Origin of the sequence: Bradyrhizobium sp. AUGA SZCCT0169 (assembly GCF_018130085.1) — a bacterium.
In the GTDB taxonomy this organism is placed as follows: Bacteria; Pseudomonadota; Alphaproteobacteria; order Rhizobiales; family Xanthobacteraceae; genus Bradyrhizobium.
Map to the genome: position 1 here is coordinate 56,088 of NZ_JAFCMC010000014.1, position 56,279 is coordinate 112,366.

53 protein-coding genes and 2 tRNA genes (2 of these 55 cut by a window edge) are annotated in these 56,279 nt (G+C 62.4%); 27 read left to right on the forward strand and 28 right to left on the reverse strand.

The window, feature by feature from the left end:
* A protein-coding gene (locus JQ609_RS17820; RefSeq protein WP_212204669.1) for a DUF488 family protein crosses the window boundary here: on the reverse strand, positions 1-82 show its beginning. Its footprint begins 380 nt before the window's first position; 82 of the gene's 462 nt are visible here — the first part of the coding sequence; the start codon lies at positions 80-82; its stop codon lies off the left edge, out of view.
* A gap of 181 nt (positions 83-263) precedes the next feature.
* Here JQ609_RS17820 and JQ609_RS17825 point away from each other — a divergent pair, with 181 nt between their 5' ends.
* Positions 264-1,238 (forward strand): tripartite tricarboxylate transporter substrate binding protein, encoded by a 975-nt coding sequence (locus tag JQ609_RS17825; protein ID WP_212274367.1) that lies wholly within the window; start codon positions 264-266, stop codon positions 1,236-1,238.
* 8 nt (positions 1,239-1,246) lie between these two features.
* On the opposite strand, the gene JQ609_RS17830 is transcribed toward JQ609_RS17825, so the two are convergent.
* A complete protein-coding gene (locus tag JQ609_RS17830; protein ID WP_212274368.1) occupies positions 1,247-2,068 on the reverse strand; it encodes a DUF72 domain-containing protein in 822 nt (273 codons plus the stop codon).
* 343 nt (positions 2,069-2,411) lie between these two features.
* Between JQ609_RS17830 and JQ609_RS17835 the strand changes: the two genes are divergently transcribed.
* From JQ609_RS17835 to JQ609_RS17905, 15 genes are all read left to right on the forward strand, one after another.
* The gene (locus tag JQ609_RS17835) at positions 2,412-3,134 is read left to right on the forward strand and encodes a Crp/Fnr family transcriptional regulator (RefSeq protein ID WP_249119479.1); all 723 of its coding nucleotides are present in this window, start codon (positions 2,412-2,414) and stop codon (positions 3,132-3,134) included.
* Positions 3,135-3,657: 523 nt separating this feature from the next.
* The gene (locus tag JQ609_RS17840; protein WP_212204681.1) at positions 3,658-5,094 is read left to right on the forward strand and encodes an ABC transporter substrate-binding protein; all 1,437 of its coding nucleotides are present in this window, start codon (positions 3,658-3,660) and stop codon (positions 5,092-5,094) included.
* A 9-nt stretch (positions 5,095-5,103) separates the two neighbouring features.
* Positions 5,104-6,081 carry an ABC transporter permease gene (locus JQ609_RS17845; RefSeq protein WP_249128125.1) on the forward strand — a complete coding sequence of 326 codons (978 nt, stop codon included), beginning with the start codon at positions 5,104-5,106 and terminating at the stop codon, positions 6,079-6,081.
* A 2-nt stretch (positions 6,082-6,083) separates the two neighbouring features.
* A complete protein-coding gene (locus JQ609_RS17850) occupies positions 6,084-6,956 on the forward strand; it encodes an ABC transporter ATP-binding protein (protein WP_249128126.1) in 873 nt (290 codons plus the stop codon).
* Positions 6,957-7,085: 129 nt separating this feature from the next.
* Positions 7,086-8,453 carry an arylsulfatase gene (locus tag JQ609_RS17855; protein ID WP_249128127.1) on the forward strand — a complete coding sequence of 456 codons (1,368 nt, stop codon included), beginning with the start codon at positions 7,086-7,088 and terminating at the stop codon, positions 8,451-8,453.
* 134 nt (positions 8,454-8,587) lie between these two features.
* Positions 8,588-9,466, forward strand: a complete 879-nt coding sequence (locus JQ609_RS17860) for a formylglycine-generating enzyme family protein (protein ID WP_212274370.1) — start codon at positions 8,588-8,590, stop codon at positions 9,464-9,466.
* A 61-nt stretch (positions 9,467-9,527) separates the two neighbouring features.
* The gene (locus JQ609_RS17865; protein WP_212274371.1) at positions 9,528-11,039 is read left to right on the forward strand and encodes a SulP family inorganic anion transporter; all 1,512 of its coding nucleotides are present in this window, start codon (positions 9,528-9,530) and stop codon (positions 11,037-11,039) included.
* Positions 11,040-11,361: 322 nt separating this feature from the next.
* Positions 11,362-11,718 carry a hypothetical protein gene (locus JQ609_RS17870; RefSeq protein ID WP_212274372.1) on the forward strand — a complete coding sequence of 119 codons (357 nt, stop codon included), beginning with the start codon at positions 11,362-11,364 and terminating at the stop codon, positions 11,716-11,718.
* Between the two features lie 81 nt (positions 11,719-11,799).
* Positions 11,800-11,994 carry a hypothetical protein gene (locus JQ609_RS17875; RefSeq protein WP_192734088.1) on the forward strand — a complete coding sequence of 65 codons (195 nt, stop codon included), beginning with the start codon at positions 11,800-11,802 and terminating at the stop codon, positions 11,992-11,994.
* A 354-nt stretch (positions 11,995-12,348) separates the two neighbouring features.
* Positions 12,349-13,482: a glycosyltransferase family 2 protein gene (locus tag JQ609_RS17880; RefSeq protein ID WP_212204691.1), complete on the forward strand. Its 1,134-nt coding sequence runs from the start codon at positions 12,349-12,351 to the stop codon at positions 13,480-13,482.
* Positions 13,483-13,489: 7 nt separating this feature from the next.
* Positions 13,490-15,028 (forward strand): glycosyltransferase family 39 protein, encoded by a 1,539-nt coding sequence (locus JQ609_RS17885; protein WP_212274373.1) that lies wholly within the window; start codon positions 13,490-13,492, stop codon positions 15,026-15,028.
* Positions 15,029-15,109: 81 nt separating this feature from the next.
* Complete coding sequence (locus tag JQ609_RS17890) at positions 15,110-15,805, forward strand: DUF899 family protein (RefSeq protein ID WP_409411184.1); 696 nt, start codon at positions 15,110-15,112, stop codon at positions 15,803-15,805.
* A 392-nt stretch (positions 15,806-16,197) separates the two neighbouring features.
* Positions 16,198-17,268 carry an RtcB family protein gene (locus JQ609_RS17895; protein WP_249128128.1) on the forward strand — a complete coding sequence of 357 codons (1,071 nt, stop codon included), beginning with the start codon at positions 16,198-16,200 and terminating at the stop codon, positions 17,266-17,268.
* 246 nt (positions 17,269-17,514) lie between these two features.
* Complete coding sequence (locus JQ609_RS17900; RefSeq protein ID WP_212274375.1) at positions 17,515-18,663, forward strand: DUF2778 domain-containing protein; 1,149 nt, start codon at positions 17,515-17,517, stop codon at positions 18,661-18,663.
* A 238-nt stretch (positions 18,664-18,901) separates the two neighbouring features.
* Positions 18,902-19,063, forward strand: coding sequence for a hypothetical protein (locus JQ609_RS17905; protein WP_192734082.1), 162 nt, complete (start codon positions 18,902-18,904; stop codon positions 19,061-19,063).
* 106 nt (positions 19,064-19,169) lie between these two features.
* On the opposite strand, the gene JQ609_RS17910 is transcribed toward JQ609_RS17905, so the two are convergent.
* A complete protein-coding gene (locus JQ609_RS17910; protein WP_212204707.1) occupies positions 19,170-19,364 on the reverse strand; it encodes a hypothetical protein in 195 nt (64 codons plus the stop codon).
* Positions 19,365-19,575: 211 nt separating this feature from the next.
* A complete protein-coding gene (locus tag JQ609_RS17915; RefSeq protein WP_212274376.1) occupies positions 19,576-19,767 on the reverse strand; it encodes a hypothetical protein in 192 nt (63 codons plus the stop codon).
* A gap of 412 nt (positions 19,768-20,179) precedes the next feature.
* Here JQ609_RS17915 and JQ609_RS17920 point away from each other — a divergent pair.
* The 3 genes from JQ609_RS17920 (at position 20,180) to JQ609_RS17930 (ending at position 21,809) form a co-directional block, all read left to right on the forward strand.
* Positions 20,180-20,249, forward strand: a tRNA-Ser gene (locus JQ609_RS17920).
* A gap of 8 nt (positions 20,250-20,257) precedes the next feature.
* Positions 20,258-20,321, forward strand: a tRNA-Ser gene (locus tag JQ609_RS17925).
* Positions 20,322-20,657: 336 nt separating this feature from the next.
* Positions 20,658-21,809, forward strand: a complete 1,152-nt coding sequence (locus JQ609_RS17930; protein WP_212274377.1) for a slipin family protein — start codon at positions 20,658-20,660, stop codon at positions 21,807-21,809.
* An 83-nt stretch (positions 21,810-21,892) separates the two neighbouring features.
* Here the strand turns inward: JQ609_RS17930 and JQ609_RS17935 are convergent, their stop codons facing one another.
* The 4 genes from JQ609_RS17935 to JQ609_RS17950 form a co-directional block, all read right to left on the reverse strand.
* Positions 21,893-22,177: a HigA family addiction module antitoxin gene (locus JQ609_RS17935; protein WP_212204713.1), complete on the reverse strand. Its 285-nt coding sequence runs from the start codon at positions 22,175-22,177 to the stop codon at positions 21,893-21,895.
* Between the two features lie 10 nt (positions 22,178-22,187).
* Positions 22,188-22,469, reverse strand: coding sequence for a type II toxin-antitoxin system RelE/ParE family toxin (locus JQ609_RS17940; protein WP_212274378.1), 282 nt, complete (start codon positions 22,467-22,469; stop codon positions 22,188-22,190).
* A 136-nt stretch (positions 22,470-22,605) separates the two neighbouring features.
* A complete protein-coding gene (groL, locus tag JQ609_RS17945; RefSeq protein ID WP_212204715.1) occupies positions 22,606-24,252 on the reverse strand; it encodes a chaperonin GroEL in 1,647 nt (548 codons plus the stop codon).
* A 91-nt stretch (positions 24,253-24,343) separates the two neighbouring features.
* Complete coding sequence (locus tag JQ609_RS17950) at positions 24,344-24,661, reverse strand: co-chaperone GroES (RefSeq protein WP_212204717.1); 318 nt, start codon at positions 24,659-24,661, stop codon at positions 24,344-24,346.
* 376 nt (positions 24,662-25,037) lie between these two features.
* Here JQ609_RS17950 and JQ609_RS17955 point away from each other — a divergent pair, with 376 nt between their 5' ends.
* Positions 25,038-25,325 (forward strand): usg protein, encoded by a 288-nt coding sequence (locus JQ609_RS17955; RefSeq protein WP_192734078.1) that lies wholly within the window; start codon positions 25,038-25,040, stop codon positions 25,323-25,325.
* A gap of 159 nt (positions 25,326-25,484) precedes the next feature.
* Positions 25,485-26,060 carry a cupin domain-containing protein gene (locus JQ609_RS17960; RefSeq protein ID WP_212274379.1) on the forward strand — a complete coding sequence of 192 codons (576 nt, stop codon included), beginning with the start codon at positions 25,485-25,487 and terminating at the stop codon, positions 26,058-26,060.
* A 114-nt stretch (positions 26,061-26,174) separates the two neighbouring features.
* Here JQ609_RS17960 and JQ609_RS17965 read toward each other — a convergent pair whose 3' ends face one another.
* The 4 genes from JQ609_RS17965 to JQ609_RS17980 form a co-directional block, all read right to left on the reverse strand.
* Positions 26,175-27,512: an MFS transporter gene (locus tag JQ609_RS17965; RefSeq protein WP_212274380.1), complete on the reverse strand. Its 1,338-nt coding sequence runs from the start codon at positions 27,510-27,512 to the stop codon at positions 26,175-26,177.
* A gap of 12 nt (positions 27,513-27,524) precedes the next feature.
* Entirely contained in the window at positions 27,525-28,037 is a 513-nt protein-coding gene (locus JQ609_RS17970; protein WP_212204723.1) for a PRC-barrel domain-containing protein, read from the reverse strand.
* A gap of 87 nt (positions 28,038-28,124) precedes the next feature.
* On the reverse strand, positions 28,125-30,326 hold the full coding sequence (locus tag JQ609_RS17975) for an amylo-alpha-1,6-glucosidase (protein WP_212274381.1): 2,202 nt from the start codon (positions 30,324-30,326) through the stop codon (positions 28,125-28,127).
* Positions 30,327-30,514: 188 nt separating this feature from the next.
* Positions 30,515-32,278, reverse strand: a complete 1,764-nt coding sequence (locus tag JQ609_RS17980) for an ABC transporter ATP-binding protein (protein WP_212274382.1) — start codon at positions 32,276-32,278, stop codon at positions 30,515-30,517.
* A 290-nt stretch (positions 32,279-32,568) separates the two neighbouring features.
* Between JQ609_RS17980 and JQ609_RS17985 the strand changes: the two genes are divergently transcribed.
* Positions 32,569-33,636 (forward strand): glycosyltransferase family 4 protein, encoded by a 1,068-nt coding sequence (locus tag JQ609_RS17985; RefSeq protein ID WP_212204728.1) that lies wholly within the window; start codon positions 32,569-32,571, stop codon positions 33,634-33,636.
* Between the two features lie 72 nt (positions 33,637-33,708).
* Here the strand turns inward: JQ609_RS17985 and JQ609_RS17990 are convergent, their stop codons facing one another.
* From JQ609_RS17990 to JQ609_RS18005, 4 genes are all read right to left on the reverse strand, one after another.
* Entirely contained in the window at positions 33,709-34,062 is a 354-nt protein-coding gene (locus JQ609_RS17990; RefSeq protein ID WP_212274383.1) for a phosphatase PAP2-related protein, read from the reverse strand.
* Positions 33,996-34,532, reverse strand: a complete 537-nt coding sequence (locus JQ609_RS17995; RefSeq protein ID WP_212274384.1) for a hypothetical protein — start codon at positions 34,530-34,532, stop codon at positions 33,996-33,998. The genes JQ609_RS17990 and JQ609_RS17995 overlap by 67 nt, the downstream gene beginning before the upstream one ends.
* Before the next feature lie 99 nt (positions 34,533-34,631).
* Positions 34,632-34,808, reverse strand: a complete 177-nt coding sequence (locus JQ609_RS18000) for a hypothetical protein (protein ID WP_212204731.1) — start codon at positions 34,806-34,808, stop codon at positions 34,632-34,634.
* A gap of 105 nt (positions 34,809-34,913) precedes the next feature.
* Positions 34,914-36,170, reverse strand: coding sequence for a NupC/NupG family nucleoside CNT transporter (locus JQ609_RS18005; RefSeq protein WP_212274385.1), 1,257 nt, complete (start codon positions 36,168-36,170; stop codon positions 34,914-34,916).
* A gap of 198 nt (positions 36,171-36,368) precedes the next feature.
* Between JQ609_RS18005 and JQ609_RS18010 the strand changes: the two genes are divergently transcribed.
* Positions 36,369-37,592: an MFS transporter gene (locus JQ609_RS18010; RefSeq protein ID WP_212274386.1), complete on the forward strand. Its 1,224-nt coding sequence runs from the start codon at positions 36,369-36,371 to the stop codon at positions 37,590-37,592.
* Between the two features lie 176 nt (positions 37,593-37,768).
* Here JQ609_RS18010 and JQ609_RS18015 read toward each other — a convergent pair whose 3' ends face one another.
* From JQ609_RS18015 to glsA, 7 genes are all read right to left on the reverse strand, one after another.
* Complete coding sequence (locus JQ609_RS18015; protein WP_211996262.1) at positions 37,769-38,533, reverse strand: SDR family oxidoreductase; 765 nt, start codon at positions 38,531-38,533, stop codon at positions 37,769-37,771.
* A 12-nt stretch (positions 38,534-38,545) separates the two neighbouring features.
* Positions 38,546-39,304 carry a proteasome-type protease gene (locus tag JQ609_RS18020; protein WP_212204737.1) on the reverse strand — a complete coding sequence of 253 codons (759 nt, stop codon included), beginning with the start codon at positions 39,302-39,304 and terminating at the stop codon, positions 38,546-38,548.
* Positions 39,305-39,469: 165 nt separating this feature from the next.
* On the reverse strand, positions 39,470-40,771 hold the full coding sequence (locus JQ609_RS18025) for an amidohydrolase family protein (RefSeq protein ID WP_249128151.1): 1,302 nt from the start codon (positions 40,769-40,771) through the stop codon (positions 39,470-39,472).
* A gap of 94 nt (positions 40,772-40,865) precedes the next feature.
* The gene (locus tag JQ609_RS18030) at positions 40,866-41,075 is read right to left on the reverse strand and encodes a hypothetical protein (protein WP_212204741.1); all 210 of its coding nucleotides are present in this window, start codon (positions 41,073-41,075) and stop codon (positions 40,866-40,868) included.
* A 13-nt stretch (positions 41,076-41,088) separates the two neighbouring features.
* A complete protein-coding gene (locus JQ609_RS18035; protein WP_212204743.1) occupies positions 41,089-41,652 on the reverse strand; it encodes an HdeD family acid-resistance protein in 564 nt (187 codons plus the stop codon).
* 474 nt (positions 41,653-42,126) lie between these two features.
* A complete protein-coding gene (locus JQ609_RS18040) occupies positions 42,127-43,779 on the reverse strand; it encodes an MFS transporter (protein WP_249128129.1) in 1,653 nt (550 codons plus the stop codon).
* A gap of 72 nt (positions 43,780-43,851) precedes the next feature.
* Positions 43,852-44,850, reverse strand: a complete 999-nt coding sequence (gene glsA / locus JQ609_RS18045; RefSeq protein ID WP_212274388.1) for a glutaminase A — start codon at positions 44,848-44,850, stop codon at positions 43,852-43,854.
* 967 nt (positions 44,851-45,817) lie between these two features.
* Here glsA and JQ609_RS18050 point away from each other — a divergent pair.
* Positions 45,818-47,611 carry a metallophosphoesterase family protein gene (locus JQ609_RS18050; protein ID WP_249128130.1) on the forward strand — a complete coding sequence of 598 codons (1,794 nt, stop codon included), beginning with the start codon at positions 45,818-45,820 and terminating at the stop codon, positions 47,609-47,611.
* Here the strand turns inward: JQ609_RS18050 and JQ609_RS18055 are convergent.
* Together JQ609_RS18055 and JQ609_RS18060 are read right to left on the reverse strand one after the other, a co-directional pair.
* Positions 47,608-48,630, reverse strand: coding sequence for an AI-2E family transporter (locus tag JQ609_RS18055; RefSeq protein WP_212274389.1), 1,023 nt, complete (start codon positions 48,628-48,630; stop codon positions 47,608-47,610). The two genes, JQ609_RS18050 and JQ609_RS18055, sit on opposite strands and share 4 nt — an antisense overlap.
* 131 nt (positions 48,631-48,761) lie before the next feature.
* A complete protein-coding gene (locus JQ609_RS18060) occupies positions 48,762-49,574 on the reverse strand; it encodes a class I SAM-dependent methyltransferase (RefSeq protein WP_212204754.1) in 813 nt (270 codons plus the stop codon).
* A gap of 115 nt (positions 49,575-49,689) precedes the next feature.
* Between JQ609_RS18060 and JQ609_RS18065 the strand changes: the two genes are divergently transcribed.
* Positions 49,690-51,291 carry an ABC transporter substrate-binding protein gene (locus JQ609_RS18065; protein ID WP_409411187.1) on the forward strand — a complete coding sequence of 534 codons (1,602 nt, stop codon included), beginning with the start codon at positions 49,690-49,692 and terminating at the stop codon, positions 51,289-51,291.
* A 150-nt stretch (positions 51,292-51,441) separates the two neighbouring features.
* Here the strand turns inward: JQ609_RS18065 and JQ609_RS18070 are convergent, their stop codons facing one another.
* The 3 genes from JQ609_RS18070 to JQ609_RS18080 all read right to left on the reverse strand — a co-directional run bounded on the left by JQ609_RS18070 (position 51,442) and on the right by JQ609_RS18080 (position 54,775).
* Complete coding sequence (locus tag JQ609_RS18070; protein WP_212204758.1) at positions 51,442-52,278, reverse strand: transglutaminase family protein; 837 nt, start codon at positions 52,276-52,278, stop codon at positions 51,442-51,444.
* Between the two features lie 131 nt (positions 52,279-52,409).
* The gene (locus JQ609_RS18075) at positions 52,410-53,354 is read right to left on the reverse strand and encodes an alpha-E domain-containing protein (protein ID WP_192734059.1); all 945 of its coding nucleotides are present in this window, start codon (positions 53,352-53,354) and stop codon (positions 52,410-52,412) included.
* Positions 53,355-53,356: 2 nt separating this feature from the next.
* Positions 53,357-54,775 (reverse strand): circularly permuted type 2 ATP-grasp protein, encoded by a 1,419-nt coding sequence (locus JQ609_RS18080; RefSeq protein WP_212274390.1) that lies wholly within the window; start codon positions 54,773-54,775, stop codon positions 53,357-53,359.
* A 222-nt stretch (positions 54,776-54,997) separates the two neighbouring features.
* Here JQ609_RS18080 and JQ609_RS18085 point away from each other — a divergent pair, with 222 nt between their 5' ends.
* Entirely contained in the window at positions 54,998-55,729 is a 732-nt protein-coding gene (locus tag JQ609_RS18085) for a molybdopterin-binding protein (RefSeq protein ID WP_212274391.1), read from the forward strand.
* A 73-nt stretch (positions 55,730-55,802) separates the two neighbouring features.
* On the forward strand, positions 55,803-56,279 hold the 5' portion of the coding sequence (gene gpt / locus JQ609_RS18090; RefSeq protein ID WP_212274392.1) for a xanthine phosphoribosyltransferase. Its footprint extends 39 nt past the window's final position; the window shows 477 of its 516 coding nt (coding positions 1-477); the start codon lies at positions 55,803-55,805; its stop codon lies beyond the right edge, outside the window.

Consider the following 56,279-nt stretch of genomic DNA (forward strand, 5'->3'; position numbering starts at 1 on the left):
CGGCGCTTTCCAGCTCATCGAGCACGGCCTTCGCCGGCGTCTGCTCATAGCCGATGGTGAAGAGGCGATTCTTGCGTGCCATGTCGGTGTCCCGGCGCCGTTACGTCCCGACGTCAGGCTAAGTCACCCCGCAACGGATTTCCATAACCGCGGAGGTTATGCCGCAGCTGCCCGGCTGCCAGATGCGTTGCCGCCGGGGGCGCCATATCGCATAGTCGCGAAAACAGCGCCTGTTGATGGCCGGTTATATCGGGGGAAATACGATGCATGGATTTTGCCGCTCGCTGGCGTGGATGGCCGCAGTCGCGCTGCTGGTTTGCGGCGGCGCGGCGCGGGCGCAGGGCACCTATCCCGACCGGCCCGTGAAAATCATCGTCCCGATCGGTCCCGGCGGCAGCTACGATCTGGTCGGGCGGCAGATTGCCGACGTGCTTGCGAAACGCATGGGGCAGGGCTTCGTGGTCGAGAACAAGCCCGGCGCCGGCACCGTCGTCGGGACACAGGCCGCGAGCCAGAGCGAGCCGGACGGCTATACGCTTGTCGTCGGCGGGCTCTCCAACATGGCCTTTAATTCGGCGCTGTATTCCAAGCTCGGCTACGACCCACTGAAGGATTTTGTGCCGGTCGCGCTGGTCTACAAGTTCGGCTATGTGATGGTCGGCCGCAAGGATCTGCCGCAGCCCAAGCTGGCGGACATCGTCGCGGCGGCGAAAGCCAGTCCGGGCTCGATCTCGGTGGCGACCGCCGGCGTCGGCACCGGTCAGCAACTGGTAGCGGCGGCCTTCATGAAAGCTGCGGGCGTGAAGCTGCTGGAAGTGCCCTACAAAGGCTCGCCGCCGGCGTTCACCGATCTGCTGGCGGGCCGCATCGATCTGTTCTTCGACTCGATGGCGGCAGGCCTCCCCCATGTGCAGTCCGGGCAGGCGAAGGGCATCGCCGTGCTGGCGTCCAAACGCAGCCCGCTGGCGCCTGACGTGCCGACGATGTCGGAAGCCGGCGTTCCCGGGCTCGACGTCGATTCCTGGCTCGGAATCTTTGCGCCCGCCAAAACGCCGCCGGAGGTGATCGCAAAACTGCGCCGCGATATCCGCGCCTCGTTGCCCGATCTCAAGGAGCGCTTCGAGAAGAGCGGCGGCGAAGTCTGGGACCTGCCCGACGACAAGCTCAATGCCTTTGTCGCGTCCGAATACGAGACCTGGACCAAGCTGATCCGCGAGGCCGGCATCAAGCTCGACTGACGAGGAGGTTACTTCACCCGCTCGATCAACTCCATCGCGCCCGCGGGCGCGCGCACCTTGCCCTCGTGGATCACATAGGCAAAGACGTCGCGCGGCGTCTTCTTCGGCTTGGCTGCATCGACGCGTGGCAGGTCGTCGGGTTCACTGCCCGAAGCCCAGGCTTGAAACCGTTTCGCCCAGGCGTCGAGCTGTTTTGGCGGGTAGCAGGTCTTGAGTTCGTCCTTGCCCTTCTGCAGCCGCGCATAGACGAAATCGCTCGCGATGTCGGCAATACCAGGATATTTACCGTGCTCGGCGAACACGACGGGCGTTTCGAACTTTCGCAGCAGCGCGATGAAATCGGGCACGCAAAAACTGTCGTGGCGGACCTCGACCACGTGACGCAGCGCGCGGCCCTCGAGTTTGCGCGGCAAGAGTTCGAGGAACTTGCCGAAATCGGCTTCGTCGAATTTCTTGGTCGGCGCGAATTGCCACAGCACGGGGCCTAGCCGGTCGCCGAGCTCAAGCACGCCTGAATCATAGAACCGCTTCACGGAGTCGCCGGCTTCCGCCAGCACCCGCCTGTTGGTGGCGAAGCGCGGTCCCTTCAACGAGAACACGAAACCGTCGGGCACCTCACGCGCCCATTTGCGAAAACTCTCCGGCTTCTGCGAGCCGTAATAGGTGCCGTTGATCTCGATCGAGGTCAGCTTCGACGCAGCGTAGGACAACTCCTTCGCCTGCGTCAGCTTCTCTGGGTAAAACACACCGCGCCACGGCTCGAAGGTCCAGCCGCCGATGCCGATAAAAATGTTGCCGCTGGTTGCGGACGATTTTGCAGGTTTGCTCACCGGGGGCTCGTTACGAAGGAGGGATGATTGCGGGCCGATCTTAATCCAGATCGGCCCTAATTGGCCAGATTGCCGCAGGCAAAGATGCGTCGGAAGTGCGGGATAGAAGCCGGGCGCTGCGGCGCGATATATGGACACAGACGCCGGTTCGGCCGACAATCACGCAGAACTTGGCGCGCCAATTGCAGACCTTTGCAACGTAGCAGGCCGCAGGCCCAGGAACTTTTCCGTTCATATCGACGCAGGTTCGGAGTTGGCTACGAGCGGATACATGACAAGCAAGCATCAACCATCGCAACGAGAGACCAAGGGCGGCGGGCAAGCCCAGTTCGGGGCCTTGCTGATGACCGATGGTGGAACGCAACGGAGCGGGCCGCCGTCGCTGTTCCACGGCCTCACCGAGTCTGAAATCGCGCAGGTGTTGGGCTCCGGAAAACGAAAAGTGCTCTACCGCGGCGCCCAGCTGTTCAGCCAGGGCAGTCCGCAGGACGGCATCTTCCTGATCGAGAGCGGCCGCATCAAGGTGTTCTACATCGCCCCGTCGGGCCGCGAGATCACGCTCGCCTATTGGCACTCCGGCAATTTCGTCGGCGGCCCCGAGGTCTTCAAGCAAGGCCTGCACATCTGGTCGGGGGTCGCCGCCGTCAACAGTACCGTGCTGCATTTGCCGGGCGATATCCTGCGCCGGATGGTGCTCACGATCCCCGCGCTCGCGATCGGAATCATCGAGGGCCTGACTTTCAAGGGCCAGTGCTATTCGGCACTCGCCCAGATGCTCGGGACGCGCTCGCCGACCGAAAGGCTGGCGCAACTGCTGCTGCATCTGATGAACCTGTACGGCGTTGAGGAGCGCGAGGGGTCGTTGATTGCGGCGTCATTCACGCATGCCGATCTCGCGCACATGACCGGTGTGACGCGCCAATCCGTCACCATCAGCCTGAAGCGATTTACCGAGCTGGGAATCCTTCACGCGCACGGCTCAAACCTCGTCATCAAGGACGCGGATAGGCTGAGCGATATCCGCGACGGCAAGCTCGCCAAGGCCGCGGTCTCTGACGACATCTGAGGCGAGGGACCAAGCGAGTCCCGCGTCAAACCGCCGCTGATATCGGCGGGCCTCCAGACGCCTGGCGGGCTGAGTCCCGCTGGTTGCAATGACTAATTAATAGACATTTAGCCCGCCGGATAACCAAGACGGGCGCAAATTCTGTTCATTAATTGAGCATCCGCAAATTTCTTAGCAATAGGTTGCTGGTTCGAAGCGTTCGTCGTTTCGGATTCTGGGGAGGCCGTTCAGAACTTGCTGACCGGACGTAATCACGTCCGTGATGGATGCAAGCGAGTTAGCGGCAAATGACGCCTACCACTCCCTTCGTTAGCCACGCTTTTCGCGAACCGGGCCTTCGCGAACCGAAAGCCGTCCGCGCCGTCAGGATTGGTCTGATGGCATGTCGTTTGCACCATCAAGGTCATCAAGCCAGTCAGTCTGCTCAGCGCCGAGTAACCCTGCCGCCCTTCGCTGCGGCCGGGGGATTCAGCATGGGCCATGCAAGTCACACCGCACAGTTTGGTTCGAAAGGATTTGTCTCATGAGCATCGGCCCTGCGTCTAAACTCTCTGGCCTCCTTCCCTTGATCGCTGCGGCAGCCATCGCATTGGCGCCCGGACAGGCGAGCGCGCAGACGCTCGAGATCGGGATCGGCACACAGAATACGACGACCAACACCGTGACCGGCGGCGTCGTGCTGAAGGAGCTTGGACTCCTGGAGAAGCACCTGCCGAAGACCGGCAAGTACAAGGACATCCAGTACAAGCTGAGCTGGCAGAACGCTACTTCCGGTCCGCCGATCACCAACGGCATGATGGCCAACAACATCCAGATCGGCATGATGGGTGACTACCCGTTGATGGTGAATGGCGCCACCGGGCAGGCGACCAAGAACGAAACGCAGCTCGTCGCGATCATCGCCTATAACGCCTATGGCGGCGGCAATGGCATCGTCGTCCACAAGGACTCGCCGTTCTACGAACTCGCCGATCTCAAGGGCAAGAACGTGTCGGTGCCGTTCGGCTCCGCCGCGCACGGCATGATGCTCACCTCGCTGCAGAAGCGCGGCCTGCCGCCCGATTTCTGGAGCCTGGTTTCGCAATCGCCGGAAGTCGGCACCACCAATCTGCAGGAAAAGCGTATCGACGCGCATGGCGACTTCGTGCCGTTCGCCGAACTGCTGCCGTTCAAAGGCTTTGCCCGCAAGATCTATGACGGCGCCGAAACCAAGGTGCCGACCTTCCACGGCGTCGTCGTGCGCAAGGATTTCGGCGAGAAATATCCGGAGATCGTGGTGGCCTACATCAAGGCGTTGATGGAGGCGAACGACTGGATGCGCAAGAACCCGAAGTTTGCGGCCGAGAAGATCGAGGAGTGGACCAAGATCAACAAGGAAGTGATCTACATCTTCCTGGGTCCCGGCGGGGTGCACACGCTCGATGCGACCATAAAGCCGAAATGGGTGGAAGCTGTCGGCGCCAACTACGCGATCCTGCAGAAGCTCAACATGATCAAGGAACTGAACATCGGCGCCTGGGTCAACGACAGCTATGTACGGACGACCTACAAGGAACTAGGGCTCGATTACGACAAGCAGCTCGCGTCGTATGACACCTATAACGTCACCGGCACCGATCCGGTCTGCAACGCGCCGGTCAACAATCCCCTGCAAACCGGCGAGATCTGGATCCAGGGCGGCGACATCGTGCCGTTCAGCTCACCGGTCTGCACGCTGCTCGGCGTGAAGAAGTACGGCTCCGAAGGCAAGAAGTTCAACGCCGTCTATCTGGTCGACCGCGAGCTCGGCATCAAGGTGTTCGCCGACGCCGCGTTCTATTCGGTCGGCGGCCAGGATCCGAAGAAGCCGGATGTCGTGCCGTTCCTGCTCAAGAAGGATGCGGAAGCCTATGCGGCCAAGAATGGCGGCAAGCTTGCCACCTATGCCGAAGTCCTCGGCGCCATCAACCTGGGGCAGTAGGGGAATCCGATGGGCAGCACGGCAACAGCCAAGATTGTGGCGCTCCCTATGGTCGACAAGCACGCCGATCCTGAGCCGGTGGCGGCAGAGGTGAAGGCCTCCGCAGCCCAAATGTCCGCCGCGGAAATTCCGGTGCCGGAGCCGGAGCCGATCCCCACGGTCTCGCTGACCAAGGTGTTTCTGGGCCTGCTCGGATACGTGACCCGCGAGCGGATGGTCACGGCATTGCTTGCCTGCATCTCGATCGGGGCCCTGTTCCTGTTCTGGTATCTCGGCACCAAGTACAGGCTGGAATTCTACATCCGCTTCAAGAACGTTCCGACGCCCTATGAGGTGTATCAGCAGCTGACGCAGGTCGGGCTGTCGAACAAATACCTCTTCAATATCGCCATGAGCGTGCGACGCATTCTGCTCGGCTTCATGATCGCGACCATCATCGGAGTGCCGCTCGGGCTGGCGATCGGCAAGTACCAGCGCGTGCGTGACTTCTTCATGCCTGTCGTCGAGATCATGCGGCCGATTCCGGCGATCGCCTGGGTGCCGATGTCGATCATGCTGTGGCCGAACAACGAGGCCAGCATCGTCTTCATTACCTTTATCGGCGCGTTCTTTCCGATCCTGCTCAACACCATTCACGGGGTCCATTCACTGGATGGCGTGCTGGTACGGGCGGCGCGCTGTCTCGGCGCCAGCGAGATCCGGCTGTTCATGAACGTGATCTTGCCTGGCTCGCTGCCGCACATCTTCACCGGTCTTGCCGTCGGGATGGGCGTGGCCTGGGTCTCGCTGATCGCCGCCGAGATGATCTCGGGCCAGTTCGGCGTCGGCTACTTCACTTGGGAAGCCTACTCACTGGTGGACTATCCCGCGATCGTGCTCGGCATGATCACGATCGGTGTCCTTGGACTGGCGTGCAGCGGCATCATCCGGATGGTTGGCGTCCTCCTGATGCCCTGGCTCGCATTCGCACCCGGAGGCCGGCGATGAGCATGACCATGACTGAAGCCGAAACCCACAAGGGCTTCATCGACGTTCGCGATATGGGCGTGACGTTCGGTGCCAACGACAACAAGGTCGTCGCCGTCGATAGTGTCTCGCTCAACGTGCAGCCGGGCGAGTTCGTCTCGCTGATCGGGCCTTCCGGCTGCGGCAAGTCCACCTTGCTCAGCATCGTCGCCGGCTTCGTCAAGCCGACCCGCGGCGAGGCGTTGCTCGATGGCAAGGCGATCACCAAGCCCGGTTCAGACCGCGGCGTCGTGTTCCAGCAATACTCGCTGTTTCCGTGGCTGTCGGTTCGCAAGAATGTCGAGTTCGGCCTCAAGATGGCCGGGGTGGAGCAAAGCAAGCGCAACACCACGGCGCGGGCGCTGCTCGATCTGGCCGGGCTGCTCTCGTTCGAGAACCATTATCCGGACCAGCTGTCCGGCGGCATGAAGCAGCGTATCGGCATCGTCCGCGCGCTGGCGACCAGCCCGCAGGTTCTGCTGATGGACGAGCCGTTCGGCGCACTCGACACGCAGACGCGGGTCGTGATGCAGGAGATCCTCACCAACATCTGGCAGCAGTTCCGCATCTCGGTGCTGTTCATCACGCACGACATCGAGGAATCGATTTTCCTCTCCGACCGCATCTACGTCATGACCGCGCGGCCGGGCCGCATCAAGGCTGTCATCAAGGTGCCGCTGCCGCGGCCACGAACGGCCGAGATGACCGACACGCCGGAGTTCATGAACCTGGTGCAGGAGCTCAAGGGCCTGATCCGCGAAGAGTCGCTCGCCGCTATGGCGCCGGAGATCAAGGATCGAGGCCTATCTGGCTTTGGAATGAAAGTGGGACCGAAAGGAGTAGGCGAAATCTTCTGAAGTAACTTGAACGTCGCGGCCTGACAGGCGCGAACCCTAAAAATCGATCACAGCAATCAAGCACGGCCGCAAACAGGCGCGCGCGTCAACGATGACTCACGCCTGGCGTCCATCAAATCGGAGCATTCAATGGCAAAGAAACCAAACATTCTGTTTTTCCATGTCGACAATCTGGGCATGGGCGAACTCGGTTGCTACGGCGGCGGCATTCTGCGCGGCGCCGATACCAAGCGCATGGATCAGTTCGCAAAGGAAGGCGCGAAGCTGACGCACTACGTCGTCGAGCCGCAGTGCACGCCGACGCGTTCGGCGCTGATGACCGGCCGTTTCCCGATCCGCTCGGGCAACCACACCATCGCGCTCGGCGGCAATGGCGGCGGCATCGTCAAGTGGGAACGCACCATCGGCACCATCCTGTCGGATGCCGGCTATGCGACCTCGATCTACGGCAAATGGCACATCGGCGCCGAGGACGGCCGCTTCCCGACCGACCACGGCTTTGACGAATGGTACGGCCCCTTGCGCACCTATGACGAATGCATGTGGCTGACCGACCCGCATTACGTCGCGGAGCGCGACGGCTTCTCGCACATGCATGAAGGCGTCAAGGGCAAGGGTGCCTGGCCGCTGCTCGACGAGCAGCTCACCATGGAAACCAAGAAGACCTGCGACCTTGAGTACCAGAAGCGTGCCATCAAGTTCATGGAAAAGTCCGTCAAGGCGGACAAGCCGTTCTACTGCTACTTCAACCACTCGCTGATGCACTTCCCGATGAGCCCGCGCGACGAATTCGTCGGCAAGAGCACCAATGGCGACTGGGGCGATTGCCTCTTGATGCTGGACCATGATTTCGGCGTGCTGCTCGACAAGCTCGACGAACTCGGCGTTCGCGACAACACCATCGTCGTGATGTGCGGTGACAACGGCGCCGAGGACCACCTCGCCGGCCGCGGCACCGGCGGCTTCTTCGACGGCTCGTATTTCAGCTCGGCGGAAGGCGGCATTCGTACGCCGCTGTTGATCCGCTGGCCGGGCCACATCAAGCCGGGCACCGAAAGCAACGAGATGGTTCATGTCACCGACATGTTCACGACGCTGCTGTCCATGACCGGCTGCGAGGCACCTAAGGATCGGCTGATCGACGGCGTCGACCAGAGCGAGTTCTTCCTCGGCAAGAAGGAAACGTCGAACCGCGAGTCCTGCATCGTCTGGCTCAAGGACGAACTGCACGCCGTGAAGTGGAAGGACTTCAAGATCAACTTCAAGCGGCAGCAGCACTTCCATGATCCGGAGCTGGCGCTCGGATTTGCCCGCATCACGCATCTGAAGGAAGACCCGAAGGAGCGTGACGCCGTCAACCAGCGCTACGTTCGCTGGTGGGTGATGCAGCACGCACAGCGCATCATCCGCGACTTCGAGGAGAGCGCCAAGAAGGAGGAGCTGATTCCGCCAGGCGCGGCTCTCGATTTCGTGCCGAAGCAGCGCCAGAAGGCTTGAGGACGATGTCTGCACCGACGATAGCGGCCGACGTCGCGCAGGGTGCAGCCGGCAATCGCCGGGGAGCGGGCTGTTGCTCGCTCCCTGGCCAACCAAACACGGGCGTAACGCCTGACACAATCAACCGCGATTCCATGATCTGGATCCCGGGCGGCTCTTTCCTGATGGGCTCCAACAGCTTCTATCGGGAAGAACGCCCGGTGCGTCCCGCTTCCGTCGACGGTTTCTGGATTGACACCTATCCCGTCACCAACGCCGAGTTTCAAGAATTCGTCGAGGCGACCGGATACGTCACCTATTCCGAACGCCCGCCGAACCCTTCGATGTATCCCGACGCCGATCCGCAAATGCTGGTGCCGGGCTCGCTGGTGTTCAAGAAGCCCGATCGTCCGGTGAACCTGCGCAACAACCTCGCCTGGTGGGAATACAGGCCCGGCGCCGACTGGCGGCATCCGCAGGGGCCGGAGAGTACGATCGCAGGCTGCGAAAATCATCCGGTCGTGCATGTCGCTTATGAGGACGCGCTCGCTTATGCGGCGTGGGCCGGCAAGGAGCTTCCGACCGAGGCGGAGTGGGAATTCGCCGCGCGCGGCGGTTTGGAAGGCAAGGCCTATCCCTGGGGCGATGCCTCCAATCCGGACGGGCAGTTCATGGCCAATACCTGGCAGGGCCATTTCCCTTACCAGAATTCGGCCGACGACGGTTACGAGGGCACGTCGCCGGTCGATGCGTTTCCGGCCAACGGCTACGGCCTGTTTGACATGGTCGGCAACACCTGGGAGTGGACGTCGAGCCCGTATGGCGCCGAGCAGGAGCAGCAACAGGAATCGTGCTGCCATCCGAAGCCCGGTGACGACAAATCCGTGCGCCGCGTGGTGAAGGGCGGTTCGCATCTGTGCGCGCCGAATTATTGCCTGCGCTACCGGCCGTCGGCGCGCCAAGGCGAAACCGTCGATTCCTCCACCTGTCATATCGGCTTCCGCTGCGTCGTGCGTCAACCGCCGGGCACCTGACGAGAATCCTTTCGCGACCGGCAAGGCCGGAGCACCGCCAAACATCTTTCGGAAGTTTCCCATGCAAGCCGCCAGCACCACGACCAACGCACAACTCCAGTTTGAAGACTCGCCTTCGATCGGCGCGGTGCTGCGTGCGCCCAACCTTTTCGTCCGCGAGTCGCTGGCCGGCATGGTCACCGCGTTGGCCCTGATTCCGGAGGTGATCTCGTTCTCCTTTGTCTCCGGTGTCGATCCCAAGGTGGCGCTGGTCTCTTCTATCGTGCTGTGCCTGGTGATGTCGGCGCTCGGTGGCCGACCTGCGATGGTCACGGCGGCGGCAGGCTCGATCGCGCTGGTGATCGGTCCGATGGTGAAGGTGCATGGCGTCGGCTACATCCTGCCGACCATCCTTTTTGCCGGCATCATCCAGATCGTCTTCGGGCTTGCCGGACTGGCACGGGTGATGCGCTTCGTTCCGCGTTCGGTGATGATCGGTTTTGTGAATGCGCTCGGCATTTTGATCTTCGCCGCACAGGTGCCTCACATCTTCAATGTGCCTTGGCTGGTCTATCCGCTGTTCGCGCTGACGATCGCCGTTGTCCTCATCATGCCCCGCTTCACTACGGCCGTGCCGGCGCCGCTGGTCGCCATCATCGTCGTGACCGCGATCGTGATGGTGGGGCATCTGACCGTACCCAATGTAGGCGGCGAGGGCGCCATGGCGCCGGGACTGCCGGGCCTTACGGCGTTTATCGTGCCACTCAACCTTCAGACGCTCAGCATCATCTGGCCGACCGCGCTCAGCGTCGCCTTTGTCGGCCTGCTGGAGACGCTGCTGACGGCCAAGCTGGTCGACGACCTGACCGACACCCGCTCGCACAAGGGCAAGGAGTCCTGGGCGCTCGGCGTCGCCAATATCGCGGCCGGGTTCTATGGTGGCATCGGCGGATGCGCGATGATCGCCCAGACCGTGGTCAACGTGAAGATCGGGCAGGGCCGCACCAGGATATCGACGGCGGTCGCCGCGATCGTGCTACTGGTGCTGGTCACCGCGCTGAGCGACCTGATGGCGCAAATTCCGATGGTGGCGCTCGCTGCCGTCATGATGATCGCAGCCCTCAAGACCATCGATTGGCACAGCATCCGGCCTACGACGCTGAGGCGCATGCCGACCCCGGAAACGCTGGTGATGGTCCTGACCGTTGCCGTCACGGTTGCCACCGGCAATCTCGCGATCGGGATCGCTGTCGGGGTGTTGCTGGCGATGGTGTTGTTCGCGCGCCGGGTCGCCCATGTCATCCGGGCCGACCGCACGCTCAGCGAAGACGGCCTTTCGGTTCGCTATCACGTCCATGGGCCGCTGTTCTTCGGCAGCAGCAACGACCTCGTCGAGCGCTTCTCCTACGGCGCGGATCCCAAGCGCGTCATGATCGATCTCACTTATTCCCAGATCTGGGACGCTTCGAGCGTCGCGGCGCTGGATTCGATTGAAACCAAATACCGCGACCATGGCGCGTCAGTCACGTTCGTTGGGCTCGACCAGCGCAGCTCCTTGTTCCACGAGCGGCTGACCGGCCAGCTCGGCGCCTGAATTTCGGAACGCGGAACGAGAAGGAGCTTCCGATGATGATCTTCCAATGGCTGTCGACATTCGTCCGCAGGATGATGCGAAACTGGTCCGGCCGCTATCGGCCGGAGCGGCATTACATGCGCGGGGCCGGGCCGGCGTCAAAGCGAAGCGCGCACCACGGCACAAGCTCCTGATATGCGTTGATCGCGGATTCGGCACCTTCTCCGACAGCTCGTACTCCGACCAGCCAAATCAATCGTGATTGGCCAATTCGCTGAATCCGTGCTGTGCACGCTTGTCTCGATCAGGGATCGGGCTACGCAAAACAAGAATGGAGAAAAGGATGCGCATCCTGATCGCCGCATTGGTCGTGATGACGAGTTTCCCTGTTCTCGCCGACGAAGTTGGTGAGGCGCGCAAATTGGCGGTTTCGGGGCGTGACGCCTACTGGAACTGCTTGGCCCGCGAGTATCCGCGGGAGAGCAACAAGAACATGCCGGAACAGGAATTTGGCGCCTTGATCGCAGCTGCCTGTGCGTCAGAGCGGCAGAATTTCCGGGTGGCGCTGGTCGGCTTTCTCGCGATCCAGTCCCCGGACAAGGATGCGGGCGCGAACCTGACGACGGCCAACGATGCCATCGCCTTCGCCCAGAAGGACATCGTGACGGCGTTCGCAAGGCGCAAAGCCGCGTCGAGGTAGCCAAGGCGGCTTTCGCCAGCCTATTCCACCATTCCGGCCTTCCGTGATATTGATTCCCGATCAGACGGGGGATTGTCGGGTATGAATTCTGAGTCGATAGCCGGTATCTTGGGTGCCATTGTCGCCTCGATCGTTTTGGTGGTTGCGATCGCCTATGGGCCGATCGGGCAGTTTGGCAAGCCGGCGCCGAAGCCCGCCGCCGTCCAGCAACCGTCCCAGATGGCGCCCGCGGCGCCCGCACCACGGGGACCGGTGATCCGGGAAGTGCCGAATTAACTGACGCAGGGCGAGGGGTTAGGCCACCCCTTGCGGAAGGCCCCTGGCATCCCTATCTTGCTCCTAACGGCGACGTTGAGCCTTAAGAAGCTCCGGCGCTGGGACGACCATGAATAGGTTGGCTGCGCCGGATGTACGCGCGCCCTCTGTTCGTGGTCGTTGGCATTTTGGGGGTCTTTTTGGCCCGTTTTCCCCGTCCAGAAACCCGGTCCCGCGCCCCTGCTTTGGCGGCGGATTCGATTGCTGGCGCCGTCTTTCGTGGCGCTGGCGGCGCCGTTGGTGGTGCTGGCGGCGCCATTACTAGTGCTGGCGGCGCCTTGGCATCCCCAGCGGCTGCGGATATACGCTGGCCCCATGAATCAAGCCATCAAACCGGGCCCCGAAAACCCGTCGCAGGCCGCCGGTTTGCCTCAGCTTTCGGTGGTCGTCCCTACCTTTAACGAGCGCGACAACGTCACCGTCCTCTACCGGCGGCTGGACGCGACCCTCAAGGACATCCCCTGGGAAGTCGTGTTTGTCGACGACAATTCCCCTGACGGCACCTGGGAAGTGGTGCGCGGCCTGGCGCAGAAGGATCCCCGCGTCCGCTGCATCCGCCGGATCGGGCGGCGCGGCCTGTCGGGGGCGTGCATCGAGGGCATTCTCGCCGCCAGCGCGCCCTATGCGGCTGTCATCGACGCCGATCTGCAGCACGACGAGGCCCAGCTGCCGAAGATGGTGGGCCTCTTGCAACGTGGCGAGGCCGAGCTTGTGGTCGGCAGCCGCTACGTCGAGGGCGGCAGCGCCGACAGTTTCAACAAGGGACGCGCCGGCATCAGCGCGCTCGCGACCGAAGTTGCACGGCGCGTGCTCAAGGTCGAGATCGCCGATCCCATGAGCGGCTTCTTCATGATCCGCCGCGACCGCTTCGAGCAACTGGCGCCACAGCTTTCGATCCAGGGCTTCAAGATCCTGCTCGATATCGTCGCGACCGCGCAGGGCAAGCTGCGCACGGTCGAGGTTCCCTTTACCTTCGGCTCGCGCCAGCACGGCGAGAGCAAGCTCGATTCGATGGTGGCGCTGGATTTCCTGGGTCTGGTGCTGGCCAAGTTCACTCACGACGTGGTCTCGCTGCGCTTTCTCTTGTTCGCGATGGTCGGCTCGATCGGCCTCATCGTGCATCTCGCGGCGCTGTTCATCGCGAACCAGCTCTTCAACATGCCATTTGCGGAGTCGCAGGCCGTCGGCGCACTGGTGGCGATGACCAGCAATTTCATCCTGAACAATTTTCTCACCTATCGCGATCAACGCCTGAAGGGCTTTGCCATCCTGCGCGGCCTGCTGCTGTTTTACCTCGTCTGCAGCGTCGGCCTGTTCGCCAATGTCGGCGTCGCGTTCTCGGTCTACGACCAGGAGCCGATCTGGTGGCTGGCGGGAGCGGCGGGCGCGCTGATGGGCGTGGTCTGGAACTACGCGATGTCCGGACTGTTCGTCTGGCGCAAGCGATGATCCAAAAATGAATCCGAACGAGGCGCGGCTTGTCCTCAACACGGTTCTGACGATCCTGGCGCTGGTCGCGGTACGGCTGGTAGCCGCCGCCTACACGCCGATCACCTTCGACGAAGCCTATTACTGGATGTGGTCGAAGCATCTGGCCGGCGGCTATTACGACCATCCGCCGATGGTGGCATTGGTGATCCGCCTCGGCACCATGATTGCGGGCGACACCGAACTCGGCGTCCGTCTGGTCTCGATCCTCTTGGCATTGCCGATGAGCTGGGCGGTGTACCAGACCGCGGCCGTGTTGTTCGGCGGCAGGCGGGTGGCGACGACGTCGGCGATCCTGCTCAACGTCACGCTGATGGCCGCGGTCGGCACCATGATCGTCACGCCGGATGCGCCGCTCCTGGTCGCCTCGAGCTTCGTGCTGTTTTCGCTGGCCAAGGTGCTTCAGACCGGACGCGGTACGTGGTGGCTGGCGGTCGGTCTCGCCACGGGCGCTGCGCTGTTGTCGAAATACACCGCGCTGTTCTTCGGCCCCGCGATCCTGATCTGGCTGGTGGTGGTTCCGAAACTGCGGCGCTGGCTGATCTCGCCATGGCCCTATCTCGGCGGCCTCGTCGCACTCCTGATGTTTTCGCCGGTCATGCTGTGGAACGCCGATCATCACTGGGTGTCTTTCATCAAGCAGATGGGCCGGGCGCGGATCGAGGATTTCAAGCCGGCCTTCATCGCCGAACTGATTCCGACGCAGATCGCGTTCGCGACGCCGCTGGTATGGATCCTCGGCGCGATGGGTCTGTATGCACTGTTTCAGCGCCGCGCCGGCGCGCTGCCGGCGCGCGTGCTGGTCAGCACCATGTTCTGGACCATCGTCGCCTATTTCGTCTGGCATTCGCTGCACGCCCGCGTCGAGGCCAACTGGTTCGCGCCGGTCTATCCGGCGTTTGTGGTCGCGGCGGCGTATGCAGCCCATCTGGTGCCATGGGAAAAGCGCGAGCAGCGCACCGTCAATTTCTGCCTGCGCTGGGCGGCGCCGACAGGCATCGTAATGTTTGCGCTGCTGATCGTGCAGGCCAACACCGGCATGCTCTCGGGTTATCGCCGCGACGCCACGGTGCGAAGCGTCGGCGTCGGCTGGCGCGAAATCGCAGGCGAGATCGAAGCGGTGCGGGCGCGCGCGGGCGCATCCTGCGTGCTCGCGCCGGATTACGGCACCACCGGCTGGCTTGCGTTCTATCTGCCGAAGGGAACTTGCGTTGCGCAGCAAAGCCAGCGCATCCGCTGGGTCAACATGCCCGAGCCGACGGCGGCGCAGCTCGGCGGCAAGCAGCTGTATGTTCGCGAGGCCTTGCCCGGCGTTCATCCGTTGAAGGACGAGTTCGCCCGCGTCGAAAGGGTTGGCGAGGTCACACGCAGGCGCGGCCCGCTCGTGGTCGAGACCTACGCGCTCGATCTGCTGGAGGGACCGAAGGGGGATGTGCTCGACCGATCCCCGCCGCCGGAACTGGCGTTGGAAACCAGCATTTTGCCGGCTTGGTTGCGCCGAAAATAGTCCGACGGTCATGTCGGAACGGCCGCATTGGGATCGTCTTGTAGGGAACCCAGCACGCCGTCCAACCGTGAGGTCATGTCCATGTCCGGTTCCAACCTGAAACCCGCCGCTGAACTCGCGCGCGGCAATACCGCGCGCATTCCCAACGAAAGCGCTGAATATCGCCGTGCCCGCGAGCAATTGCTCGCTGAGGAAATCGAACTCCGCCGTCACATCGAGCGCGTCGCCGAAATGCGCCGCGCGTTGCCGCCCGGCGGTGAGGTGACGAAGACCTATTCGTTCGTCGGCGAAGGCGGCAAAGCCACGCTGCCTGATCTGTTCGGCAATAAGCAGACGCTTGTGATTTACAGTTACATGTTCGGGCCGCAACGCGAGCAGCCGTGTCCGATGTGCACGTCGTTCATGGCCACGTGGGCAGCCAAGCTGCAAGATGTCGAGCAACGCATCGCGTTTGTGTTCGTCGCGCGCTCGCCGATCGCACGATTGATCGAAGCGAAGAAGGCGCGCGGCTGGACACAGCACAGGATCTATTCCGATCCGTCTGGCGATTACACCCGCGATTACGTCAGCGCCGCAGATGCCGATATGCCGGGCTATAACGTGTTCACGCGCCGCGACGGCATCATCCGTCATTTCTTGTCCGGCGAAATGGGGCAGGGTACCGCCGACCCCGGCCAGGATCCGCGTGGGGCACCCGACCTCGATCCGCTGTGGGCCCTTCTGGACACCACGCCTGAAGGCCGCGACAAGGACTGGTATCCGCGCTTGAGCTATTGAAGGCGGGCTTTGCGAGCCGAAGTGAACGCCATGCTGACGGCGGGCCGCGTCCTATCAAAGCATCGCTGCCGATGAACCTAAGCGGGTTTTGGTGCGACGACCTATGCTCGGTGTAAGGTATGGCCGGCGACGTCCGGCAACCGTGGAAGAGGAAGATGCAATGCGGCTCGATCCCTATCAGGAGCGTGCAAGGGCCCTGGCGGTCGAAGCCGGGCTCGATCCCGATGCGAAGATCGATCGCCCCGGTCAGCGGCCGATCCCGGTCTGGTGCACGTTCCGCGACGCTGCCCGCAAGGCACAATTCACGGCGCAGGCCGCGCAATACCAGAACAGCCCGCTCAAGATTCTTCGGCCGGCACGAGGATGCCACGATCGCGCAGATGCGAAACTGCATGGCGGTCGGCAATGCCGTGGCCGGTGTGATCTGCGCGGACGGTCACCTGGGATATGCCCAGCCGGTCGGCGGCGTCATCGCCTATGAAAAGCAGATCAGCATCTCCGGCGTCGGCTTCGACATCGGCTGCGGCAACATGGCGGTGCGTCTCGATACGCCGTTCAGCCGGATCGAAAGCCATGTCGGCACGATCATCAAGGACGTGCACAGGACGATTTCCTTTGGCGTCGGGCGGACCAACGAGGAGCGCGTCGAGCACGAGCTGTTCGACGACGGCGATGCCTGGCGCGAATCCGACATGGGCGCGTATCGGCAGAAGGCGGTGTCGCAGCTCGGCACCGTCGGATCCGGCAACCACTATGTCGACCTGATGCGCGACGAAGCCGGTTTTGTCTGGATCGGCGTTCACTTCGGCAGCCGCGGTCTCGGCCACACCAGTGCGACCCGCTACCTCAAGGCTGCGGGCGGCAAGGATGGCATGAATGTGCCGCCGGCTGTTATCGACGAGGACAGCGAGATCGGACGACGCTACATTGCGGCCATGCAACTGGCCGGGCGCTATTCCTATGCCGGCCGGGAGTGGGTGATTGAGCGCGTGCGCAAGATCATCGGCGGCAACGTCACCGACATGGTTCATAACCATCACAATTACGCCTGGCGCGAAAATCACGCGGGTAAGGATTTGTGGGTTGTGCGCAAGGGCGCGACGCCGGCCTTTCCGGGACAGCGCGGCTTCATCGGCGGATCGATGGGAGATGACGCCGTCATCGTCGAAGGCGTCGATGGCCCCGAAGCGAAGGCGTCGCTCTACTCGACGGTTCACGGCGCGGGCCGGATGTTCGGCCGCAGGGAAGCCAAGCGCAGGTTCACGCGCGTCGAGATGGATGCGTGGCTGCAGTCGCGCGGCGTGACATTGATCGGCGCCGATCTCGACGAAAGCCCGATGGCCTATCGAAGGTTGCCGGAGGTGCTTGCCGAGCATGCCGGCTCGATCAAGGTGCAGCACACGCTGCGTCCGTTCGCCGTCGTCATGGCGGGCGAGAACGAATTCGATCCGTTCAAGGATTGATTGCCAAAATGGGACACCCGGCCGACGGCCGGATGTCCCGATCGCAGGGCAACCCCGCATGTTTACGGGCTGATTTGCGCATAACTTCCAATGATTTGCGCATGCCTTACATCTGCCCGCGTTTAATCTGCATTTAACTAAAACTCGCCTTAATGACGCTCCGTGTCTTTGCGAGATGCTGCCTGGGAACCTTTCGGGCGCGGCACCAAACAGGGACTTAGTAGAGTTGTTCTGGACGCAAGGCGAATGAGTACGAGTACCGGCGCGTTTGGCCTTGCGGCCCACAACCGCAAGAAATCTTCCCGGAAAGCCATTCCTCAGCATTTCCTCGGCGGCGTCGCGATCGCAGCCGTGGTGCTCGGCTGCGCCTGGACCGTTTACAGCAATATTTTCGCCTCCAGCATCTATCCCTCGGTCAACAGCGCGGCGTTCGATCCGCCCGTCGTCAAAAGCTCCACGATTGTCGCGTCGCGTCCGGCGCGGCCCGCCTTCAACGACGTGTTCGAGTCGCTGCCGCAGCCAGCCCCGAAAATTTCCGCGCCCGAGACCGTCTCTCCTTTGATTATGTTTAACGAAAGGTTTGCAGCCTCGGCGCCACAAGGCCAGGCGTCCAGGGCGATCGAAGCCACGCAAGTGGCGGAGGTCTCGCCGCCGGTCGATGTGAAGAAGACTGAAGCGCCTAAACTTGCCGAAGCGCCGAAGCCGAAGGAAGCCGCTTCGCCGGCACCGACCCAGGTCGCGTTGAACGTTCCGGCTCCGGCGACCAAGCAGGCTGAAGCCAAACCCGCCGCGAAGGAATCCGGGGCTTCGGTCCGCGACATGGCGCAGCGCGCCAAGGCGGCGGTGATGTCGATTGCGTCCAACGACAAGCCGAGCATGGTCGAGAAATTGTGGGGCAAGCAGCCCGCGCATGGCGGGTTGTTGGCCTACGCTTCCGCCGACGCCAGCGTCACCGGTAGCATTCCCGATACCCGTTCGCAGAATCCGATGCTGGGCGGATCGCCGCCCTACGACAAGCAGACCGCGGTCTACGACATCGCGGCGAAGAAGGTCTATCTGCCGGATGGCACCGTTCTCGAGGCGCATTCGGGCCTCGGCGCCAAGATGGACGATGTGCGCTATGCGCATGTGCGGATGCAGGGCGTGACGCCGCCGCATATCTATGACCTGAAGCCGCGCGAGGCGTTGTTCCATGGCGTGCCGGCGCTGCGACTGACGCCGATCGGCGGGCAGGACAAGATCTTCAACCGTGACGGCCTCCTGGCACACACCTACATGCTCGGCGCCCGCGGCGATTCCAATGGCTGCGTTTCCTTCAAGGACTATTACGCGTTCCTGAACGCGTACCGGAACCAGGGCATCCGGCGTCTTGCGGTGCTTGCCAGGATTCAGTGACGTCGCTCGTCGTCCCTCCGAACGCAGGGACCCATACCCCGCAGCGATCATTGTTGCAGAAGGTATCCATCGCTGGCGATCCTAACCGATCGGCCGTGGATGGGTCTCCGGGCGCGGCCTTAGGCCCACCGAAGAATGTGATTTTCGTAACAGTGCGACCGCCGCCGATCGATCATCGTTCCTATCACCGAGGCACTGGTGCATCGGTATCATTCAACCCAAGGTAGGAGGCGTAACTATGGATGAAATCGAAATCGCTGCGTCGGATACCGTGACTGATGCGGAACTCGATGAGGTCAATGGCGGCTTTATCTTCATATTGGTGGGTGCGGCGGCGTTCAGCACCGGCTTTTTCGCCGGCTACGGGGCGGTCAGGTTTGCACAGGACATGTCGAAATAACGCAGTCCGTCTGAAAGAAACGAACGGAGGCCCCGTCCCACTTGCGGGGCTTTCTGCCTCCGGGCCACAACGTAACAGAGGCTCGTCCCTGCGATGTACAGCCTCCTTAGGCTGTATGTCGAAGAGAACTTCCATGATGCTTGAAGAATAGGTCAAGCTTTACAGGTTCGCCGCTATCTCGCCAGAACAGTTTTCGATTGAGGCTGGCCGCCACCGCGAGGCGGTGGTGGCCGCCGATCAGAACATGGTCATCCGTTGCTTTGGCGATGATTTCTCCGTCTTCGTCCACGATGATTTTCATCTGCCGCCTCCAATCCAAGGCCACCGATCAGCGCCGCCGCGATTGTGCGCATGCTATCTAACCTCGTAAGGGCTCCGGGCGTTCCATCCCACGAAGATCACTCTTTCCGGATAACAGGCGCCACAGGTCCCCGCACAAAGCCGCGCCCCCAGGAGCCTGCTTCGGATTACGGACGAGCGCCATCGTTCGACGGTCCCGCGCCTACAGGTCGTCACAGTTCTTCTTGTTTAGCCCTGAGTGAGTGCTGCATAATCTGTTGAAACATTTGGGCCGGATCGTTCTGGCCACCCGCTCCTGCTTTGATTTGGGTGAAGGCGCGCAAGGGGAGCGGGAGCCAGCCGCCAGCCACCGCATCGAGCGCTTCGGCGGATAGCTCGCGCGCGCTCTTCGCATTTGATTGCATTTCCAGTCATCACATTTCCCCTTTGATTTAGCCGGCGCGATCATCCAACGCTGGTGCGGCCACGTTTAGCGTCAACCCTCTCGTCGCGAAGTGACGGCGACCACACCGCCGGCCGTCGCGCGCATCGACAAGGCGCGACACGACGCGGGTAGGCTTCGCGAGTGCATCAGCGTCACGGCGCGGACAGCCGAGCGGACGGCACCACGTCATCGAAGTGCGCCGAATGGGCACGTTGGTTCGCTGAATGGCTGTGACGGGGAGTCACAGCACATCCGAAATTTGAAAAACACGCTTGCAACTGAAAGATGTTTCGTTTATTAGCCCGCTCCTTCGCTAGGCCATGGGTTCGGGCTCACTGAGATCCCGACTGGCGCGAGCCGGTGTCCGGTTTCGTGTTCCGCCGAATGAAGACGCGAGGTGTAGCTCATGGAGAGCATCGGGGTGATACCCGAAGGCAATCGGTTCGATTCCGGTCTCTTGCACAACCGAAGGATAGCTCAGTGGTAGAGCAGATGACTGCTAATCATCGTGACGCGGGTTCGAATCCCGTTCCAACGCTCCGGTTCAGTCTAAAAAACTGAATTTCCCATTGAAGGGGACCGGACGCGCGCTTCAGTCGCGGTCCGGCCGCATTGCCGCAAGGCTCTTCGTCCGAACCTAGACACTGTACGAACGGCTCTGCGCCGCGGTGGGTACCGCTTGCGCTGACGCCGGGAATACCGTTCGAACGCCCGACCTTCGTCGGGCGATTGCGCGCGTGCGCCCGTCGTCATGCAAGCTCAAACCACGGCCCGCCGGGCTTTCAGGAAGCGCCGTTCGCGTCCTCCGTTCCTTCTCGACGAAACCAGCTTTCCGACCTCTGGCCGGAAAGCCCATGATGGAGGCGTGCCATGAACTGGCATTTCCTGATGACGCATGTGACGGTGAAGGATGGTGAGCGCGCGTTGCTGACGCGGAACGGCAGGCTCGAGCGCGTGCTTGGTCCCGGCCGGCATCGGCTGTTCGATCCGCGCAACGAACTGACGGCAGAAGTATTCAAGGTGGTTCGCGCCGAATTTCCGGCGGAGCGTTACCTGGTGCTGAAGGCTGCGCGGCCTGATCTGGCGGCCGAGCTGTTCGAGCTTGTCGAGACCAAGGCAGACGAAGTTGCCATCGTCAACCTCGACGGCCGTCCGATGCAGCTGATGACGCCCTGGCAGGCGCGCGTCTACTGGAAGGTCGCGACATCGGTCGATGTCGAACGCATCGACCTGACCGGCGATGTCAGGGTGACGGCGCGTCATCTGGCGATGATTGATCGTAACCGTTCGGTGGTCGTGACGGAGGCCGTGGTCGAGAACCACGAAGCCGGTCTGCTCTATGTCGAGGGCCGGCTGGTGGAGCGGCTTGCGCCCGGCCGGCACGCGTTCTGGATCGTCGGCCGCAAGGTCGAGGTCAAGCGTCTCGATCTGCGGCCCCAGGCGGTCGAGATCACCGCGCAGGAAATGCTGACCAGGGACCGCATCGCGCTGCGGGTGACCTTGACGGCGTTTCGCCGGATCGTCGATCCCGAGCGGGTCGTCGCCGTGGTGCCTGACGTGGATGCGTGGCTGTACCGGCTGGTGCAGTTCGCGATCCGCGAAGCGGTTGCAGGCCGCACGCTCGACGAGGTGCTGTCGGCAAAGGCAGCGCTCGATGCGGAGCTTCGCGACTATGTCCGCGAGCGTATCGCGGACAGCGGTGTCGAGGTGACCGAGCTCGGCGTCAAGGACGTGATCCTGCCCGGCGAGATCCGTGAGCTGGTGAACAAGGTGGTGGAGGCGGAGCGGGTGGCGAAGGCCAATTTGATCCGCCGGCAGGAAGAGACCGCGGCGACGCGGTCGCTTCTGAACACCGCCAAGCTGATGGAAGAGAACCCGCTGCTGCTGCGGCTCAAGGAACTGGAGTCCCTCGAGCGGCTGGTGGAGAAGGTCGGCCGCATCGACCTCCACGCGGGTGACGGGCAGGGCTTTGATGCCCTGCTCACCAAGCTGGTTCGCCTGAAGCCCGCGGAAAGCGCGTAAGCAAAGAAGGGTCGCCTACGGGCGGCCCTTCGCCTGCGGGGCGGGCGGGGTAGGCCGTCAGTTGTGCGCTATTCGTAAACTCGTCAGGCCGCCGAGCGTGGCACGATTTTCTTGTAGCTGTGAGTCTTCTCGGCCTTGGAAAGATCGTATGCCGCTTGCAGGTTCAGCCAAAAGCGGGGGTCAGTACGAAAATAACGCCCGAGCCTGATCGCAGTGTCAGCCGTCACGTCGCGCGTGCCGCGCATGATCTCTGTCAGGCGGTTGGCCGGAACATCCAACTCCTTCGCCAAGGCTCGTGCAGAGAGACCCAGTGGCACCAGATATTCTTCTTTCAACACTTCGCCTGGATGGGTTCGTAACCGCGCCATCGCCGTCTCCTTAATGATAGTCCACGATCTCCACCGCCTCCGGATCGTCTGATGTCCAGCGGAAGCAGACACGCCACTGCCGGTTGATACGGATGGAATGCTGACTGCGGCGGTCGCCTTTCAGTGCTTCGAGCCGATTGCCAGGCGGCGAGAGCAAATCATCCAAGCGGGTCGCTGCGTCCACCATATCGAGCTTGCGCAACGCGACAGCCTCGATGCTCCGCCAGCGCGCCGGACAGGCGCCATCACGAAACAATTGTTCGTGTGCCCTGTCAGCAAAGCTGCGGATCATGGATAATAGTATCCGATACGTATCGCATAACGGTCAAGAGGCATTCAGCGCGGGGCGTCCTCGGCCCCCACAAACAAAAACCCCGGCATCGCTGCCGGGGTTTTGCATTCTTTTGACGTTCGCCTGGATGGCTGGATTAGAAGTCCATGCCGCCCATGCCGCCGCCCGGGGGCATGCCGCCTGCGCCGCCGCCGGCGTTCTTCTTCGGCAGTTCGGCGATCATGGCTTCGGTGGTGATCAGGAGAGCCGCAACCGACGCTGCGTTCTGGATCGCCGCACGAACCACCTTGGTCGGGTCGATGATGCCCTTGGAGACCAAGTTGCCGTATTCGCCGGTCTGCGAGTCGAAGCCGTAGTTGTACTGGTCCTTCTCGAGGATCTTGCCGACGATGACGGAGCCGTCTTCGCCTGCGTTGATCGCGATCTGGCGGGCCGGCGCGGACAGCGCCTTGCGCACGATCTCAACGCCGGTCTTCTGGTCGTCGTTCGCGGTCTTGATGCGCTTGAGCTGCTCGGAGGCGCGCAGCAGGGCGACGCCGCCGCCCGGCACGATGCCTTCTTCAACCGCCGCACGGGTCGCATGCATCGCGTCATCCACGCGATCCTTGCGTTCCTTGACTTCGACTTCGGTCGCGCCGCCGACGCGGATCACCGCGACGCCGCCTGCGAGCTTGGCCAGACGCTCCTGCAGCTTCTCACGGTCGTAGTCCGAGGTGGTTTCCTCGATCTGCGCCTTGATCTGCTGCACGCGCGCTTCGATGTCGGCCTTCTTGCCGGCGCCGTTGACGATGGTGGTGTTTTCCTTGTCGATCATCACCTTCTTGGCGCGACCGAGCATCTGCAGCGTGACGTTCTCGAGCTTGATGCCGAGATCTTCCGAGATCGCCTGACCACCGGTCAGCACCGCGATGTCCTGCAGCATGGCCTTGCGGCGATCGCCGAAGCCCGGAGCCTTGACGGCCGCGACCTTGAGGCCGCCACGCAGACGGTTGACGACGAGGGTGGCGAGAGCTTCGCCTTCGACGTCTTCCGCGACGATGACCAGCGGCTTGCCGGTCTGCACCACGGCTTCGAGCAGCGGCAGCAGCTCGTTCAGCGAGGAGAGCTTCTTCTCGTTGATCAGGATGTAGGCGTCGTCCATTTCAACGCGCATCTTGTCGGCGTTGGTGACGAAGTAGGGCGAGATGTAGCCGCGGTCGAACTGCATGCCTTCGACGACGTCGAGTTCGGTTTCGAGCGACTTGGCTTCTTCAACCGTGATGACGCCCTCGTTGCCGACCTTCTTCATGGCGTCGGCGAGGAACTTGCCGATTTCGGCGTCGCCGTTGGCGGAGATGGTGCCGACCTGGGCGATTTCCTCGTTCGAGGTGACCTTCTTGGAGTTCTTGACGAGGTCGGCGACCACGGCTTCCACCGCCAGGTCGATACCGCGCTTCAGATCCATCGGGTTCATGCCGGCGGCAACCGACTTGGCGCCTTCACGGACGATCGCAGCCGCGAGCACGGTTGCGGTGGTGGTGCCGTCGCCGGCAGCATCTGCGGACTTGGAGGCGACTTCGCGCACCATCTGCGCGCCCATGTTCTCGAACTTGTCGTCGAGCTCGATTTCCTTGGCGACGGTGACGCCGTCCTTGGTGATGCGGGGAGCGCCGAACGACTTGTCGAGCACGACGTTGCGGCCCTTGGGGCCGAGCGTGACCTTCACGGCATTGGCGAGAATGTCGACGCCGCGCAGCATGCGGTCGCGGGCATCAACGCCGAATTTGACTTCTTTAGCTGACATATTTGATTTCCCTGAGTTGAACTTGGTGTCTCACCTCTTCGAGGGGCGCCGCGCAGGCGCTCCTCAGCGGTGAGCGTGTGCGGACTTTGGCTTAGGCGGCCTTCTTCTTGGTCGCGGGAACGTCGGTGAGGACGCCCATGATGTCGCTTTCCTTCATGATCAGCAGCTCCTGGCCGTCGATCTTGACCTCGGTGCCGGACCACTTGCCGAACAGAACGCGGTCGCCGACCTTGAGGTCGATCGGGATCAGCTTGCCAGCTTCGTCACGGCCGCCCGGGCCCACGGCGACGATTTCGCCCTGCGAGGGCTTTTCCTTGGCACTGTCCGGAATGATGATGCCGCCAGCAGTCTTCTCTTCGGCGTCGATGCGCTTGACCACGACGCGGTCGTGAAGCGGACGGAATTTCATGCAGTCCTCCTAAACTTTTGCAAATGTTGTCGATTTTGGCGTCTTGGCAGTCCGGGCAGGCGAGTGCCAGCCCGGCTGCGGGTGATTTAGGCCAGTCTTGTTCGGGGGACAAGGGCTTCTAGCAGAAAAATTGGCACTCAAATATGACGGCTGCCAATTTCATTCATCATGATTAATCACGGTAAACGCCCGCCGACCCCGTATTAGCACGTGCGGTAAGCTGCTGCTAACGCATGAATTTTCAACAGTTCATTAAACATTTAGGCTTGTGATGGGTTGGTATCGTGCGTCACATTTCTCTCATGTGAGCGCATCTCCGCCGGGGTGGCTCGGTGTGGCCACCACGTGAAATGCGCTTCCGACAATGGAGGTTGGCATGGTCTCGCGGGTTGGGGTTGTTTCCGACGATTTCCGGAAGCAGGTGCTGGGTTATGGGCTGACGACGGCGGAAATTCTCTATCGGCTGCCGGATCATCCCTCGCTGCTGCAGACCTACGTCTGGCAGAATTACGATCTGTTTCCGAAATTTCCGGCGCTGAAAGATTTTCTGGCCTTCTGGCAGGAAAAGCTCGACGGCCCGCTGTATTCGGTCACGGTCGCGCATTCCAAGCTGATCAAGCCGGCCGAGCTTCGCGCCGTGGACGGCGTGTTCAGGCTGCATTGAGCGGAAAGGATTGTAGTATGTAGGGTGGGTTAGGCGAAGCCGTAACCCACCATCATCAGTCGCTGCATCAACGGTGGGTTACGCCTTCGGCTAACCCACCCTACGAAACCGATTTTGTGCTAGCCTCTCCCCACCAAACGATCAGGGGAGGCAAGAAAAATGGCCAAGCAAAAAGCGACATCGAAAGCCGCAGCCAAAACCGCGGTGAAGAAGAAATGGACGGGCCTCGGCACGGCAGCCAAATCCACAGCCCGCAAGACCATCGCATCAAAAGGCCGCGTCGCCACGGCCAAATCGAAGGCGGCAGCCAAGCCAGCGGCCAAGGCCGTAGCAAAGCCGAAGGCTCGGCCGAAACAGCGCATCGCCATCAGTCATCACCGCGATGAGGATTTCAAGGCCGACGGCCTGCGTACCTATGCACAGTACCGCGATCTCGGCATTGCCGCGGCGACCCATGGCCTGGCGCAGGCGCATGTGATCCGGCTGATCGGACCCTGCAACCCCGAGGAAGTTTCAAAACTGCATTATCACGACGTCGAATTCCAGATGGTCTATGTGCTCAAGGGTTGGGTGAAGACCTACATGGAAGGCCAGGGCGAGACCTTGATGAAAGAGGGCGGCTGCTGGACCCAACCGCCGCGCATCAGGCATCTGATCCTGAATTATTCCGACGACGTCGAATTGCTGGAAGTGATTTTGCCGGCGGAGTTCAAGACGGTGGAATTGGGGACGTAAGACGCCGTCATTCCGGGGCGACGCGTAGCGTCGAACTATGGTGCGCAATTGCGCACCTGAGAATCTCGAGATTCCGGGCTCGTGCTTTGCACGCCCCGGAATGACGAAGGGGCCTCACGCCCGTTTCGTTTCCGGCATCACGAACGCGATCAGGCAAAGCCCTAAGCATCCGATCGCGGACAGGCCGAGGAAGGCCGTGCTGTGTCCGAAATGGTCGCTGACATAGCCGGCCAGGACATTGCTGCAGGAAGCCCCGATGCCGACCGCCGTCCCCACCACGCCCTGGGCGAGGTTGAAATGGCCGCTGCCGAAGGCGATGTCGGCGACGGTCAACGGGATGAGAACGCCGAACACTGCGGCGGTAACGCCGTCAAAGAATTGCACGGCGACCAGCAGATAGGGATCGGTGACGGTTGCGAACAGAACGCCGCGGATGGCGAGCGCGGTGAAGCCGATCAGCAGCAGTGGCCGGCGGCCCCATTGCTGCGCCTTGCGGCCCACCGAAGGTGAGGTCAGCGCCACGATTGCCTGCGGCAGGATGATGCACGCCGCGATCAGCACCGGCGCCCACTGGGTCGAACGCGTCGTCACGATGCCGGCCATCAAGGGCAGCATCGCCGCGTTGGCGAGCTGCAGCAACATCACGGCGCCGGCAAAGATCAGCAGCGGGCGCTGGCGCAGCAGATGCAGCACGCTGGTGGCTTCGGGGTCCGGCTTGGCGCGGACGATCGCGCCATGGGCCTGTTCCGGATCGATTTCGCGATCTTTGATCCGGGATAGCGCTATGATGGTGAAGATCACCAGAACGAAGGTGGCGAGAAACACCGAGCGGCTGGAGATGAAATAGCCGCAGGCCCCCATCAGCGCCGCGGCAACGCCGTTGCCGATTGACGCGAACCGCGCATTGCGCCCGAGCCGTTCGCCGATCGCGGCCGGTCCGACCAATCCAAGGCTGATCGCGGCGATCGCCGGGCCGAGCACGCAACTCGCCAAGGCGTGCAATGTCGCCGCTGCCGCGATGACGGGAAAGATCGGCCATGCCGCATAGGCCAGCGCCGCGACTCCGATCGCCGCGACCGCGAAACCGGCGACCAGCCGTTCTCTCCGGGCAGCGTCGATGATGGCGCCGCCCGGCATCTGGCCGATCAGCCCGACGATACCGCCGATCGACAGCACCAGCCCGATCTCGACCTGGGTCCATTTCTGCGTCGTGAGGTACACCGCGACGAACGGACCAAAGCCGGTCTGGACGTCGGCGAGAAAGAAGATGAACCAGTCGAGGCCGCGCTGGCTTTGCGCCGAAGGGTGCGGCTCGGGCGATGCCGGCGGCGGCGGTGACGTGTCGCCGCGTTCATCGATGGACGGCGCGCCCCGCGTCTCACCGGCAAAATCCTTGCCAAGATCTTTGGCAGAATCTTTGGGATATGGGTTCGGGCGCGCGGACAGTGGCATTCTCCTCCGCGGTCAGTGGTCGAATTGCAGGGGTTGCAGACTACCGGTGGCGCCGAGCACCACGATCGGCGTATCTTCCTTGTATTCGGGTGCGGCCTTGACCTGTTCCAACGTCAATTCGAGCGTCATGCTTTCCTTCTTGTTGGTAACTTGTCCGAAGTGGAGTGCGTTCCAGTCGACGACGATCTTTCGACTGCCGACGCCGAGAAAGCCGCCGAAATCGATCACCGCGGCGCGCACGGTTCCGGAGCGATCGACGATCACGTCGACGATGCGCCCCATGTTCTCGCCCGCCGTGCTGCGGACATCGCGTCCGAGAATCCCGCGTGCGTCCGCCGCCCGGATGACCGTGACGGAGGGCGGGGGCGCCGGCTCTTTCGGCGCATCCGGCGAGGCCTTTGCCGCCGGACTTGGTGCGGCGAGAGCCGGCGGACCCTTGTCTGGTTCCTGCGCGACCGCCAGTGCGCCGAGGGATATCGCGCTCCACACCAGAACGGCTGCCGTGATTTTTTGCCCTGAACGCATGCGGTCTCCTGAACCTCTTCACGGTTGCGCAGAGGTGACGAACCGGCCGCAGCTGGTTCGTCACCATTTCCCCAAGTACGGTCGCGGTCAGCGCGACAACACGATCGAGACCTGAACCCGGCCGCGCGTCCGCATCATTTCGAGCGATACGTCGTCGCCGTGACGACGCAGGCGAAGGTCCACGCTGGAATCGCCAAGCCGCAAGTCACGCAGCACGACCTCGTTCAGGAATTCCGGCAGACGGGGATTCCGCAGGCGGATTTCGCCGGCCCGCGCATCGAATTCCAGGCCCAGCGAAGCTTCCAGCAGCGTGAACGGCGTCGCGCTCGCCCATGCCTGCGGCGAGCACGCCACGGGATAGAGCGTCGGGCCAAACCGCCGCGCGCGATGGAAGCCGCAGAACAATTCCGGCAATCGCCGCAGGTCCATGTAACTCGCCGCGCCGAACAATCCCTTGAACAGGTGTTCGACGGAATGTTTCAGGCCGTAGCGCGCAAGGCCCAGCGCGATCAGCGCGTTGTCGTGCGGCCAGATCGAACCGTTGTGGTAGGACATCGGATTGTAGCGCGACTCGCCCAATGCCACGGTACGAATGCCCCAGCCGGTGAAGAAGCGCGGCCGCATCAGGTCGGCGGCGACCATGCGCGCGCGGTCCTCGCCAATGATGCCCGTGAACAAGAGCTGGCCGGCATTGGATGTCCGCACCTTGCACGGCCGCTTGGCGCCGTCGAGCGCGAGCGCGTAGGTGCCCATATCAGGGCACCAGAACGCCTCCTCAAAGCGTGCGGCAAGCTCCGTTGCCTCCTCATCGAGCCTGCGCGCCTTCTCCGCAAAGCCAAGCTGGCGCGCGCAACGTGCCGCCAGCCGTTTGCCGGCGAAGACGTAACCCTGAACCTCGCACAGGGCGATGTGGCCTTCGGCCAACTGGCCATCGGCATGAAAGATCGCGTCGAAGGAATCTTTCCAGCCCTGATTGGCGAGGCCCTGGTCGGATGCGCGCTGATATTCGACAAAGCCGTCACGATCAGGGTCGCCGGGACCGTCGATCCAGGCCAGCGCGGCCTCGATCGCGGGCCACAGTTCGCGCAGCGTGTCCTCGTCGCCGGTGCGCTCGAAATAGAATCCCGCCAGCAACACGAACAGCGGCGTGGAATCGACGCTGCCGTAATATTGCGCGAACGGCACTTCGCGCAGCGCCGCCATTTCGCCGCCGCGCATTTCATGCAGGATCTTGCCGGGTTCGGCATCGTTCAGGGCATCGACGGTCGTGGCCTGATAGGCAGCCAGCCGTTTGAGCACGCCGCAGGCCACACGCGGGTCAATCCACAGCATCTGCAGCGCGGATATCAGGCCGTCGCGGCCGAACGTGGTTGAATACCAGGGAATGCCGGCATAGGGATAGCGGCCATGCGCGGTGTCGGTCATCAGCATATTGAGATCGGCCATCGACTGGCACAGCACCTCATTGAAGATGCTGTTCGAGGTTTCGACGCTGGCGGCGCCCGCGGTCGAACGGCGCATTTCGCGGCGATGTGCGAGCAGGCCATGCATGAACGGCGCCGGCCGATGCTCCGCGGCATAGTTGCAGGTCACCGCAACGAACACCGAGGTAAGCTGCTGCGGCTCGAGCGCGAAATGATAGCTGCCGCTGTTCACCGCCAGCAGGGTCGGGCGCGGGTCGAAATGCAGATTGGTCGTTCGCGCCTCGCCGTCGAGGCCGCGATACTCGAACCTGACATCGGCGGGGCTGAGCAATTCGCTGGTGCCGGTGCCGCGGCGCGGGCGCCTGGCGCCGCGCACCTCGAACAGATCGGCGAAATCATTGTCGAACAGGAAGGTCAGATCGATGTGTGCGGCCCGGTCGCCATGGTTCTGGACGGCGATCCGCTGATAGGCGGTGCCGCGCCACAGGAAGATGGTGCGCACGATGTGGATCAGATCCTTCTGCAGGACGATCCGGTCGCCGTCATAGATGTCGGGATTGGTGAGGTCGATCGTCAGCGCGGAATTATCGTCGCGCAGGTTGGAGCCGAGCAGCAATGGCTGGGTCTGGTTCAGCAGGAGCTCGAGCCGCGCCAGATAGCGGGTATCGGCATTGAACAATCCATCGGGTCCACCGGCCGAAGCACCGATGTCGCCGTGGCTGTCGAGGACGATGAACGTATCGTCATGCTTGAGGGTGCGGCGCGGCCGTGCGGCCTGGCCGGTCATGGGAATGTAGAACGGCGATTCCGTGATCTGCTCGGCGAGAGGAGTATCCGCCCGCTGGACGTTGGCTTTGGTGGCCATGCGTAACCTCTGTCCTGTAACTCTAGAGCCTTTTCCGTTCCGATTAAACGGAACGGGCTCTAGATTCCTGATTTGACGCGTTTCATTGACGCCAACCGGTATCCAATTCGCTGGAAAGCACTCTGGCGGATACCGCTCCGCACGCCGCGACGCCGATCTGACTGTGCTCTACATTCGTTTCTGCGATTTCAGGCTGCGTGGATCGCGAGACGGTTCATTTCCTGCGTCACGAGCTGCCGGTACGGACCGGTTTCGCGCATCAGGCGGTCCGGCGGACCATCCTCGATGATCTTGCCTTCCCTGAGAACCACGACGCGATCGAAGTTCCGCAGCGTGGCGAGCCGGTGGGCGATCGCGATCACGGTGCGGCCGCGCATCAGGCGGCCGAGCGCCTCGCGGATCGCTTCTTCGGACTCGCCGTCAAGCGCGGCCGTCGCCTCGTCGAGCAGCAGGATCGGCGCGTCCTTCAGAAACGCGCGCGCGATCGCGATGCGTTGCCGCTGGCCGCCGGAGAGCTTGACGCCGCGATCGCCGACCATGGTGGCAAGGCCGTCGGGCAGATTTTCGACGAAGTCACACCGCGCCGCGATCGCCGCGCGCAGGACCTCGTCGTCGCTCGCTGTGGGACGGCCATAGCGGATGTTCTCCAGGATCGTGCGGTGGAACATCGAGATGTCCTGCGGCACGACCGAAATGGCTTCGCGGAGGCTTTGCTGGGTGACGCGCGAAATATCCTGGCCGTCGACGGTGATACTGCCATCGTCGACGTCATAGAAGCGCTGCAACAGCACAAACAGGCTGGATTTGCCGCCGCCGGATTGGCCGACCAGGCCGACGCGCTGCCCGGGTTTGAGGTTCAGGTTGAATTTGTCGAACACCTGGACGCCGCCAGGATATCCGAACGAGATGTTCCTGAAGGTGATGGCGGCACCGCTCTTGATCAGCGGTTCGGCCTCGGGATGGTCGCGCAGTTCATGCGGCTGCAGCAGCGTTGCGATCGCCTCCGAGAGCCGGGCGGTGTGCTGGGTGACATCCACAAGTGCGACCGCCAGATCGCGGGTCGCGTGCAGGATGGAAAGACCGAGCGTGCAGACCAGCACCACGTCGCCGGTGGTGGCCTTGCCGCTCTGCCACAGCGTGACCGCCCAGTACAACAGGGCCACCGTCAGTGCCAGCGTGATCACGGCATGCGTGAGCCGAAGCTTTTCCAGATAACGCAGGCTGCGGCCCCGCGCGGTCAATTCGCGGTCGACGGTGTTGTCGAAGCGGTTGTGCTCATGGTCGAGCCCGCAGAACGCCCGCACCAGTGGCATGTTGTTGATGACGTCGACCATTTCGCCGTCAACGGCGGCGGCCTTGTCGGCGTAGTCGTCATGTAGCGGCTTGCCCGCGGCCGCGATCCGGAACATGGCGATGAGGACCACGCTTGCGATCACGATCATGCCGGCGGCCATCGGCAGGCTGACGGTTCCGATCAGCGCGATTGCCACAATTGTGGCGATGCAGGGCGGCAACACGTTCCATACGAACATGTTCTCCACCGTGAATACGGCATTGGAGGTGGCCGTGATCCGGCTTGTCAGCATGCCCGGGAGCCGGTCGATGAAATAGCTCGGGGCGTGTCCGGTCAAATGGCGGAACATGTCGCGGCGCAGATCGCCGGTGACGCCGACAAACGTGAAGCTCGCTGTCCAACTCGCGATGCGCCACAGCAGGACGTCGGAACCAATCAGCGCTATGAGAAAAACGAATGCCAGCCATACACCGCCGCTATCCGCAGGTCCGGCGGCGAGGGCGTCGACCAGATACTTCACGCCGTATTGTGTGCCGACCGAGCAGGCAACGGCTGCCACCACCGTGAACAGTATCACCAGATGCGACGCGGGCCGCCGGCGCAGATAGCGCATTACAAAGGGGAATGGTCGGTTCGCGTATCCCGATAGATTGTCCATGTGTCTGCTAAACCTGTTGGAGATTAACGGGAAATCCTGGCGGAACCCCGACCCTGTCGACGGGCGTCATTCGATTGGCGCGGCAACGCCTCAACTGCACAACAATTTCGCAGCAAAGGTCGTTCAAGAAGTCTGATCACGTGTGATGGCATCAGCAAGACGACAGTGTGTGAGAAGTGAGCGCACCAATGTGGGAACTTCGCATCTGCGTAAACGTTCCCGCTCTGGCGATGCCGCGCCACGAGGGTTGAGGGCTTTCAAGGTAAAATCACGATCAGGAGGTTGTTAGGATGCGCATCGCGCAGGTTGCTCCGTTGACGGAGGCTGTTCCGCCCAGACTGTATGGCGGCACCGAACGCGTCGTCTATTGGCTGACCGAGGAACTGGTCGCTCTGGGCCACGAGGTCACGCTATTCGCCAGCGGCGATTCCCGAACCTCCGGCAAACTGGATGCGACGTGGCCGAAGGCGCTGAGGCTGGACGGGTCGGTGCGGGATCCGAACGCACTTCACATGCTGATGCTCGAGCGCGTACGGCAAAAATGTGACGATGAAGAATTCGACTTTCTTCATTTCCATCTCGACTACTATCCGTTCTCGCTGTTCGCCCGGCAGCCGACGCCGTTCGTGACCACGCTTCATGGCCGGCTGGATCTTCCCGAGCATCAGCCGGTGTTCGCGACATTCTCGAAGATTCCGCTTGTTTCGATCTCAAATGCGCAGCGGCGGCCGGTGCCGAAAGCAAACTTCATCAACACCATCTACCACGGCCTGCCGGAGAAGTTGCTGACGCCCCAGGCGGTGAAGCCGAGCTATCTGGCCGTCCTCGGCCGTATCGCGCCGGAGAAGGGCGTGGACCGGGCGATCAGGATCGCGATACGCTGCGGCATCCCGCTCAAGATTGCGGCGAAGGTCGATCGCGCCGACCAGGAATATTACGATGCGATCATCAAGCCGATGATGGATCATCCGCTGGTCGAGTTTATCGGCGAAATCGGGGACCACGAGAAAGCGGAGTTCCTGAGCGGGGCGATCGGGTTGCTGCTGCCGATCGACTGGCCGGAGCCGTTCGGCCTCGTCATGATCGAGGCCATGGCCTGCGGCACGCCCGTGATCGCCTACAACCGTGGATCGGTTCCTGAAATCATCGACGACGGAAAGACCGGCTTCATCGTCGAGGATGAAATCAGCGCGGTCGCCGATGTCGGGCGGCTGGGGGAACTGGATCGCCAGGCCATTCGCACGCATTTCGAGACGCGCTTTACGGCTCGCCGTATGGCGCTCGACTATGTCAACACCTATCAGGGCATGATCGAGGCGGTGAAGCCGCGGATGAAACTGGTCAGCAGCGCCGAATAACGTTGCCGGAGCAGGGCGCTCGATTCTTAAACCCGTCGATGGCGTGCGTCATCGACGGGACGCGCTCGCGCGTCAGGACGCGGTGTTCGATTGACCGTTCGACACCGGGTCGTCGCCGACGGCGTGCAGCACGAATGGTCTGGCGACACGCCCAGGTTCGGCGACAGGAATGGACGATCTGCGACTTGCGCGCTTTGGCCGTGGTGCGGTCTGATTTTCGGTGGAGCGAAACAACGCGTAGTCGCGGCTGAATAGCCAGCGCGATGTTTGAAAGACGCCGTGGGTGATGAACAGAGCGGCGAGCACGTCGATCGAATAGTGGTAGTGGCCGAGCAGCACGACCGCGCCGAAGAACGCGGTCAGCGCGAGAAAGAATACCCGCCATTGCAAGATGTGCCAGAACGCCAGCGCCGCCAGGAACGGCATTCCGGTGTGACCGGAAAAGAAGAGATCGCTGCCGTAAAAAATGGAGTTGAAGAACGGCGCCGGCTGCTGCGGATCGATCGGGGACGGCGCCATGTGGGTGAGCGCCACGAATACGGCGCGGACCACAGGAACAGCGCCGTGGCCTTCAGCGCGAACGGCAACCGGTTCGGCCGCCAGGCCAGCAGTCCCGCCGTGATGACGAAGGCCGTGAACGTACCGTAGATGAACAGAAAGCGGACGTTGTAGGGCCCGACGCGGCTCAGCACAAAATCCGTGACGTGGTTGCTGGCATGGACCGTAGCATAGGTGACAGCGGCGAAGATCGCGATGCTGCTGGCAGAGAGGAAAGCGGCGCCCTCGCACAGCGAGCGGACATACGCGCGCGTGCCAAACAGCGTGCGGTAAAGCCGAATGGTGTGTTCCATGGCGCCTGCTCCTCCGTTCGCGAAATCTGCTACGGCTGGCATCACGCGGCCGCCAATTGCGGCGGCTCATCGGCGGTCTGATCGTAGGATTGGATAGCAGGCGGCTCTAAAACAAAGGCCGTCTGCCGCTGTTTGCCTACGCTGTTATCGGTAGCCGAATGCGACAAACCCCGGCGGAAGCGGCTGCGGATTGAGAGCGACCCGCTCGAGCGCGGAGGTAAACCGGTGCTGCAGTCCGCTGACGATGATGATGCCGCCCGCAACACGGTCGAGTTCAGCTGATGTCAATGCTTCGTCTTTGGCAGGAACTGAATGGGTCATGGTTGTTTCCCTTGGTGAGGCGGGCACGGCGCCGTCGCCGAGCGGACATTACCTCGCTCGCCCTGATTGGTGTGTGAGCCAAATCACTCAGGGCTGGCTCGGCCGCTAGCTGATCGTTCCCACGATCGCGCCCATCAGGCAGGTGGCCAGCGTGCCCGAGACGATCGACTTCAGCCCGAGCGCGTTGATCTCCTCGCGGCGCCCGGGTGCCATGGTGCCGAGGCCGCCGATCATGATGCCGAGGCTCGCGAAGTTGGCAAAGCCGCACATCGCATACAGCATGATCAGCCGCGAGCGCGGATCGAGCGCGTCGGGACCGAGCTTCGATAGATCGACATAGGCGATCAACTCGTTGAGCACCGTCTTGGTGCCCATAAGGCTTCCCGCCGTGATCGCCTGCGACCACGGCAGGCCCAACAGCCAGCATACCGGCGCCATGAGATAGCCGAGCAGCCGCTGCAGCGAAATCTTCGCGCCGCCGATCTCGGGCAACAGGCCGAGGATGGCGTTGGCGAGATAGACCAATGCCACCAGCACCAGCAGCATGGCGACGATGTTGAGCAGCAGCTCCAGTCCGGACGTGGTGCCCTTGACGATCGCATCCATGGTGCTCTTCACTTCCATGTCGGTGTCAGCAGCGGCCAGCATTCCGCCAGTCCGCTTGTCAGACGTCTCCGGCACCATGATCAGGCTGATCAGAATCGCCGCGGGTGCGCCGAGCACCGAGGCAATGACGAAATGCGCCGCCGCATCCGGGATCAATGGCGCGAGAAACGTGGCGTACAGCACCAGCACGGTACCGGCGATCCCGGCCATGCCGCCGGTCATCACCATGAACAATTCGCTGCGGGTGAGTTGCGAAAGGTATGGGCGGATGAACAGGGGCGCCTCGACCATGCCGAGGAAGATGTTGGCGGCGGCGGACAGACCGACCGCGCCGCCGACGCCGAGCGTGCGTTCCAGAAGCCAGGCCATGCCGCGCACGATCGGCGGCAGCACCCGCCAGTAGAACAGCAGCGTGGTCAGCACGCTCATGACCAGGATGATCGGCAGCGCCTGAAACGCCAGGATGAAATCGGCGCCCGGCGCCTTGAGGTCGAAGGGAAGCGTGCCGCCGCCGAGATAGCCGAACACGAAGGAGGTGCCGGCGCGGGACGCTGCCGCGATGGTATTGACCGCGTCATTGATGGCGCCGAACGCGTTTGCGACCAGCGGCAGCTTGAGCAGCACCAGCGCGGTAAGCACGGTAACCGCAAGCCCGACCGCCATCTGCCGCCATGACACCGCGCGGCGGTTCTCGCCGAGCGCCCACGCGATTCCCAGCAACGCCAGCACGCCGAAAGCCGATTGCAGTTGCAGCATGATCTCGAAGTCCCCCGGTCGATTATGGCAGCGGGGGACTTGCAAGCGCAATGCCGGCCAGCCCTTCGCCGCCTGGTATTGACAGCCCGCGGGCATTGACAGCCCGTGGGCATTGACAGGGGGATCAGGGTCGTTCACGGCGTAACCAACAACAATGCGAGCGGACGCACGCTTCGAAAAGCAGGATACCGGCCTCAAATGTCTTCCCTGATGCCTGTCGGCGCCGGCGATCTGCTCAGGCATCCCTCCTTCCTGTCGTTTCTGCTGTCGCGCAGCCTGTCGCGTTTCGCCAGCCAGATCGGGGCCGTTGCCATCGGCTGGCAGGTCTATGACATGACCGGCAGCGCCTTCGATCTCGGCATGATCGGGCTGGTTCAATTCCTCCCCACGGCGTTGTTTCTGTTCGTGGCCGGCCATGCCGCCGACCGCTACGAACGCAAACGGGTGGTGCAACTCTGCCAGATCGCCGAGGGGCTGACGGCGCTGTTTTTGGCCTGGGGCGCCTATGCGGGCTTTCTTAGCGTCACGCAGATATTCATTGCATCCTTCGTGCTCGGTATAGCCGGCGCCTTCGAAAGCCCGGCATTGGCCGCGCTGCTGCCGCTGATCGCGCCGAAAGGCGCGCTGCAGCGTGCCACCGCGGTCTCGAGCGGCGCGGCGCAAATCGCCACCATCGCCGGTCCTGCACTCGGCGGCTTGGCCTATGCCATCGCCCCCAGCGCAGCCTATGGGGTCATGACTGCGTTTTTCCTATTCGGGGCAGCAATCATGGGGGCGATCCGGCTGACGCAGCCGGCTGTGGTACGGGATGCCGCGACACCGGATGATATCTTTGCCGGCGTCAAATTCGTCCGCAACAACCCGGCGATTCTCGGAACGATTTCGCTTGATCTGTTCGCGGTGCTGCTCGGCGGCGCCACCGCGCTGCTGCCGATCTATGCCCGTGACATCCTGCAGACCGGCCCGCTCGGCCTCGGCATCCTGCGCGCCGCGCCCGCGATCGGCGCGCTGCTGATGACGGTGTTCCTCGCCCACCACACCATCAACCACCGCGTCGGAATACGGATGTTTCAGGCCGTGATCGTGTTCGGCGTGGCGACGGTGGTGTTTGCGCTGTCGCACTGGATGTGGCTGTCGGTGCTGGCGCTGGTGGTGCTGGGCGCCGCCGACGTCGTCAGCGTGGTGATCCGCTTCTCGCTGGTGCAGCTCGCAACGCCCGACGACATGCGCGGCCGGGTCGGCGCGGTCAATTTCCTGTTCATCAACGCGTCAAACCAGCTCGGTCAGTTCGAAAGCGGCGTTACCGCCGCCTTGTTCGGCGCGATGCCGGCCGCCGTGCTCGGCGGCGTCGGCACGATTGCGATCGCGCTATTGTGGATGAAGCTGTTTCCGACGCTGCGGGATGTGGAGAAGCTGGAGTAGGGCGACGACCCTCACCACGTCGTCCCGGCCTTGAGCCGGGACCCATACGCCGTGCATTCTCGATGAGAACGCAAATGGTAGAGGCCTCGTAACCCAATCACCGCCGCGGAGTATGGGTCCCCCGATGCGCAATTGCGCATCTGAGCTCAAGGCCGGGACGACATCGGTGGATTTGGCTACCCCCGCCCCACGAACGGCATCTTGGTCGCCATCACCGTCATGAACAGCACGTTGGCATCGAGCGGCAGGCCGGCCATGTAAGCCACCGCGTCGCCGACCGCTTTTGCGTCCATGCGTGGCTCGTGTTTCATCGTGCCGTCGGGCTGCATCACGCCGGGCCCGGCGACCATGCGGTCGGTCATCGGGGTTGCCGCGTTGCCGATGTCGACCTGGCCGACCGCGATGTCGTACATGCGGCCGTCGAGGTTGGTGGCCTTGGTCAGGCCCGTGATGGCGTGCTTGGTCGAGGTGTAGGCCGACGAGAACGGCCGTGGCGCATGCGCCGAGATCGAGCCGTTGTTGATGATGCGGCCGCCGCGCGGGTTCTGGTCCTTCATGATGCGGAAGGCATGCTGGGTGCACAGGAACGGGCCAGTGAGGTTGGTGTTCACCACTGCCTGCCACTGTTCGAGGCTGAGGTCCTCGAAGTTCACCGGCGGCGCGCCCATGCCGGCGTTGTTGAAGAGCACGTCGAGCCGGCCGTAGGTTTCCTTGACCTTGTCGAACAGGGCGGCGATCGAGGCTGGGCTCGTCATGTCGGCGGAAACGCACAGGCTCTTGCCGACATTGTCGCCGAGCTTCTTGGTCTCTTCCAGCATCTCCATGCGGCGCCCGGCGAGCACCACGGTGAAGCCGGCATTCATCAGCGCCAGCGATGCTGCGCGTCCGACGCCGGTGCCCGCACCGGTGACGACTGCGATCTTGTTTGCTGCTTCGGCCATTGTTCCTCGCCTTTACTTCTTTGTTTCTGTTTCTGATTTGTAGGGTGGTCTTGGAATATTCTGGTGCGCCGCGCGCAGCGCCGCCGACCAGCGTGAACGCAGATCGTGGAAATAGGGCTCGCCGGCCTCGATGCGGTGATTGAGGTCGGCCTCGCAGGCATCCGCGCGCACCACCAATACGTCGATTGGCAGGCCGACGCCGAGATTGGAGCGCATCGTCGAATCCATCGAGATCAGGCTGGTCTTCAGCGCCTCGTACAGTTCGACATCGTAATGCATGGCGCGGTCGAGCACCGGCTTGCCGTATTTATGCTCGCCGATCTGCAGGTACGGCGTGTCGGTCGTGCATTCGATGAAATTGCCGGCGGTGTAGACCATGAACAGCCGCATCCGCGAGCCCTTGATCTGGCCGCCGAACAGGAACGAGACGTCGAAACTGACGTCTTCGGAGCGCAGCGCGTCGCCCTCGGTGGCGTGGACGCTGCGAATGGCGCGGCCGATGCGCTGGGCGGCCTGGAACATGGTCGGCGCGTTCATCAGCGTTTCGACCTCGCCGTTGTGCGGGTCTTCGATGCCCTCGGTCAGGGTTGACAGCACCGACTGGCTGATCGCCAAATTGCCGGCGCTGGCGATCGCCATGATGCGCTCGCCCGGCTTTGAGAAAATGTGCAGCTTGCGAAAGGTCGAGACGTTGTCGAGGCCGGCATTGGTGCGGGTATCCGCGATCATGACCAGACCGTCCCGTACCAGCACTCCGCAACAATAGGTCATTCCACGTCCCCGAAACCGTCCGAACTACCGGCGGGGCACTAGTAGCCAATTTTTCGGGGGCATCCAACCCCAATGGCATGCGCTGGATGGGTAAAAAGACGCATTGCGCGGAATGAGGGCTCGATCGGCGCTGCGGACCGAACCCTACGACACGCCTCCGTCGTTCTATTTGCCACCGACAAGGAGGTTCTTGTAGATTTTCCCGTCCTTCATGATGACGACGAAATTCTTTGCCGGGTCTTCGATCAGCTTGATGTTATCGACGGGGTTGCCATCCACCAGCAACAGGTCGGCCAGCGCGCCTTCTTCCACCACGCCGAGCTTGCCGGGATAGGGATTGCGTTTGCCGGACATGGCAAGCAGTTCGGCGTTTGTCGATGTCGCCATGACCAGCGCTTCGGCGGGGGTGTACCAACGGGTAAGCGAGGCCAGAATTGCTCCTTGTTGTTGCGCCAGTTCGCGGGAGAACAGCACATCCGTGCCCCACGCCGTCTTGATCTTGTATTTCTTAGCCATCTCATAGGCGCGGGCTATCCCGGGCCAGACCTCTTCCGCTTTGGCTCGCTGGACAGAACCCTCAGGAAGGCCCAGCCTCATCCCCTCCGGCAGTGGCTGCATGCTCAGCCAAACACCCTTGTCCGCGATCAGTTTTGCGGTTGCGTCGTCCATCAGGAAACCGTGCTCGATACACCTCGCGCCGGCCGCAATAGCGCTCCGGATCGCAGTCGACGTAAAGGCGTGCGCGGCGACGTATGTCCCCCAATTTTCGGCCGCTTCGACCGCGGCGCGCATTTCGGCCTCCGTGAAGGTCTTAACGTCGATCGGACTGAAGGGGGACGACACCCCGCCGCCCGCCGTCAACTTGACTTGTGAGGCGCCCTGCATGAGCTGTTCGCGTACGCGCACGCGCACCTCGTCAGGGCTATCGGCAACGATGGCGCCGCCGATCTGCTCCATGCGGGTAAGCATGCCGCCGATCGTTCGCGGCAGATCAGTCAGCTGCCGGAAATCCCCATGCCCGCTCGTGACAGTGATCATGGCGCCGGACGGATAGATACGCGGGCCCTTGACGATGCCTTCATCGATGGCGCGCTTGAGGCCGAACACCGGCCCGCCCACGTCGCGAATGGTGGTGAAGCCGCGCATCAGAGTATCTGTCGCTTCGTCGCCAGCCACCAGATTGTTGAAACCGACGTCACCGAACGCCTCTACGGGGTTCGTGCGGATGAGCATCGCGTGCCAATGCGCATCGATCAGGCCCGGCATCAGGACGCGGCCGGCACCATTGATCGTTGCGGTTTGAGCGTCGACCGCGATCGGCGCCGTCGAAACCTTCTCTATCGTGTTGCCTCGGATCAGGACGTTGGACGGCGCTGAAACCGCGCCACTCTTTCCGTCGAAGATCCTGACGTTCTGAAATAATGCAGCTTGCTGGGCTTGCGCGGAGGGCGGGGCGGAGAAGCTCATACCGATTGCAGCCAGAACTACCAGCACGAAACTGCCGGGGAATATTCTCAAGCAAGACATTCTCATAGCCGTGTGCCCCCGTTATCTGATCTGGTTAGCGAATCTGACCGTTCTCATTGCGCCTGATGATCTTGAGAACCCAGAAGATCACGCCGGCAATCAGGGACAGGACGCCAAGAAACGATAACGCCGTTGACTCGAGGTTCATGCCTGCGACCAGCAACACGCATCCCAGGACGATCAGAACCAGACCGCCGAGCTTTTTCGCGAGAAAAACGGACCCTTCGTCAGCACGTGCAACCATAGCGACCACTCCCTTATGCCGTTTTCGCCGACGGCCACCACGCATAAGCCAGCCACGCGATGCCGTGAGATATCAGATCGACGCCGAGGACAAATCCAAGCACCCAGAGACCGGTCACCGGGAATCCCGTCAGAATGACGAGGCCGGCCAGGACGCCGAAGGCGCCGGACAGCAGCATGATCCAGCCCGCATCTTTCCAGTGGCCGAAGCCCAGCAGAATTCGAACGATGCCGGATATCAGCAGCAACAGGCCGAGGACATAGGTGAGGATCAAGGCGCTGGCGACCGGTTGGCTCACCAGCACCGCGCCGAACGCGATGTACAGAATGCCGAGCAGCACCTGCCATACGAAGCCGCCCCATCCCTTGGTCCAGAACGCGTGAATCACTTCGAAGGCGCCCGCGATGATCGAGATCCAGCCGATGAACATCGTGCTGATGACGGTCACCAGAACGACGTCACCCAACACCAGGATTCCCGCGGCGATCATCACCAGTCCAAGGAGGATGCAGATCCAAAATGGTGGCGCGGACAAACCATCGGCGCGCAGTCGTGAACTACCGTCATAAGTGGTCATGTTGTCCTCCTCGGATCGGAGCCTGTGCGATCAAATGAGCGGCGCAGCATCGGCCGCTCGGGTCTCATCAGCATCCTGAAATCGGCTATAGCCATCGCCAGCCGCAAACGCGGCGCCCGCGGTGCCAATAACAGACCCAACGGCGCCGGCGGTGACGGTGGATTGGGCGCCGTCGCGGCGGACGTGCCTCAGGGCGCGGGGGCGGCCGGCGGGTGGCGGCCTGAACCCGTACCGTGAGATTCTCGCCGGCAGGATCCTTGCTGCCGAGATCTTTGCCGAGGTTCTTCTGTGGCGCGAGGGGCATGGCCTCGACCACGGCCGGCAGCGAACTTGCGGCCAAACCCGCGGCTGCGGCTACACACAGAATGCCCCGTAATACGCTGCGACGCTCGATTGCATCCATTGGGCTCACTCCTTTGACCGGCGCCTTGTTATTCTTTCTCCTCGGAGAAACACACGTCTCGCAATTGGGGATCAGGTCGATTTCGCGCCTTCGGTCGCGGGGTCGTCACTTGGGATTTCTCCCGGCAGGTAGTTCGGGAGCTGTCCGGCCGGAAACACCGCGAGCAAGGCGAGGCCGGCCATGATGAGCAGGCCGATCTTCAGCGCGCGCAGCCGCGCCTCCGTGTTCACTCGCACCGCTTCCTGCACCTGCTGCGGTGTAGCGGTGGTGTTCTCCATCACGGTCCGCAGGCGCTCGTTGCTGACGAAGGTGATGTTGTTGAGATCGACCTGGCTCTGCAGTTCCTTCGGCAGCACCGGATTTGCGGCGATGCTGCTGACGGCGATTGTGCTCAAGAGGCCGACAAGCAGCGCGCCGGCGACGGCTGTTCCGACTGCCGCGGCGAGATTCTGCGTGGTGCCGCGCGCCGATCCGACGTCGCCTGCCAGTGCCTTGGGCGAGGCGGTGACCAGTACGTTGAACAATAGCGTGACCAGCGAACCTTGGCCGATACCGAACAGGACAAGGCCAAACAGCACGGGAATCTCGCTCCAGTCGTTCCGCACCACGAACGCGAGCCACACCAGCGCAATTGTGCAAAGCCCAAAGCCATAGCGGCCTATCTGGCGGGGTGTCAGTTTGTCGTAGACGTTGACGATGAGCATCGCCGTGAAGAACACCGTGAGATTGAACGGCATCATCGCGATCGCGGTCGCGAGAGGGGAGCGGCCCTGTACGATTTGAATGTACAGCGGCACGGAAAAGTTAAGCGCCGCCTCCAGTGCGACCACGGCAAACAGCCCGTAGACCGCCGCGCGCTCCTGCGGCGAGTCGATCACCTCGAGGGCAAGCAGCGGCGTCTTCCCGGCCGCCTGGCGCTGATGCGTCCAGATCAGAAAGGCCTGGCCGAGTACGATACCCAGAACGATCATGACCGGCGCAGGCGAAAGGCCGAGCAGGTCGAACGGCGCATTGGATGTTGCCAGCGCCAGACCCCAGCCGTTCAGGTTATTGAAGCCGAAACTGATGAGGATGATGGCTGTTGCCGCCAGCACAACGCCTGTGACATCGATCTGGACGTCCGGCCGTCCGCGGTCGGGCCTGAGGCGGAAGCTCAAAACGAAAACAATGGCGGAGGCGGCGATCAGGATTCCGAACGCCGGACGCCAGCCGATATATGTGCCGAGGACGCCGCCAATGATGAATGCCAGCACGCCGGCAGCGGCCCGCGCCGAACCAAGCGCACCCACGGCGGTCGCCTGCTGGCGCCCGGTATAATTCTCGGCGATCAGCGCCACCAGCGATGGCACGATCACGGCCCCTGCCGCGCCGCAAAGCGCCTGGGCCGTGATCATCAGGGACGCGGTGGGGCTGAATGTCATCAATATCTGCGCGGCACAGAACAGGACGACGGCGGCGCGGAAGACCTGGGCGGCGCCGAACCGCTGGGCGAGTTTCGCGCCCAGCATCACGAAGCCGGCCACCAGCATGGAGTAGGCCACGATGCCGGTCGCCACCGTCGTCGGCGGGACGCCGAAGCTCTGCACCATGCCTCCCATCGCGACCGGCAGCGAAGCGACGTTGAAGGACATGATCATCTGGCCGAACGCAATGGCGATCATCGGCACCCATGACGCCTGCGCGTCGTCGCGGATGTCGCCGATTGAAATCGAGTGCGTTGCCATGGCGTCCTCCGGCTTGCTCGGTTCCGGATCGGTCGGGTCTTACGGCCCGTCCCAATCCCTTTGGCATCTGATTCATTCTTCCGGTTGCGACACGAACAGATCCATTCCCAGCCGCTGTGACAGGAATTTTGCGGCCAGCTGTCCCTTGACGCTGTTGCCTGCGGCGTCGAGCGGGGGAGCAAAGGTTCCGAAGCCGCCTTTACCCGGGGAAACGGCGACGATGCCGCCACCGATTCCGCTCTTTCCGGGCAGGCCGATGTCGTAAAGCCAATCGCCCGAAGTCTCGTACAGTCCGGCGGTGATCATCACCGCCAGCGCGTAATGACAGACAGCAGGATCGACCACGCGTTTTTTGGTGATGGGGTTGACGCCGCCGTCAGCCAGCGTCGCGCCCATGACCGCGAGGTCCCGGGCGCTGACGTTGAGCGAGCACTGCCTCGTGTAGAGGTCGGTCGCTTCCTTTGCGTCGCAATAGATCCGATCAAAACTCTGCAGCAGGCGGGCAATGCTGCGGTTGCGGAAGTTGGTATCCGACGCCGAGGCGTAAACCTCTTTATTCAGCGGTAGCGTTCGCCCTGCGAAACGCGACAATCCGTCGTGGATGAATTGCCATCGTTCTTCCGCGGTCGAACCGGGCGCAAGGCTCGTCGTTGCAATGGCGCCCGCATTGACCATCGGGTTGGTTCGGCCGCTGCCGTGCTCGATGGCGGCGAGGGAGTTGAAAGCAAGGCCAGTGGCGTTTGCTCCAAGCTTGTCGCGCGCTTCTTCCGGTCCGATCGTCTCGCAGATCAGCGCGAACACGAACGGTTTCGACACGCTCATGATCGAGAATTCGTAGTCGGTGTCCCCGGCGGCATAGACGCGTCCGCTGGTGCCGACGACGCAGACCCCGAACAGATCACTGGGGATCCTGGCCAGCGCGGGATAGACTTGCGAGTTTTCGCCGTCGCTGTTCGATTTGAAGCGCCGCTCCGCTTCGGACACGAGTGCCTGAACCGTCTCTGGCTCTGGCAGATGCCCTGTCGAAACATATGGCCGCTCGGCTTGTTGCGTGATCGATGGCGAGTCCATGGGACTCCTCCTCAATCCTGTTTATACGATCCCGCTCGTGGGTGCCGGGACGTCGGCAACGTTGGCTGCTCATTGAGCAAGCGATCACGTGGGATCTTTTCAGCTCTTCTTATTCGGCCCGACAAACAAGCGCTCGTAAGTGCACGGAGTCAAGCATACAACCTGACGCAGTAGTTTGCGCATCGTGTGCTTCGTCATAAAAAGTTGTAGCAAATCCGCCCAACGCGATGGCACAAACTGCACATGCCGGGAACTAAGTCGCGCCACGTCCATGCCGGCGGCAGGCACCGAAGCCGCTAGTTTCCCTTCGGCCCGGCTGGGCCCATAGGTCCTGCGGGGCCTGGAGGACCTGCCGGACCGGGCGGCCCAGCAGGTCCGGGAAGGCCGCAGTTCTGTATCACCACGTCTCTCGTATCCGGCCCGGACGTGATCTTCACGATACAAGTAGAGGGGAATTCTGCTCCGATCCACCTGAAACCACCCGTCGATGTGCTCTCCACCTGCACCGTTTTAGTTGGGTTGATTTTGATCTCCACATTGGGTTCGCGCGGTCGCCTGACCCGTCCGGCGACAACCAACTCGCCTCGCGATATGGTGGCGGTCGTGATCAAGATTTCCGCCTGGGCATTTCCGCTCAACGTGACCAGACAAGCGGTCGAAGCAACTGCCGTGCCGATAAGCTTTGTGCGCATAGCAAGTCTCCCTTGCCGTTTGTAATGCTGGACTTGATCACTAGCGCTCAATGTTAGCGGTGCTATCGAATGGAAGGGTTTGCGGCTTGTGTGCTTTGCTACAAAAGTTTGTGACAAATTACGGGATCCGGTGGCGCTAACTGCATATTCGTCGAAACTTAGAATGTGTGTCGCGAGGCGGAGGAGCGGCGCCGGGGGAGCGGATGCGCGTTGGTATTCCGTCGAGAGGCTGGTAGCGTCGGTTAAGCAGCAGGCACTCCTATCGCGGATGCAAGATGCGCGCTCCGATCATGACGCGGCTGACCGCGGAACCTGATTCAACTCCTTCTCAGGACGGCTCGCTGGTCGATCCGCGCCAGGGCGATATCGAGGACGACGCCTCCAGTCCTGGACAGAGATCGCTGCTTGCGATCGCCGGCAGTCTGCTGGTTGAAATCAGTCTGCCGAAACTGCTGTTCGCCTGGACCGTCTCGCTGCTGTTGCCGGCGGTGCTGCTCGGTCTCGCGCCATTGATCGCGACGGCCTGGTTCTCATCCTTATCCGAACACGTTCTGGAACTGACCGGGATAGGCGCTGCGCTGGTGCTCGTCACGGTCATCGCGCTCGGATGGTTCGGATGGCGGCCGCTGTTTCGGGCCGCTGAGACAAATTTCTGGTCGCTCAATGCGCTCGCCGTCCAGCCCGGTTACGCGTTTGGCCGCGAAGCGCTGCGGCACCTTGCGGAGCTGGTGTTCGGCAGGAACGCCGACGCGGCGGGTCGGGCACGGCTGCGTGCGGTGAGCTCTGCCGGCGCCGGCATTGTGCTCTGCCTGTGTGCGGTGGCAGTCGCGATTCTCGTTTGGCCGTTCTCGCGGTGGATCGGTTCGGTGCCGGACCTTGTGCTTCTGCATCGGCTGATCGTTCCGACGTTGGCCAATGCGGTCATACTGGTGTCGGGTTATCTCGCGTTCGCGTCGCTGGTCTGGGGCTTTGCGGATGCAAGCATGGATCAGCCGCTCGATCTTCCCGGATTCGACGACGCGCCGTCCGGTTGCCGGACCTGGCGTGTCGCGCATCTGTCGGACCTTCACGTGATCGGCGAGCGATATGGCTTCCGCATCGAGAGCGGACGTGGCGGCCCGCGTGGTAACCAGCGCCTTGCGCGGCTGATGGTCCGTCTTGCGGCGATCCACGCCGCTGACCCGCTCGACCTCATCCTTGTGACCGGAGACATGACCGACGCCGGCCGCGCAACGGAATGGGCCGAATTCCTCGACGTGGTGGCGCAGCATCGTGAACTCGCGGCGCTCATGGTCATGCTGCCCGGCAATCACGATGTGAACATCGTCGACCGCGCCAATCCGGCCCGGCTCGATTTGCCGTTCAGCCCCGGCAAGCGGCTGCGACAGATGCGAACGTTGTCGGCAATCGCAGCGGTGCAGGGGGAGCGCGTGCATGTCGTCGACGACGCAGGAAAGCCGGCAGCCACCCTCAACGAGGCGCTGGCGTCGCATCGAAAGCGGATCGCCGCCTTTGCCGAACGCGGTGGCTTGCGCCGCGCCGCCGGGCTGGTCGGGCTGTTCGACGACCTGTTTCCGATGCTGTTGCCACCCGATCGGGAAGACGGATTAGGCGTCCTGATCCTGAACTCCAACGCCGATACGCATTTTTCCTTCACCAATGCGCTCGGATTGGTTTCCGTAGAACAGATGCGCCGGCTCGCGGCGGTGCTGGGTCGTTTTCCCCGTGCGCAATGGATCGTCGCGCTGCATCATCATCTGATAGAATATCCGATGCCGGTTGCGAATTTTTCCGAACGCATTGGAACCGCGCTTGTCAATGGCAGCTGGTTCGTTCGCAAACTCAGGCCTTTCGCGAAGCGGGCCGTAGTCATGCACGGCCATCGTCATATCGATTGGATCGGCGCCTGCGGTGCGCTGAAGATCATCTCTGCACCGTCGCCTGTCATGGGCGGCCCTGACGCCAAACCGACGCATTTTCTGATCCATACGCTGGCCGCTGGTGCAAGCGGGCAGCTCTGTCTGCTCCCGCCGCAGCGCGTCGAGATCGCCGGCGAGACCGGCGGTTAGCTTTTTTCGACACTTAATTGCTTCGATCCGCCGAGCAGATCGGCTATCCAGCGGCTTGACGGATGCTGGGCGCAGAAGGTGAGGATCGCGAGTGCGATCGGCACGCCGATAAAGGTTCCGAACAGGCCCCACTGAAAAGTCCAGAAAAAGATCGCGAACAACACCACCAAAGGCGATATCGCAAGCATGCTGCCGGCAACGCGCGGCTCGACATAGCTGCCGACCACGAACTGGATGATGTTGAGGCACGCGAAGAGGGCAAGAACGGCTTGCCAGCTCTCAAATTGCGTCATCGCCAGCAAAGTGGGAAACAGCGTTGCGATGAAGGGGCCGATAAAGGGGATGTAGTTCAGCGCGAAGGCGATCACGCCCCACTCCATCGCGAACGGCAATCCGGTGATCCAGGCGAACACACCCACGAGCAGGCCGGTGATGGCGCTCATCTGCGTCCGAACCAGGAGGTATTTACGGAATTTGGCCGCGGTCGCCGCGCTGCCGTCCAGCAGCACGCGCGCAACCTCGGGCTTGCCGAGCGTCTCGATCCTTCGTCTTGCATCCTCTACTTCCAGAAGTCCCAGCACGACATAGACAAGTGCGATCACCCAGAAGCTGAGTGTGGTATTGACGCGGCCGGTGACGAACTGCGTTGTGCGCATCAGCCACGTGACGTTGAAATGCTCGGCCCACAAGCCGGCGACGGAGACGCCATGGCCGTCGAGCCACGTCACCATGGCGCCATAAAGCGCCTGATAGCGCACCGTATCGGCCATGAGTGATCGTCCCACCCGCCCAAAGCCCCAGGCCGCGAGCGAGGCGAAAGCGAGACAGACCACGATCGTGACGACGATGGTGAGCGCCAATGCCAGCAGTTTCGGCATTTTCGCCTGCAGCCGGCTCTGCAGCGGCCAGACGATCGCGATGATGAAAAGCGCCAGCGCCAAAGGCGCGAACACTGCGGTTGCCTGCCTGACAGCAGCTGCCAGCAGCACCACTGCAATGATTCCGACCGCGAACTTCATGCGACGCCTGCTAGGCTCATTACCGGCGGGCAACTAGTAGCGAAATTCAGAGCAGGCATCCAATCCCAATTACCAAGGGGTGGCATGCACCGGGCAAGTGAAACGACGGCCTTGAATCCGGATCGCGAAGGCTAGATCCGGGCGAAGATGACATGGGCCTGGATCTTGGCCGATATCTCGCCGCTGCCATGCTTGACGGCAATGACAGAGGCCGCATGGTCGGTTGCGGCTTCCAGCCGGTCCGGACCCCGCGCTTCGATCTCGTTGCGCAGCGGGGTTCCCTGGCAATAGGCCAGCGCGACATGGCGGGCAGAGGGGGCGCGGCTTTGCGCTTCCCTTGTCTCGATCGTCACGTCGGTAAAGCCGGCTTTCGCCAGATCGCTGCGGATCAGCGCGGTGTCGTGATAGCCGTGGGGCGTTCGGGCCATGAAGCGGGGAGGGTCGTTTGGAAAGAACGTCGCGAGGGCGTCGGTGACGTCGCTCGCGAAGACGTTCTCTTCGATGCGATCCCAGGCGTTGAAGAGGAAACAGCCGCCGGGCCTCAGAACCCGGCGGGCTTCGCGGTAGCCGGACGGGCGATCGGGAAGAAACATGACGCCGAACTGGCAGCAGACGAGATCGAACGCGGCGTCCTCGAACGGCAGCGCCTGCGCATCCGCCTTTTGCCAGATGATGCGGCTGTCCGCGCCTTGTCTTGATTTCGCATAATCCAGCATCGGCTGATTGAGGTCGGTGACGACGTACCTGGCATCGGGCGACAGCAGTGGCGCCAGCGCGCGCGTGACCACGCCGCTGCCGGCAGCGGTTTCCAGCACGGACTTCGGCGCCAATGCGCTTGCGCGCCGTGAAATGTCCTGCGCGTAGCTCTCGAAGATCAACGGAACCATATGGCGATCATAGTTTTCCGGAATCGAGCCTGCGAACAGCTTGTCGGTTTCCGACATCGCGGTCTCCTGCGTTGCGCATGGTGGTTTTGCTTGCAGTCTTGTCTCGCGGCCCTATAGATTTTGGCAGCTCTAAAGAAAAAAGAAAACATTCTGGGAGGCGGAATTGCGCGCCATTTGCTCCGGCAGGTTGAAACTCGCTTCCCCGATTCTCTTGTGCATCGCGCTCTGCGCCGCAAGCCCGGCGGCCGCGCAGAAAAAAGGCGGCACGCTCCGGCTCTATCACAACGACAATCCGCCCTCGACGTCACTGCTTGAAGAGGCGACCATCGCCTCGGTGCTGCCGTTTGCGGCGGTGTTCAACAATCTGGTCGTGTTCGATCCGGCCAAGCCGCACGAGAGCATGGAGACCGTGATCCCTGATCTGGCCGAAAGCTGGTCCTGGGACGCCACCAACACAAAACTGACCTTCAGGCTGCGGCAGGGCGTGAAGTGGCACGACGGCCAACCTTTCACGGCGAAAGACGTGCAGTGCACATGGCGAATGCTGATCGGCAAAACCGAGACGCAGGATTTCAGGCGCAACCCGCGCAAGGTCTGGTACACCAAGCTGCAGGACGTCAGCATCAATGGCGACCATGAGGCGACGTTCGAATTGAGCGAGCCGCAGCCGAGCCTGCCGGTGCTGCTGGCGAGCGCGTTTTCAGCCGTCTATCCCTGTCACGTGCCGCAGGTGGTGATGCGAAGCAAGCCCATCGGCACCGGACCGTTCAAGTTCGTCGAGTTCAAGCGCGGCGAGTCCATGCACGTCGTGCGCAATCCGGATTACTTCAAGAAGGACCGGCCCTATCTCGACGAGATCACGGTGCGCACGATCGACAACCGCGCCACGCGGATGCTGGCCTTCTCGACCGGCGACTACGACATCACCTTTCCCTCCGACGTCAGCGTTCCCCTGCTGAAGGACATCAAGGCGCGGGCACCGAACGCGATCTGCGAGATGACCGGCACCGGCACGCAAATCAATCTGCTGGTCAATCGTGTCAACCCGCCGTTCGACAATCCCGACATTCGCAAGGCGATGTCGCTGGCGCTCGATCGCAAGGCCTTCAATACCATCCTGATGGAAGGCAACGCGCGGCTCGGCGGCGCGATGCTGGCAAAGCCCGAGGGCGAATGGGGCATGTCGCCGGAAATGGTGTCGTCGCTGATGGGTTACGGCCCTGACACCGCCAGGAACATCGCCGAAGCGCAGGCGATCATGCAGAAGCTCGGCTACAGCGACGCCAAGCCGCTGCCGATCAAGATCCAGACCCGGAACCTGCCGACCTACCGTGACCCCGCGGTCATCCTGGCCGACCAGCTCAAGAAGATTTACATAACAGGCGAACTCGACATCCTCGACACCCCGCGATGGTATGCGCGGCTGGCGAAAAAGGATTTTACGATCGGATTGAACGTCACCGGCGTCAGCGTCGACGATCCCGACGGCAACATCGTCGAGAACTATTCATGCAAGTCCGAACGCAACTATACCCAGTACTGCAACGCCGAAGTCGACAAGCTGCTGGCGGCGCAATCGCGCGAACTCGACAAGGAGAAGCGCAGGAAGATCGTCTGGGATATCGAGCGCATCCTGGTCGACGACGCCGCGCGCCCGATCATCCTGCACTCATCGGCCGGCAATTGCTGGCAGCCGCATGTGAAGAACTTCAAGCCGCACGACAACAGCCAGTACAACAATCTGCGGTTTGAGGATGTGTGGCTGGATAAATAAAATATCCGGGGCGGGGACTATCCACGTCATTGCGAGCGAAGCGAAGCAATCCATCGTGCGGCAAAGCAAGTATGGATTGCTTCGTCGCAAGCGCTCCTTGCGCAAACGCTTCGCGTTTGTCGCAGGCAATGACGGTGAGGGCGTCGTTCCCTACGACTGGCTCTGCCATTGCCCTGATCGCCCGGCCTGCTCGACCTTGACCGCGACCGTCAGCGTCTCGTTGCCGCCGCCATAGCGGGTGCCGCGGACGGGGGCCGCTCCGAGATAATCGAGGCCGATCGCAATGCGGGCGTGGGCATCTGTGGTGCAGATGCCGTTGGCGGCGTCGAAGCCGACCCAGCCCAGATCAGGCACGAAGGCTTCCGCCCAGGCATGGCCGGCCTGCTGGTTGACGGTGCCGTCGGAGCGCAGGAAATGCCCGGAGACAAACCGTGCCGGCACGCCGCCCGAACGCGCGCAGGCGATGAAGATATGCGCGTAGTCCTGGCACACGCCGCGCTTGAGCGCGAAGGCTTCCGCCGCCGAGGTGCCGCTGTTGGTCGGGTCCTCGTCGAACGTCATGTGCTCGTTGATCTGCACCATCAGCGCATGCAGGAAGCCGAGCACATCGTCGCCGGATTCCGAACGCATCTCGCGGGCAAAGGTCGCCATCGCCGGGTTGACTTCGGTGAGCGACGTCGAGCGCAGGAACAGGCTCGGCGGGAAACGCTCGTCGGTGCCGCGCAGCACGCCGCCGGTGTCGTGGGTCTCGATCAGGCCCTCGACATTGATGGTGAGGTCGGCGAGCGGCCCGTGGGTCAGAACATGCGTGACATTGCCGAACGCGTCCTGGTGCATGTCGAGCCGGGAATCGGTGGAGACGTCGATCTGCCACTCGGCGACGTACTGCCCGTCATGGCTGCCGGGCGTCATCCGCAGGATCTGGATCACGCCCGAGGCGGGGGGCTCATAACGATAGCTGGTGGTGTGGGCAATTCGCAGGCGCATGGTGGTACCGAAAACGTAGCTGGAGTTGTTTGCTCGTCATGGCCGGGCTTGACCCGGCCATCCATCTTCTCAGGAGGACCATCAATTCCTGATGGATGCCCGGGTCAAGCCCGGGCATGACGAACAATGTATCAAATCAGATACTGCTTCGTGATGATCTCACCCAGCCTTGCGTTATCAGCAATGAATTCCTGGATGAATTCATGGACGCCATGCTGGAAGATATCGTCCATATGGCTGTGTTCAAGCCGGTTGCGGACGCCGCGGGCGTGGCGCTGAGAGGCGCCCTGGCGGCCATAGGCGACGCCGATCTGGTCGAGGTTCCGCACCAGATTGCTGTAGCAGCTTGCCAGCGAGCGCGGCAGCGTATCGTTGAGGATCAGCAAATCAGCGATCAGCCAGGGCTTTAGCGTCTCGCGATAGACCCAGTGATAGGCCGTCAGCGCCGACACCGAGCGCAGGATCGAGGTCCACTGATAGTAGTCGAGCGGACCGCCGACATGCTCCTCCTCGGGCAGCAGCACGTGATATTTCACGTCGAGAATGCGGGCGGTGTTGTCGGCGCGCTCCAGATGCAGCCCGAGCCGCGAGAACCAGTAGGCGTCGTTGCGCAGCATGGTCCGGTAGGCCGAGCCGTCGAAGCGGAGCGATGTCTCCTGCACGAAGCGGAGGAATTTTGCGAGTTCCTCGCGGCTCGACGTGCCTTTGCCCCACACCTCCTGCAGCTCAATCCAGGCCGAATTGATGGTGTCCCACATCTCGCTCGTCAGCGCGGTGCGTACCGAGCGGGAGTTAAGCCGCGCTGCCTCGATGCAGTTCTTGATCGAGGAGGGGTTCGATGGTGAGAACGCCAGATATTCGACGACGTTCTGCTCGTTGGCTTCCTGATACGCCTCATAGAAGCTGGCGCTGACGCCGGCGGTCAACAGCGCCGAATCCCATTCATTGGTCTTGCCGATGTAGGCGGCGGGAAGGGCGGTCACGCGCAACGTCGCATCGATGGTGCGCGCGAGATATTCCGCGCGCTCGACATAGCGGGCCAGCCAGTACAGGTTTTCGGCGGTGCGCGACAGCATCTCTATTCGTCCAGAATCCAGGTGTCCTTGGTGCCGCCGCCCTGGCTCGAATTGACCACGAGCGAGCCTTCCTTCAGCGCCACGCGGGTCAGCCCGCCCGGCACGATGGTGACGTGATCGCGCCCGGTCAGCACGAACGGCCTGAGATCGACATGGCGCGGCGCGAGGCCCGATGCGGTGCAGGTCGGGCAGGTCGACAGCGCCAGCGTCGGCTGCGCGATAAAACCCTCCGGCTCGCGCTTGAGCTTGTCGCGGAACGCCTCGATGGTCGCCTTGGTGGCGGCGGGGCCGATCAGCATGCCGTAGCCGCCCGAGCCGTGCACTTCCTTGACCACGAGATCCCCGAGGTTGTCGAGCACGTAGGCGAGGTCCTTCGGCTCGCGGCAGCGCCAGGTCGGCACGTTCTTCAGGATCGGCTCTTCGCCGAGATAGAATTTCACGATGTCCGGCATGTAGGAATAGACCGCCTTGTCATCGGCGATGCCGGTGCCGACCGCGTTGGCCAGCGTGACGTTGCCGGCCGCATAGGCCGACATCAGCCCGGGCACGCCGAGCGCCGAATCCGGGCGGAAGGTCAGGGGATCGAGAAAGTCGTCGTCGACGCGGCGGTAGATCACGTCGACGCGTTTGAGCCCCTCGGTGGTGCGCATGAACACCTCGTCGTTCTTGACGATGAGGTCGCGGCCCTCGACCAGCTCAATGCCGAGCTTGTCGGCCAGGAACGAGTGCTCGTAGTAGGCTGAATTGTAGACGCCGGGCGTCATCAGCGCGACCACAGGCTCGGCGGAAGCGGAGAGCGGCGCCACCGAGCGCAGCGCCGACAGCAGCTCGTCGGGGTATTTTTCCACCGGTGCGACGCGGTGGCGGGCGAACAAATCCGGAAACAGCCGCATCATGATTTCGCGGTTTTCCAGCATGTAGGACACGCCGGACGGGGTGCGCGCGTTGTCCTCCAGCACGATGAAACTGTCGGCGTCGACCCGGACGATATCGATCCCGGCGATATGGACGTAGACGTCGTGGGGGACGTCCTGGCCGTTCATCTCGGGGCGGAAGACCGGGTTCTGGAAGATCAGATCGTCGGGGATGATATTGGCGCGGAGGATGTCGCGGCCGTGATAGATGTCGCGCAGGAACATGTTGAGCGCGCGGACCCGCTGCTTGAGGCCCGTTTCCAGCACCGTCCATTCCTTGGCCGACATGATCCTTGGGATCACGTCGAAGGGGATCAGCCGCTCCTGGGCTTCGGCGTCGCCATAAACGGCGAAGGTGATGCCGATCCGGCGGAACAGCAGCTCCGCTTCCTGGCGGCGATATTCAAGGGCGTCCGGAGGGGTCTCCTTCAACCACCGGGAGAGTTCCTGGTAGGCGGGGCGGAGATCCCCGCCGGGACCGTTCATTTCATCAAACGCGACTGCCATAAATCCTGACTATCTTTCGAAGCCATGCGACACAGTGCATGACTTCACGGGATGGTAGCAAGGGCCGGGCCAGCGCGATATGCATGGGCTGGGGCATTTGGTATGGGGTTGTTTCCCCGTGCTGCCTGAAAAACCGGCTGCCGGGTGCTTATTTCGGCAGCAAAGCCCCGTGACTTCAATGCGTTGGATGCGCAAGGTCAGGGGATAAGACGAGGATTGGAAATGAGTGAGATCGTCACAGCGGGTATTCTGGTCATTGGTGACGAGATCCTGTCCGGCCGGACCAAGGACAAGAACATCGGCTTTATCGCCGAGTACCTGACCAATATCGGGATCGACCTCAAGGAAGTCCGCGTCGTTGCCGACGAGGAGGCCGACATCATCGCCGCCCTTGATGCACTGCGAAAGCGCTACGATTACGTCTTCACCACCGGTGGCATCGGGCCGACCCATGACGACATCACCGCCGACAGCGTCGCCAAGGCGTTCGGCGTCGGCATCGATCATCACCCCGAGGTGGTGGCCCGATTCCGCGAGCGCTGGACCGAGCAGGATCTGAACGAGGCGCGCTTGCGCATGGCCCGCGTCCCCGACGGCGCCGAACTGATCCAGAGCGCGACCATCCTGGCGCCCGGGTTCAAGCTCGGCAACGTCATCGTGATGGCCGGCATTCCCACGATCATGCAGGCGATGATGGACATCGTCGCGCCGAAGCTGAAATCGGGCGTGCGGATGCTGTCGGATTCGGTCCGGGCGAATGCGCGGGAAGGCGACATCGGCGGCCCCTTGCGGGAGATCGCCAACGCCCACCCGGACACCATCATCGGCAGCTATCCGTTCCAGGACGAAGACAAGAAGCCGAACACCAATCTGGTGGTCCGCTCGCGCGATCCCGACAAGCTGGCCGCCGCGATGGCGGCGGTAAAGGAGATGCTGGCGAACATTCCGAGATAGCGCCGTTCGGCGCTCCGGATGACGAGCCTCAATGCGGGAGAGTACAAGTGACGAATTATTCTGAAGACGCCTCATGACGACGAGTGAAAAAGTCACTCCGCCGCCGGAGAAGGCCTTTCCGGTGTCGTGGGATCAGTTTCACCGGGATTGCAGGGCGCTGACCTGGCGGCTCAACGAGGTCGGGCCGTTTCATGCCATCATTGCGATTACCCGGGGCGGCCTGGTGCCGGCCGCGATCGTTGCGCGCGAACTCGGCATCCGCATCATCGATACCGTCTGCATTGCAAGCTACGACCACACCAGACAGGGCGACCTGAAAGCCCTCAAGGGCGTTTCGGCCGACGTGGCCAAACTCGGCGGCGGCACCGGCAAGGGCCTGTTGATCGTCGACGACCTCGTCGATACCGGCAAGACCGGGCGGCTGGTGCGTTCGATGATGCCGGAGGCGCATTTCGCGGCTGTTTACGCCAAGCCACAGGGCAAGCCGCTGGTCGATACCTTCATTACCGAAGTGTCGCAGGACACCTGGATTCACTTTCCCTGGGACACC

What these genes read in the sequence shown, in the direction of transcription:
- JQ609_RS17900 (WP_212274375.1), top strand. Translation starts at nt 17,515, where the DNA reads ATGAGTACGAGTACCGGCGCGTTTGGCCTTGCGGCCCACAACCGCAAG.
- JQ609_RS18000 (WP_212204731.1), bottom strand. Translation starts at nt 34,808, where the DNA reads ATGACCCATTCAGTTCCTGCCAAAGACGAAGCATTGACATCAGCTGAA.
- JQ609_RS17835 (WP_249119479.1), top strand. Translation starts at nt 2,412, where the DNA reads ATGACCGATGGTGGAACGCAACGGAGCGGGCCGCCGTCGCTGTTCCAC.
- JQ609_RS17985 (WP_212204728.1), top strand. Translation starts at nt 32,569, where the DNA reads ATGCGCATCGCGCAGGTTGCTCCGTTGACGGAGGCTGTTCCGCCCAGA.
- JQ609_RS18085 (WP_212274391.1), top strand. Translation starts at nt 54,998, where the DNA reads ATGAGTGAGATCGTCACAGCGGGTATTCTGGTCATTGGTGACGAGATC.
- JQ609_RS18030 (WP_212204741.1), bottom strand. Translation starts at nt 41,075, where the DNA reads ATGGTTGCACGTGCTGACGAAGGGTCCGTTTTTCTCGCGAAAAAGCTC.
- JQ609_RS17880 (WP_212204691.1), top strand. Translation starts at nt 12,349, where the DNA reads ATGAATCAAGCCATCAAACCGGGCCCCGAAAACCCGTCGCAGGCCGCC.
- JQ609_RS17970 (WP_212204723.1), bottom strand. Translation starts at nt 28,037, where the DNA reads ATGCGTTCAGGGCAAAAAATCACGGCAGCCGTTCTGGTGTGGAGCGCG.
- JQ609_RS18035 (WP_212204743.1), bottom strand. Translation starts at nt 41,652, where the DNA reads ATGACCACTTATGACGGTAGTTCACGACTGCGCGCCGATGGTTTGTCC.
- JQ609_RS18015 (WP_211996262.1), bottom strand. Translation starts at nt 38,533, where the DNA reads ATGGCCGAAGCAGCAAACAAGATCGCAGTCGTCACCGGTGCGGGCACC.
- JQ609_RS17845 (WP_249128125.1), top strand. Translation starts at nt 5,104, where the DNA reads ATGGGCAGCACGGCAACAGCCAAGATTGTGGCGCTCCCTATGGTCGAC.
- JQ609_RS17895 (WP_249128128.1), top strand. Translation starts at nt 16,198, where the DNA reads ATGGCGGTCGGCAATGCCGTGGCCGGTGTGATCTGCGCGGACGGTCAC.
- JQ609_RS17940 (WP_212274378.1), bottom strand. Translation starts at nt 22,469, where the DNA reads ATGATCCGCAGCTTTGCTGACAGGGCACACGAACAATTGTTTCGTGAT.
- JQ609_RS17990 (WP_212274383.1), bottom strand. Translation starts at nt 34,062, where the DNA reads ATGCCGTTCCTGGCGGCGCTGGCGTTCTGGCACATCTTGCAATGGCGG.
- JQ609_RS17905 (WP_192734082.1), top strand. Translation starts at nt 18,902, where the DNA reads ATGGATGAAATCGAAATCGCTGCGTCGGATACCGTGACTGATGCGGAA.
- JQ609_RS17840 (WP_212204681.1), top strand. Translation starts at nt 3,658, where the DNA reads ATGAGCATCGGCCCTGCGTCTAAACTCTCTGGCCTCCTTCCCTTGATC.
- JQ609_RS17875 (WP_192734088.1), top strand. Translation starts at nt 11,800, where the DNA reads ATGAATTCTGAGTCGATAGCCGGTATCTTGGGTGCCATTGTCGCCTCG.
- JQ609_RS18020 (WP_212204737.1), bottom strand. Translation starts at nt 39,304, where the DNA reads ATGACCTATTGTTGCGGAGTGCTGGTACGGGACGGTCTGGTCATGATC.
- groL (WP_212204715.1), bottom strand. Translation starts at nt 24,252, where the DNA reads ATGTCAGCTAAAGAAGTCAAATTCGGCGTTGATGCCCGCGACCGCATG.
- JQ609_RS17960 (WP_212274379.1), top strand. Translation starts at nt 25,485, where the DNA reads ATGGCCAAGCAAAAAGCGACATCGAAAGCCGCAGCCAAAACCGCGGTG.
- JQ609_RS18070 (WP_212204758.1), bottom strand. Translation starts at nt 52,278, where the DNA reads ATGCGCCTGCGAATTGCCCACACCACCAGCTATCGTTATGAGCCCCCC.
- JQ609_RS17865 (WP_212274371.1), top strand. Translation starts at nt 9,528, where the DNA reads ATGCAAGCCGCCAGCACCACGACCAACGCACAACTCCAGTTTGAAGAC.
- JQ609_RS18075 (WP_192734059.1), bottom strand. Translation starts at nt 53,354, where the DNA reads ATGCTGTCGCGCACCGCCGAAAACCTGTACTGGCTGGCCCGCTATGTC.
- JQ609_RS18025 (WP_249128151.1), bottom strand. Translation starts at nt 40,771, where the DNA reads ATGAGCTTCTCCGCCCCGCCCTCCGCGCAAGCCCAGCAAGCTGCATTA.
- JQ609_RS17935 (WP_212204713.1), bottom strand. Translation starts at nt 22,177, where the DNA reads ATGGCGCGGTTACGAACCCATCCAGGCGAAGTGTTGAAAGAAGAATAT.
- JQ609_RS17825 (WP_212274367.1), top strand. Translation starts at nt 264, where the DNA reads ATGCATGGATTTTGCCGCTCGCTGGCGTGGATGGCCGCAGTCGCGCTG.
- JQ609_RS18040 (WP_249128129.1), bottom strand. Translation starts at nt 43,779, where the DNA reads ATGGCAACGCACTCGATTTCAATCGGCGACATCCGCGACGACGCGCAG.
- JQ609_RS17890 (WP_409411184.1), top strand. Translation starts at nt 15,110, where the DNA reads ATGTCCGGTTCCAACCTGAAACCCGCCGCTGAACTCGCGCGCGGCAAT.
- JQ609_RS18010 (WP_212274386.1), top strand. Translation starts at nt 36,369, where the DNA reads ATGTCTTCCCTGATGCCTGTCGGCGCCGGCGATCTGCTCAGGCATCCC.
- JQ609_RS17915 (WP_212274376.1), bottom strand. Translation starts at nt 19,767, where the DNA reads ATGCAATCAAATGCGAAGAGCGCGCGCGAGCTATCCGCCGAAGCGCTC.
- JQ609_RS18050 (WP_249128130.1), top strand. Translation starts at nt 45,818, where the DNA reads ATGCGCGCTCCGATCATGACGCGGCTGACCGCGGAACCTGATTCAACT.
- JQ609_RS17930 (WP_212274377.1), top strand. Translation starts at nt 20,658, where the DNA reads ATGAACTGGCATTTCCTGATGACGCATGTGACGGTGAAGGATGGTGAG.
- JQ609_RS17975 (WP_212274381.1), bottom strand. Translation starts at nt 30,326, where the DNA reads ATGGCCACCAAAGCCAACGTCCAGCGGGCGGATACTCCTCTCGCCGAG.
- JQ609_RS17965 (WP_212274380.1), bottom strand. Translation starts at nt 27,512, where the DNA reads ATGCCACTGTCCGCGCGCCCGAACCCATATCCCAAAGATTCTGCCAAA.
- JQ609_RS18005 (WP_212274385.1), bottom strand. Translation starts at nt 36,170, where the DNA reads ATGCTGCAACTGCAATCGGCTTTCGGCGTGCTGGCGTTGCTGGGAATC.
- JQ609_RS17980 (WP_212274382.1), bottom strand. Translation starts at nt 32,278, where the DNA reads ATGGACAATCTATCGGGATACGCGAACCGACCATTCCCCTTTGTAATG.
- JQ609_RS17870 (WP_212274372.1), top strand. Translation starts at nt 11,362, where the DNA reads ATGCGCATCCTGATCGCCGCATTGGTCGTGATGACGAGTTTCCCTGTT.
- JQ609_RS17885 (WP_212274373.1), top strand. Translation starts at nt 13,490, where the DNA reads ATGAATCCGAACGAGGCGCGGCTTGTCCTCAACACGGTTCTGACGATC.
- JQ609_RS17860 (WP_212274370.1), top strand. Translation starts at nt 8,588, where the DNA reads ATGATCTGGATCCCGGGCGGCTCTTTCCTGATGGGCTCCAACAGCTTC.
- JQ609_RS17955 (WP_192734078.1), top strand. Translation starts at nt 25,038, where the DNA reads ATGGTCTCGCGGGTTGGGGTTGTTTCCGACGATTTCCGGAAGCAGGTG.
- glsA (WP_212274388.1), bottom strand. Translation starts at nt 44,850, where the DNA reads ATGGACTCGCCATCGATCACGCAACAAGCCGAGCGGCCATATGTTTCG.
- JQ609_RS18060 (WP_212204754.1), bottom strand. Translation starts at nt 49,574, where the DNA reads ATGTCGGAAACCGACAAGCTGTTCGCAGGCTCGATTCCGGAAAACTAT.
- JQ609_RS17850 (WP_249128126.1), top strand. Translation starts at nt 6,084, where the DNA reads ATGACCATGACTGAAGCCGAAACCCACAAGGGCTTCATCGACGTTCGC.
- JQ609_RS17855 (WP_249128127.1), top strand. Translation starts at nt 7,086, where the DNA reads ATGGCAAAGAAACCAAACATTCTGTTTTTCCATGTCGACAATCTGGGC.
- JQ609_RS18055 (WP_212274389.1), bottom strand. Translation starts at nt 48,630, where the DNA reads ATGAAGTTCGCGGTCGGAATCATTGCAGTGGTGCTGCTGGCAGCTGCT.
- JQ609_RS17910 (WP_212204707.1), bottom strand. Translation starts at nt 19,364, where the DNA reads ATGAAAATCATCGTGGACGAAGACGGAGAAATCATCGCCAAAGCAACG.
- JQ609_RS18080 (WP_212274390.1), bottom strand. Translation starts at nt 54,775, where the DNA reads ATGGCAGTCGCGTTTGATGAAATGAACGGTCCCGGCGGGGATCTCCGC.
- JQ609_RS17950 (WP_212204717.1), bottom strand. Translation starts at nt 24,661, where the DNA reads ATGAAATTCCGTCCGCTTCACGACCGCGTCGTGGTCAAGCGCATCGAC.